The sequence below is a fragment of the Rhizobium sp. L43 genome, from assembly GCF_002531725.1.
GTDB lineage: Bacteria > Pseudomonadota > Alphaproteobacteria > Rhizobiales > Rhizobiaceae > Rhizobium.
The window spans coordinates 1-55,287 of the sequence record NZ_NWSQ01000009.1 but is presented as its reverse complement, the minus strand read 5'-3'; the positions used below and the strand labels follow the sequence as shown (position 1 = coordinate 55,287).

58 protein-coding genes and 1 tRNA gene (1 of these 59 only partly in view) are annotated in these 55,287 nt (G+C 61.9%); 46 read left to right on the top strand and 13 right to left on the bottom strand.

The window, feature by feature from the left end; genetic code table 11:
* The 3 genes in view from lpxA to lpxB are tightly spaced (at most 3 nt apart) and all read left to right on the top strand, a layout consistent with a single transcriptional unit that may run on beyond the window.
* Window positions 1-797, top strand: partial view of an acyl-ACP--UDP-N-acetylglucosamine O-acyltransferase gene (gene lpxA / locus CO667_RS13385; RefSeq protein WP_097618840.1) — the 3' portion only. The gene continues 22 nt to the left of window position 1, outside the view; only the last 797 of its 819 coding nucleotides appear in the window; its start codon lies beyond the left edge, outside the window; the stop codon is at window positions 795-797.
* A gap of 3 nt (window positions 798-800) precedes the next feature.
* Window positions 801-1,682 carry an LpxI family protein gene (locus tag CO667_RS13380; RefSeq protein WP_097618839.1) on the top strand — a complete coding sequence of 294 codons (882 nt, stop codon included), beginning with the start codon at window positions 801-803 and terminating at the stop codon, window positions 1,680-1,682.
* Window positions 1,679-2,848 carry a lipid-A-disaccharide synthase gene (gene lpxB, locus CO667_RS13375; protein WP_097618838.1) on the top strand — a complete coding sequence of 390 codons (1,170 nt, stop codon included), beginning with the start codon at window positions 1,679-1,681 and terminating at the stop codon, window positions 2,846-2,848. The genes CO667_RS13380 and lpxB overlap by 4 nt, the downstream gene beginning before the upstream one ends.
* Window positions 2,849-2,876: 28 nt before the next feature.
* Here lpxB and gltA read toward each other — a convergent pair whose 3' ends face one another.
* On the bottom strand, window positions 2,877-4,166 hold the full coding sequence (gltA, locus tag CO667_RS13370; protein WP_097618837.1) for a citrate synthase: 1,290 nt from the start codon (window positions 4,164-4,166) through the stop codon (window positions 2,877-2,879).
* 291 nt (window positions 4,167-4,457) lie between these two features.
* Between gltA and CO667_RS13365 the strand changes: the two genes are divergently transcribed.
* The gene (locus tag CO667_RS13365) at window positions 4,458-6,890 is read left to right on the top strand and encodes a ComEC/Rec2 family competence protein (protein ID WP_097618836.1); all 2,433 of its coding nucleotides are present in this window, start codon (window positions 4,458-4,460) and stop codon (window positions 6,888-6,890) included.
* Here CO667_RS13365 and lexA read toward each other — a convergent pair.
* The gene (gene lexA / locus CO667_RS13360) at window positions 6,871-7,590 is read right to left on the bottom strand and encodes a transcriptional repressor LexA (RefSeq protein ID WP_029873161.1); all 720 of its coding nucleotides are present in this window, start codon (window positions 7,588-7,590) and stop codon (window positions 6,871-6,873) included. The genes CO667_RS13365 and lexA overlap by 20 nt on opposite strands.
* Window positions 7,591-7,795: 205 nt before the next feature.
* Here lexA and CO667_RS13355 point away from each other — a divergent pair, with 205 nt between their 5' ends.
* The 16 genes from CO667_RS13355 to CO667_RS13280 all read left to right on the top strand — a co-directional run bounded on the left by CO667_RS13355 (window position 7,796) and on the right by CO667_RS13280 (window position 21,381).
* On the top strand, window positions 7,796-8,692 hold the full coding sequence (locus CO667_RS13355) for a VOC family protein (RefSeq protein WP_097618835.1): 897 nt from the start codon (window positions 7,796-7,798) through the stop codon (window positions 8,690-8,692).
* Window positions 8,689-9,534, top strand: a complete 846-nt coding sequence (gene kdsA / locus CO667_RS13350) for a 3-deoxy-8-phosphooctulonate synthase (RefSeq protein WP_097618834.1) — start codon at window positions 8,689-8,691, stop codon at window positions 9,532-9,534. The genes CO667_RS13355 and kdsA overlap by 4 nt, the downstream gene beginning before the upstream one ends.
* A 141-nt stretch (window positions 9,535-9,675) precedes the next feature.
* Complete coding sequence (gene eno, locus CO667_RS13345; RefSeq protein WP_097618833.1) at window positions 9,676-10,950, top strand: phosphopyruvate hydratase; 1,275 nt, start codon at window positions 9,676-9,678, stop codon at window positions 10,948-10,950.
* Window positions 10,951-11,086: 136 nt separating this feature from the next.
* Window positions 11,087-11,407: a septum formation initiator family protein gene (locus tag CO667_RS13340; RefSeq protein ID WP_097618832.1), complete on the top strand. Its 321-nt coding sequence runs from the start codon at window positions 11,087-11,089 to the stop codon at window positions 11,405-11,407.
* 145 nt (window positions 11,408-11,552) lie between these two features.
* Window positions 11,553-12,599 (top strand): pyruvate dehydrogenase (acetyl-transferring) E1 component subunit alpha, encoded by a 1,047-nt coding sequence (pdhA, locus tag CO667_RS13335; protein ID WP_003579069.1) that lies wholly within the window; start codon window positions 11,553-11,555, stop codon window positions 12,597-12,599.
* A gap of 15 nt (window positions 12,600-12,614) precedes the next feature.
* Window positions 12,615-13,997 (top strand): pyruvate dehydrogenase complex E1 component subunit beta, encoded by a 1,383-nt coding sequence (locus CO667_RS13330; protein WP_097618831.1) that lies wholly within the window; start codon window positions 12,615-12,617, stop codon window positions 13,995-13,997.
* 15 nt (window positions 13,998-14,012) lie between these two features.
* Window positions 14,013-15,374 (top strand): pyruvate dehydrogenase complex dihydrolipoamide acetyltransferase, encoded by a 1,362-nt coding sequence (locus CO667_RS13325; protein ID WP_097618830.1) that lies wholly within the window; start codon window positions 14,013-14,015, stop codon window positions 15,372-15,374.
* 19 nt (window positions 15,375-15,393) lie between these two features.
* On the top strand, window positions 15,394-16,035 hold the full coding sequence (locus CO667_RS13320; protein ID WP_097618829.1) for an SGNH/GDSL hydrolase family protein: 642 nt from the start codon (window positions 15,394-15,396) through the stop codon (window positions 16,033-16,035).
* Between the two features lie 2 nt (window positions 16,036-16,037).
* Window positions 16,038-16,619, top strand: a complete 582-nt coding sequence (locus tag CO667_RS13315) for a GNAT family N-acetyltransferase (protein ID WP_097618828.1) — start codon at window positions 16,038-16,040, stop codon at window positions 16,617-16,619.
* Window positions 16,620-16,635: 16 nt separating this feature from the next.
* Complete coding sequence (gene lpdA, locus CO667_RS13310; RefSeq protein WP_097618827.1) at window positions 16,636-18,081, top strand: dihydrolipoyl dehydrogenase; 1,446 nt, start codon at window positions 16,636-16,638, stop codon at window positions 18,079-18,081.
* Window positions 18,082-18,135: 54 nt separating this feature from the next.
* Window positions 18,136-18,390, top strand: coding sequence for a GlsB/YeaQ/YmgE family stress response membrane protein (locus CO667_RS13305; RefSeq protein ID WP_085737168.1), 255 nt, complete (start codon window positions 18,136-18,138; stop codon window positions 18,388-18,390).
* A gap of 17 nt (window positions 18,391-18,407) precedes the next feature.
* A complete protein-coding gene (locus tag CO667_RS13300; RefSeq protein WP_097614400.1) occupies window positions 18,408-18,656 on the top strand; it encodes a GlsB/YeaQ/YmgE family stress response membrane protein in 249 nt (82 codons plus the stop codon).
* A gap of 37 nt (window positions 18,657-18,693) precedes the next feature.
* Window positions 18,694-19,665, top strand: coding sequence for a lipoyl synthase (lipA, locus tag CO667_RS13295; protein ID WP_097618826.1), 972 nt, complete (start codon window positions 18,694-18,696; stop codon window positions 19,663-19,665).
* Between the two features lie 67 nt (window positions 19,666-19,732).
* Window positions 19,733-20,281: an AAA family ATPase gene (locus CO667_RS13290; protein WP_097618825.1), complete on the top strand. Its 549-nt coding sequence runs from the start codon at window positions 19,733-19,735 to the stop codon at window positions 20,279-20,281.
* 41 nt (window positions 20,282-20,322) lie between these two features.
* Window positions 20,323-20,919, top strand: coding sequence for an AAA family ATPase (locus CO667_RS13285; RefSeq protein ID WP_097618824.1), 597 nt, complete (start codon window positions 20,323-20,325; stop codon window positions 20,917-20,919).
* Between the two features lie 9 nt (window positions 20,920-20,928).
* A complete protein-coding gene (locus CO667_RS13280; RefSeq protein WP_097618823.1) occupies window positions 20,929-21,381 on the top strand; it encodes a type II toxin-antitoxin system RatA family toxin in 453 nt (150 codons plus the stop codon).
* A gap of 20 nt (window positions 21,382-21,401) precedes the next feature.
* Here the strand turns inward: CO667_RS13280 and CO667_RS13275 are convergent, their stop codons facing one another.
* Together CO667_RS13275 and CO667_RS13270 are read right to left on the bottom strand one after the other, a co-directional pair.
* Entirely contained in the window at window positions 21,402-21,905 is a 504-nt protein-coding gene (locus tag CO667_RS13275; protein WP_179874136.1) for a CinA family protein, read from the bottom strand.
* A complete protein-coding gene (locus CO667_RS13270) occupies window positions 21,902-23,119 on the bottom strand; it encodes a bifunctional 2-C-methyl-D-erythritol 4-phosphate cytidylyltransferase/2-C-methyl-D-erythritol 2,4-cyclodiphosphate synthase (RefSeq protein WP_097618821.1) in 1,218 nt (405 codons plus the stop codon). Before CO667_RS13270 ends, CO667_RS13275 begins: the two co-directional genes overlap by 4 nt.
* Window positions 23,120-23,264: 145 nt before the next feature.
* On the opposite strand from CO667_RS13270, the gene dusB reads away from it, so the two are divergent.
* From dusB to hflX, 9 genes are all read left to right on the top strand, one after another.
* Complete coding sequence (dusB, locus tag CO667_RS13265) at window positions 23,265-24,281, top strand: tRNA dihydrouridine synthase DusB (RefSeq protein ID WP_097618820.1); 1,017 nt, start codon at window positions 23,265-23,267, stop codon at window positions 24,279-24,281.
* The gene (locus CO667_RS13260) at window positions 24,278-25,432 is read left to right on the top strand and encodes a nitrogen regulation protein NR(II) (protein ID WP_097618819.1); all 1,155 of its coding nucleotides are present in this window, start codon (window positions 24,278-24,280) and stop codon (window positions 25,430-25,432) included. Before dusB ends, CO667_RS13260 begins: the two co-directional genes overlap by 4 nt.
* Window positions 25,429-26,880, top strand: a complete 1,452-nt coding sequence (ntrC, locus tag CO667_RS13255; protein WP_097618818.1) for a nitrogen regulation protein NR(I) — start codon at window positions 25,429-25,431, stop codon at window positions 26,878-26,880. The genes CO667_RS13260 and ntrC overlap by 4 nt, the downstream gene beginning before the upstream one ends.
* Window positions 26,881-27,485: 605 nt before the next feature.
* Window positions 27,486-28,475, top strand: coding sequence for an aldo/keto reductase (locus CO667_RS13250; protein ID WP_097618817.1), 990 nt, complete (start codon window positions 27,486-27,488; stop codon window positions 28,473-28,475).
* A gap of 207 nt (window positions 28,476-28,682) precedes the next feature.
* Complete coding sequence (locus CO667_RS13245) at window positions 28,683-30,953, top strand: PAS domain-containing sensor histidine kinase (protein ID WP_097618816.1); 2,271 nt, start codon at window positions 28,683-28,685, stop codon at window positions 30,951-30,953.
* Window positions 30,943-32,307, top strand: coding sequence for a sigma-54 dependent transcriptional regulator (locus CO667_RS13240; protein WP_064838387.1), 1,365 nt, complete (start codon window positions 30,943-30,945; stop codon window positions 32,305-32,307). The genes CO667_RS13245 and CO667_RS13240 overlap by 11 nt, the downstream gene beginning before the upstream one ends.
* A 64-nt stretch (window positions 32,308-32,371) precedes the next feature.
* Window positions 32,372-33,235, top strand: coding sequence for a D-amino-acid transaminase (locus CO667_RS13235; protein ID WP_097618815.1), 864 nt, complete (start codon window positions 32,372-32,374; stop codon window positions 33,233-33,235).
* A gap of 112 nt (window positions 33,236-33,347) precedes the next feature.
* On the top strand, window positions 33,348-33,590 hold the full coding sequence (gene hfq / locus CO667_RS13230) for an RNA chaperone Hfq (RefSeq protein WP_003539403.1): 243 nt from the start codon (window positions 33,348-33,350) through the stop codon (window positions 33,588-33,590).
* A gap of 77 nt (window positions 33,591-33,667) precedes the next feature.
* Window positions 33,668-34,993, top strand: a complete 1,326-nt coding sequence (gene hflX / locus CO667_RS13225) for a GTPase HflX (RefSeq protein ID WP_097618814.1) — start codon at window positions 33,668-33,670, stop codon at window positions 34,991-34,993.
* A 389-nt stretch (window positions 34,994-35,382) separates the two neighbouring features.
* Here the strand turns inward: hflX and mazG are convergent, their stop codons facing one another.
* Together mazG and CO667_RS13215 are read right to left on the bottom strand one after the other, a co-directional pair.
* Complete coding sequence (mazG, locus tag CO667_RS13220) at window positions 35,383-36,225, bottom strand: nucleoside triphosphate pyrophosphohydrolase (protein WP_097618813.1); 843 nt, start codon at window positions 36,223-36,225, stop codon at window positions 35,383-35,385.
* Between the two features lie 64 nt (window positions 36,226-36,289).
* Complete coding sequence (locus CO667_RS13215) at window positions 36,290-36,877, bottom strand: nucleoside deaminase (protein ID WP_097618812.1); 588 nt, start codon at window positions 36,875-36,877, stop codon at window positions 36,290-36,292.
* Between the two features lie 268 nt (window positions 36,878-37,145).
* Here CO667_RS13215 and cysG point away from each other — a divergent pair, with 268 nt between their 5' ends.
* Genes cysG through CO667_RS13190 form a run of 5 tightly spaced genes read left to right on the top strand, consistent with a single transcriptional unit; the run spans window position 37,146 to window position 42,348 of the window.
* On the top strand, window positions 37,146-38,582 hold the full coding sequence (gene cysG / locus CO667_RS13210; RefSeq protein ID WP_097619001.1) for a siroheme synthase CysG: 1,437 nt from the start codon (window positions 37,146-37,148) through the stop codon (window positions 38,580-38,582).
* Window positions 38,583-38,584: 2 nt separating this feature from the next.
* Window positions 38,585-38,899, top strand: a complete 315-nt coding sequence (locus CO667_RS13205) for a DUF2849 domain-containing protein (RefSeq protein ID WP_097618811.1) — start codon at window positions 38,585-38,587, stop codon at window positions 38,897-38,899.
* A gap of 8 nt (window positions 38,900-38,907) precedes the next feature.
* On the top strand, window positions 38,908-40,578 hold the full coding sequence (locus CO667_RS13200; RefSeq protein WP_097618810.1) for a nitrite/sulfite reductase: 1,671 nt from the start codon (window positions 38,908-38,910) through the stop codon (window positions 40,576-40,578).
* Window positions 40,579-40,588: 10 nt separating this feature from the next.
* On the top strand, window positions 40,589-41,101 hold the full coding sequence (locus CO667_RS13195; RefSeq protein WP_097618809.1) for a DUF934 domain-containing protein: 513 nt from the start codon (window positions 40,589-40,591) through the stop codon (window positions 41,099-41,101).
* A gap of 38 nt (window positions 41,102-41,139) precedes the next feature.
* Window positions 41,140-42,348: a UbiH/UbiF family hydroxylase gene (locus tag CO667_RS13190; protein WP_097618808.1), complete on the top strand. Its 1,209-nt coding sequence runs from the start codon at window positions 41,140-41,142 to the stop codon at window positions 42,346-42,348.
* On the opposite strand, the gene CO667_RS13185 is transcribed toward CO667_RS13190, so the two are convergent.
* Window positions 42,316-43,278, bottom strand: coding sequence for an AEC family transporter (locus CO667_RS13185; protein ID WP_097618807.1), 963 nt, complete (start codon window positions 43,276-43,278; stop codon window positions 42,316-42,318). The two genes, CO667_RS13190 and CO667_RS13185, sit on opposite strands and share 33 nt — an antisense overlap.
* 42 nt (window positions 43,279-43,320) lie before the next feature.
* Entirely contained in the window at window positions 43,321-44,070 is a 750-nt protein-coding gene (locus tag CO667_RS13180) for a cytochrome c biogenesis CcdA family protein (RefSeq protein WP_097618806.1), read from the bottom strand.
* Window positions 44,071-44,280: 210 nt separating this feature from the next.
* Between CO667_RS13180 and CO667_RS13175 the strand changes: the two genes are divergently transcribed.
* From CO667_RS13175 to CO667_RS13160, 4 genes are all read left to right on the top strand, one after another.
* Window positions 44,281-44,356: transfer RNA gene (locus CO667_RS13175), tRNA-Lys, on the top strand.
* A 240-nt stretch (window positions 44,357-44,596) separates the two neighbouring features.
* A complete protein-coding gene (locus tag CO667_RS13170) occupies window positions 44,597-44,887 on the top strand; it encodes a ribbon-helix-helix domain-containing protein (protein ID WP_097618805.1) in 291 nt (96 codons plus the stop codon).
* Entirely contained in the window at window positions 44,874-45,200 is a 327-nt protein-coding gene (locus CO667_RS13165) for a type II toxin-antitoxin system RelE/ParE family toxin (protein WP_097618804.1), read from the top strand. The genes CO667_RS13170 and CO667_RS13165 overlap by 14 nt, the downstream gene beginning before the upstream one ends.
* 324 nt (window positions 45,201-45,524) lie before the next feature.
* Window positions 45,525-45,728, top strand: a complete 204-nt coding sequence (locus tag CO667_RS13160) for a CsbD family protein (RefSeq protein WP_097618803.1) — start codon at window positions 45,525-45,527, stop codon at window positions 45,726-45,728.
* A 65-nt stretch (window positions 45,729-45,793) separates the two neighbouring features.
* Here CO667_RS13160 and CO667_RS13155 read toward each other — a convergent pair whose 3' ends face one another.
* Window positions 45,794-46,021 (bottom strand): hypothetical protein, encoded by a 228-nt coding sequence (locus tag CO667_RS13155; protein WP_097619000.1) that lies wholly within the window; start codon window positions 46,019-46,021, stop codon window positions 45,794-45,796.
* Between the two features lie 167 nt (window positions 46,022-46,188).
* Between CO667_RS13155 and CO667_RS35370 the strand changes: the two genes are divergently transcribed.
* Window positions 46,189-46,359, top strand: a complete 171-nt coding sequence (locus CO667_RS35370; protein WP_179874135.1) for a hypothetical protein — start codon at window positions 46,189-46,191, stop codon at window positions 46,357-46,359.
* 338 nt (window positions 46,360-46,697) lie between these two features.
* Window positions 46,698-48,209: an FAD-dependent monooxygenase gene (locus CO667_RS13150; protein ID WP_097618802.1), complete on the top strand. Its 1,512-nt coding sequence runs from the start codon at window positions 46,698-46,700 to the stop codon at window positions 48,207-48,209.
* Here CO667_RS13150 and CO667_RS13145 read toward each other — a convergent pair.
* Together CO667_RS13145 and CO667_RS35865 are read right to left on the bottom strand one after the other, a co-directional pair.
* A complete protein-coding gene (locus CO667_RS13145) occupies window positions 48,206-48,943 on the bottom strand; it encodes a hypothetical protein (protein ID WP_097618801.1) in 738 nt (245 codons plus the stop codon). The genes CO667_RS13150 and CO667_RS13145 overlap by 4 nt on opposite strands.
* Window positions 48,944-49,425: 482 nt before the next feature.
* Window positions 49,426-49,608, bottom strand: coding sequence for a hypothetical protein (locus tag CO667_RS35865; protein WP_097618799.1), 183 nt, complete (start codon window positions 49,606-49,608; stop codon window positions 49,426-49,428).
* 319 nt (window positions 49,609-49,927) lie between these two features.
* Between CO667_RS35865 and CO667_RS13130 the strand changes: the two genes are divergently transcribed.
* Complete coding sequence (locus CO667_RS13130) at window positions 49,928-50,221, top strand: DUF982 domain-containing protein (protein ID WP_097618798.1); 294 nt, start codon at window positions 49,928-49,930, stop codon at window positions 50,219-50,221.
* Between the two features lie 145 nt (window positions 50,222-50,366).
* On the opposite strand, the gene CO667_RS13125 is transcribed toward CO667_RS13130, so the two are convergent.
* On the bottom strand, window positions 50,367-51,191 hold the full coding sequence (locus tag CO667_RS13125; protein ID WP_097618797.1) for a nickel-binding protein: 825 nt from the start codon (window positions 51,189-51,191) through the stop codon (window positions 50,367-50,369).
* Between the two features lie 412 nt (window positions 51,192-51,603).
* On the opposite strand from CO667_RS13125, the gene CO667_RS13120 reads away from it, so the two are divergent.
* The 3 genes from CO667_RS13120 to CO667_RS13110 all read left to right on the top strand — a co-directional run bounded on the left by CO667_RS13120 (window position 51,604) and on the right by CO667_RS13110 (window position 52,407).
* Window positions 51,604-51,861: a DUF982 domain-containing protein gene (locus tag CO667_RS13120; protein WP_097618796.1), complete on the top strand. Its 258-nt coding sequence runs from the start codon at window positions 51,604-51,606 to the stop codon at window positions 51,859-51,861.
* A 124-nt stretch (window positions 51,862-51,985) separates the two neighbouring features.
* The gene (locus tag CO667_RS13115) at window positions 51,986-52,156 is read left to right on the top strand and encodes a hypothetical protein (protein WP_010069037.1); all 171 of its coding nucleotides are present in this window, start codon (window positions 51,986-51,988) and stop codon (window positions 52,154-52,156) included.
* Entirely contained in the window at window positions 52,156-52,407 is a 252-nt protein-coding gene (locus tag CO667_RS13110; RefSeq protein ID WP_097618795.1) for a hypothetical protein, read from the top strand. The genes CO667_RS13115 and CO667_RS13110 overlap by 1 nt, the downstream gene beginning before the upstream one ends.
* Before the next feature lie 64 nt (window positions 52,408-52,471).
* Here the strand turns inward: CO667_RS13110 and CO667_RS13105 are convergent, their stop codons facing one another.
* The gene (locus tag CO667_RS13105; protein WP_097618794.1) at window positions 52,472-53,989 is read right to left on the bottom strand and encodes an FAD-dependent oxidoreductase; all 1,518 of its coding nucleotides are present in this window, start codon (window positions 53,987-53,989) and stop codon (window positions 52,472-52,474) included.
* A 44-nt stretch (window positions 53,990-54,033) separates the two neighbouring features.
* On the opposite strand from CO667_RS13105, the gene CO667_RS13100 reads away from it, so the two are divergent.
* Both CO667_RS13100 and CO667_RS13095 read left to right on the top strand, forming a co-directional pair.
* The gene (locus CO667_RS13100; RefSeq protein WP_097618793.1) at window positions 54,034-54,549 is read left to right on the top strand and encodes a MarR family winged helix-turn-helix transcriptional regulator; all 516 of its coding nucleotides are present in this window, start codon (window positions 54,034-54,036) and stop codon (window positions 54,547-54,549) included.
* A gap of 110 nt (window positions 54,550-54,659) precedes the next feature.
* Complete coding sequence (locus tag CO667_RS13095; RefSeq protein WP_097618792.1) at window positions 54,660-55,139, top strand: DUF2938 domain-containing protein; 480 nt, start codon at window positions 54,660-54,662, stop codon at window positions 55,137-55,139.
* The last annotated feature ends 148 nt before the right edge of the window (window positions 55,140-55,287 follow it).

The following is a 55,287-nucleotide window of genomic DNA, read 5'->3' as shown; positions in this document are numbered from 1 at the left end:
CCCATATTCATCCGATGGCTGTCGTCGAAGACGGCGCTGTTGTCGGTGAGGGCGTCAAGATCGGTCCCTTCTGCTATGTCGGCCCGCATGTCGTGCTCCATGCGAATGTCGAGCTCCTGGCGCATGCGGTCGTCACCGGCCGCACCGTGATCGGCAAAGGCACACGCATCTTCCCGATGGCCGTGGTCGGCGGTGATCCCCAGAGCGTGCATCACGGCGGCGAGGAGACGACGCTGACGGTCGGCGCCAATTGCACGATCCGTGAAGGCGTGACGATGAACACCGGCACGGCCGATTTCGGCGGCCAGACGATCGTCGGCGACAACAACCTCTTCCTGGCCAATTCCCATGTCGCGCATGACTGCAGGGTCGGCAATCACGTGATCATGTCGAACAACGTCATGCTCGCCGGCCACGTCGTCATCGAGGATCGCGTCATCCTGGGCGGCGGCTCGGCCGTTCACCAGTTCACCCGCGTCGGCCGTCAGGCCTTCGTCGGTGGCCTCTCAGCGGTGAGTTACGACGTCATTCCCTACGGCATGCTGAACGGCAATCCGGGGCTGCTGAGCGGCCTCAATGTCGTCGGCATGACGCGCGCCGGCGTCGACCGCGCCGTCATCCACAGGGTGCGTCGCGCCTATAAGTCGATCTTCGAAGGAACGGCCTCGGTCCGTGAAAACGCCGCCGCCATTCGCGACGAATATGCCGATTGCGAGCAGGTGGTCCACATCCTCGATTTCATCGCCGCCGACAGCGACCGCGCCTTGTCCTCGCCGACCCGGGGACAGAAGGGCTAGTCCGTGGTTTTATCAGGCGAAACCGCTGCGGGCCGGCTGGCGATCATTGCCGGCGGCGGTCTTCTGCCTTCCTATGTCGCCGAAGCCGCGCGCGCGGCGGGTGAAAATCCGGTCATCGTCGCGCTGAAGGATGAAAGCGACCGGCGCTGGGATGGCTATGACCATGCCGTCGTCGGCATCGGCGATTTCGCCACCCTCGATGGGTTCCTCAACCGTTACGGCGTCGGCCGTGTCGTGATGTCGGGCAGCGTGCGCCGCCGGCCGGAATGGCGCGAGGTGCGCCCGACGCTGCGCATCCTGATGAAGGTCCCGGCTGCCATCCGCACGCTGCTCTCCGGCGGCGACGACACGGTTCTGCAGATGGTGATCCGGCTGATCGAGGGAAACGGCCGCCGCGTCGTCGGCGCCCATGAAATCGCCCCCGACCTGCTGGCCTCCGTCGGCCCGCTCGGCGCGGTCGTGCCCGGCGAGGAAGACCGGCGCGATATCAGCCGGGCCGCCGAAGCCGCCGACATGCTCGGCCGGCTCGATGTCGGGCAGGGTTCTGTCAGCATCGGGGGACGGGTCGTGGCACTCGAGGGGCTTGAGGGCACGGATGAGATGCTGGACCGTGTGACGGGTCTCAGAGCCGCCGGGCGCATCTCGCCACGGCGGCGCGGCGCGCTCGTCAAGCTCTGCAAGCCGCAACAGGATATCCGCGCCGACCTGCCGGCGATCGGCGTTTCCACGATTCTGAACGCTGCGAAAGCCGGCCTTGCCGGCGTCGCCGTCGAGGCCGGCCGCTCGCTGGTGCTCGATCGCGCCGCCGTCATCAAGGCCGCCGATGAGGCCGGGCTTTTTGTCTGCGGCGTCGATCGCGGGTTGGCGGCATGGGGGCTCGAATGAATGGGACGCCGCTGAAGATCGCCGTCATTGCCGGTGAGGTGTCGGGTGACCTGCTCGGCGCCGATCTCATCGCTGCCCTGAAACGGATTCACGGCGGGCCGGTGGAACTCGTCGGCGTCGGCGGCGAGGGGCTGCAGGCCGAGGGCCTGACATCCCTGTTCGATTTTTCCGAGCTTTCGATCATGGGCATCACCCAGGTGCTGAGTCGGCTGCCGAAGCTCTATACGCTGATCCGCCAGACGACCGCCGCCATTATCGCTGCACGGCCTGACATTCTGCTGATTATCGACAGCCCGGATTTTACCCATCGCGTTGCAAAGCGGGTCCGCACCGCGCTGCCCGATCTGCCTGTCGTCAATTATGTCTGTCCGAGTGTGTGGGCCTGGAAGGAGTATCGCGCCACGCGCATGCTCGGCTATGTCGATCACGTGCTCGCCGTTCTCCCCTTCGAGCCGGCCGTGATGCGCGCGCTCGGCGGGCCGCCGACGACCTATGTCGGGCATCGCCTGACGGCCGACCCCGCGCTGCTGCAAACCCGGAGCTTGCGCGCCGGCCGGCAGCCCGGCAACGGCACGATCATTCTTCTTCCCGGATCACGTTCCTCGGAGATCAAGAATCTCCTGCCTTATTTTGAAGCGGCAACGGAGGAGCTTGTCGCCCGCAACGGGCCGACGCGTTTCATTCTGCCGACGGTGACGCACAAGCAGGCGCTTGTCCGCGAAATGACGGCGGGATGGGCTGTGAAGCCGGAGATCGTTGTCGGTGCGGAAGCGAAATGGAAGGCCTTCACTGAAGCCGATGCAGCCATGGCGGCGTCCGGAACCGTCATTCTTGAACTTGCGCTTGCCGACGTTCCCGTCGTCTCCGCCTACAAGGTCGACTGGATCATGCGCATGCTGACAGGGCGCATCAAGACCTGGACCGGCGCACTGCCGAACCTGATCGCGGATTACCCGGTTGTGCCGGAATATCTGAACGACGTCGTTCGCGGCGCAAGCCTTGCGCGCTGGATGGAACGGCTGTCGGCCGACACCTACCAGCTCAAGGCAATGAAGGAAGGCTACGAACTTATCTGGCAGCGAATGCAGACGGAAATACCGCCTGGAGAGCATTCGGCGCAGATCGTGCTCGCCGTTTTAACCAACAAAAAACCCGGCCATTCCTGACCGGGTTTTCTTTTGGAACTCGAAGCGATCAGCGCTTCGAAACCGGCACGTAATCGCGCTTCGGTTCGCCGACATAGAGCTGGCGCGGACGGCCGATGCGCTGTTCCGGATCTTCGATCATCTCGTTCCACTGGGCGATCCAGCCGACGGTGCGGGCGAGCGCGAACAGCACGGTGAACATGGTCGTGGGGAAGCCCAGCGCCTTCAGCGTGATGCCGGAGTAGAAGTCGATGTTCGGATAGAGCTTCTTCTCGATGAAATATTCGTCGGTAAGCGCGATGCGCTCCAGCTCCATCGCCACTTCGAGCAGCGGATCGTCCTTGATGCCGAGTTCGCCGAGCACCTCATGCGTCGTCTTCTGCATGATCTTGGCGCGCGGATCATAGTTCTTGTAGACGCGGTGGCCGAAGCCCATCAGGCGGAACGGATCGTTCTTGTCCTTCGCGCGGGCGATATATTCCGGAATGTGGTCGACCGAGCCGATTTCCGAAAGCATGTTGAGCGCGGCTTCGTTGGCGCCGCCATGGGCCGGACCCCAGAGGCAGGCGATGCCGGCAGCGATGCAGGCGAACGGGTTGGCGCCCGAAGAGCCGGCGAGACGGACGGTCGAGGTCGATGCATTCTGCTCGTGATCGGCATGCAGGATGAAGATGCGGTCCATGGCGCGGGCAAGCACCGGATTGACCACATATTCCTCGCAGGGCACGGCAAAGCACATGCGCAGGAAGTTCGAGGCATAGTCGAGGTCGTTCTTCGGATAAACGAAGGGCTGGCCAATATGGTACTTGTAGGCCATGGCGGCAAGCGTCGGCATCTTGGCGATCATGCGCAGGCTGGCGACCATGCGCTGGTGCGGATCGGTGATGTCGGTCGAGTCGTGATAAAAGGCCGACAATGCGCCGACGCAGCCGCACATGACGGCCATCGGATGCGCGTCGCGGCGGAAGCCGGTGAAGAAGCGGCTCATCTGCTCATGCACCATGGTGTGGTGCGTGACGCGATAATCGAAATCCTTCTTCTGCGCGGTTGTGGGAAGCTCGCCGTAGAGAAGCAGGTAGCAGACCTCGAGGAAGTCGCCATGCTCGGCCAACTGCTCGATCGGATAGCCGCGATGCAGCAGCACACCCTCGTCGCCGTCGATATAGGTGATTTTGGATTCACAGGATGCGGTCGAGGTAAAACCCGGATCGTAGGTGAAGGAAGCGGTGTTCTTGTAGAGAGCACCGATATCGATGACGCTCGGGCCGATCGTGCCGCTTTTGACAGCGAGGTCGACTGATTTGTCACCGATTTTTATTGTTGCGCTTTGATCCGTCATGCTGATCCTCCGAAACTGGCGGTGGCGCCACAAAAGCGCCATAGGGGTTAAGCGTCCTCAGCGATAGCTATATGATCGCGAAGCTAATGCCAAGTTACCCCGACGGCATTTTGTGCATTGCGGCATCACCTTTTAGGCACTGCAGCGATGAGCCGCACGCATAGCGGAAGCCAATGATTCGACTGGTCTTTTGGTCCTTGCGATTTTCCCTCATATTTCAATCGATTATTCTTGCTCGTTTTGATTGAAGGTTGCATTCTGGCCGCCGGTGCGGGTGACCTTGGGCGGCACATGCAGGAATTGACGACAGTCGAATTGCGGCCGGAAGCGGGCGCCGGCCTTGCCGATCCGTCGGATTTTGCCGCGCCTGTCGTGGTGACGCGGCCGGCAAGGACGCAGTCGGCGTCACCCTTGCGCCACCGGCTGCCGGCCGCCGCCACGCAATCGCTGCGTGCCGGAGCCCGCATGCTGGGCGAGGAGGCCGATCACGGCCGCCTGCTGCTGTTCTCGCCGGTCTTCCTCGGCGCCGGCGCGGCCGTCTGGTTTCTCGCCGCATCGGATTTTCCCCTCATTGCATCACTGCTCTGTCTGCTGGCGCCGGCGACTGCGGTTTTCCTCACCGGCCGCAGCCGGCCGGCATTGCGGGCGACTTTCGCTGCGCTTGCACTTTTCGCCTGCGGCATGCTCTCGGCCCAGTTCGAGAGCTGGCGGGCTTCGACCGTCATCCTCGACTCCTCGGTGACGACGACCGTGACCGGCCGCGTCGAACGGCGCGAAGGCGACGGCCGCGGGCGCTGGCGCTACATTCTTGCCGTCACCGGCACTGAGACGCCGGAGTTGAAGCGGCCGCCGGGACGCATAACCGCAATCGCCCGTGGCGCCGACGCGCCTTTCGAGATCGGCGACATCATATCAGGCAGGGCACGGCTGACGCCACCGGCAGGCCCCGCACTTCCTGAGCTCAACGACTTCTCGTTCGGTGCCTATTTCGATGGCATCGGCGCCAACGGTTTCTTCTATGGTGCGCCGGAGAAAGCCGACGCGCAGGCAGGCCCGTCGGCTGCGAGATCGGCGTCGGAGGCTCTGCTCGAATGGCTCTACCAGCTGCGCAGCGGCATCGGCGACCGCATACGGTCGATCCTGCCCGGCGACACGGGCGCTTTTGCCGCTGCTCTGGTAACGGATGAGCGCCGCGCCATCTCGAATGCGACGACGGAGGCGCTGCGCCAGTCCGGCCTTGCCCATATCGTCGCCATCTCGGGCCTCAATATGGCGCTGTCGGCCGGCATTTTCTTCGTCGGTTTCCGGATGCTGCTCAGCCTCTTTCCCGGCGTCGCCCAAGCCTATCCGACCAAGAAGATCGCCGCCGCCGGCGCGCTCATCGCCGTCACCGCCTATTTCCTGATCTCCGGTTTCGGGGTCTCGGCCGAACGCGCCTTTATCATGATGGCCATCATGCTGGTTGCCGTCTTCTTCGATCGGCCGTCGATCAGCCTGCGCAATGTCGTTCTCTCCGCGCTGGTTATCATTGCCATTTCACCCTCCGAAGTCTTGGGCCCGAGCTTTCAGATGTCCTTTGCCGCGACATTGGCACTGGTATCGGGCTATCAGCTGTGGAAGGACCGGCGTATCCGTGACAACGCCTTGCTGAAACTGCCGATTATCAGGCCGGTGGTCACTGTTGCCGGTTTCTTCGGCGGCGTCTTCCTGACCTCGCTGATCGGCGGTTTTTCCACCGCGCTGTTTTCGATCGAGCATTTTCATCGCCTGACCGCTTACGGTCTGCCGGCAAACCTCGCGACGATGCCGATCATCTCCTTCATCGTCATGCCGGCCGGGCTGCTGGCGATGTTGCTCATGCCTTTCGGTCTGGACGCTCCGCTCTGGAAGGTGGTCGGATTCGGCCTCGATCTGGTGATTGCGGTCGCCAAGACGGTGTCGGGCTGGGGCGGTGATATCGGCATCGGCCGCTTGCCCGCCTGGTATTTCGCTGTTGCCGTGGCAGGCTTTCTGCTGCTGACGTTGCTGCGCACCCGGCTGCGCCATGTCGGCACATCGATCCTATCGGTCGCAACGCTCATCCTGCTGCTTCTGCCGGTTCCCCGGCCGCCGGACCTGGTGATTTCCGAGGATGGCAGTCTGGTTGCGGTCGTCGCGGCCGCGGCAATCGCTTCCAACCGTGAAAACCCGCCGGATTTCATCTTCGACCAGTGGCAGAGAGCGCTGGTCCTGCCGGCACATGAGGCGCCGAAGATGCTGGATGGTCCCGCTATCCCGCCGGAAGGAGAAGACCGCCGCGTCAGGCTTTCCCGCGATCAGCAGAACGAAGCGAGGGCGGCGATGCGGGCTGCCGCCGCGGGCGGTGACGCAAACCGCTTTTCCTGCGTCAAGAAAGCCTGGTGCATATCAAGGCTTGGCAACGGTCAAGTGGTTGCTGTCATCGACAATGCCGCCTATCTCGGTCCGGCCTGCGATGCGGCCGATATCGTCGTGACATCGGTCCGCCTGCGTTTCAACAGCTGCCACTCAGGTGGCACGCTCTTTACCGGCGAGACGCTGCGTAGGACCGGTTCCGTCGAGTTGCGCTTCGCCGATGCCGGCCTGGAGGTCGTGACCGCATTCGAGACCCTGTCGCGGCCATGGATGCGCCATCGCGCCTATGACTGGCGCAGCAACAGCTTTGCCGAATCCGGCCTGGCTGGTGTCAGTGATAGCGGCGAATGAGGCCGACGAGCTTGCCCTGTACCTTGACGCGGTCCGGTCCGAAGATTCGGGTCTCGTAAGCCGGGTTGGCGGCTTCCAGCGCGATCGAGGCGCCCTTGCGGCGGAAGCGCTTCAGCGTCGCTTCCTCGTCATCGACGAGGGCAACGACGATATCGCCGGGACTTGCGGTGCTGCCGTTGCGGATGATCACGGTGTCGCCGTCGAAGATGCCGGCGTCGATCATCGAATCGCCCTTAACCTCCAGCGCGTAGTGTTCGCCGGAGCCGAGCATGTCGGCGGGAACGACGATGTCGTGGGTGTTGTTCTGGATCGCCGAGATCGGCACGCCGGCGGCGATCCGGCCCATAACAGGCACGGAGACCGAGTTGCCGTTATCGGCGACGGGCTTTGCAGGAGCGGGAGCGGCGACCGGCTGGGGCTTGCCGAGGCTGCCCTCGATGACGCTCGGCGAAAAGCCGCGCCGAGGCTGGATGCTGGGGCTATAGGCCTCCGGAAGCTTGATGACCTCGAGCGCCCGGGCCCGGTTCGGTAGGCGGCGAATGAAGCCGCGTTCTTCGAGCGCTGTAATCAGGCGATGAATGCCGGATTTCGAGGCGAGATCGAGGGCATCCTTCATTTCGTCGAAAGACGGCGGAACGCCGGATTCCTTCATGCGCTCATGAATGAAAAGGAGAAGCTCCTGTTGTTTGCGCGTGAGCATCGACGTCAGACCCCTGATTGAAACAAATCCAGAACAGACACTATATGTTCCATATGTGTTCCGCAAGTGGCTAAATTTCCGTAAAACTTGCCGCCAACTCGTTGAGATTTTTATTTTCAATCGCCGGATAAGCAGGCAGGTCTTGCCTTGGGCGGCACTCTCACACATCTCTGCCATGCCACGAGAGGGGATATGAGGGGATATCATGAACGCGCAGTCCGCCAAACCGCATCCGCTGGATCACGTCGTGCTGCCTGTCGTCAATATCGATCTGGCGCGCGAAAGGCTCGGCAAGCTCGGCTTTACCGTTGCCGCCGATGCGCGCCATCCCTTCGGAACGGAAAATGCCTGCGTCTTTTTTGCCGACAAGACTTATCTGGAGCCGCTCGGGGTTGCGAGCATCGCGGAGAGCGAGGCATCGGCGCGGCAAGGCAATGTCTTCACCGCCCGCAACCAGGCTTTCCGCTTCCGCTGCGGCGAGGAGGGGCTTTCGGCAATCGTCTTTGCCACCGAAGATTCTGCCCGTGATCATAAGAATTTCGCCAACAAGGGATCGAGCGCCGGCGAGATGCTGGAGTTCAGCCGGCCGATGAAGATGCCGGATGGTTCCGAGAGCGTCGGCAGCTTCAAATTGGCCTTCGCTGGCGATCTGCGTGCGCCTGATTTCTTCCTCTTTACCTGTCAGCGCATCAACCCGCTCCCGGCTGACCGTGCTGCGCTGGAGAAACATGCCAATGGAGTGACCGGCATAACCGAGATCGCGCTTTGCGCGCCTGATGCGGCCGCATTCGGCGCCTTCGTCAGCCTCGTCGCCGCGCAATCGGCAATCGAGAAAACCGGTTTCGGCGTCAATATCGCGGCGTCGAATGCGAGAATCAGCCTGATGACGCCGGAAGGGCTGGAGGCCTATTTCGAGATCGCCGTCTCATCCGCCGACCGCGGCCTGCGCGGCCGGGCTATCCTTTTTGCTGTCGCCGATCTTGCCGTGACAGAAGCGCATTTGGCTGCTAACGGAGTGACCTACACGCGAAAGAACAATCGCATTCTGGTGAAGCCCGCGCCCGGGCAGGGCACGCTCTTCGCCTTCGAGGAAACACGATGAGCACCGATACGAATTCCGAAGTCAAGATCGGCGAGGGCGCTGGCCAGGTCACCTTTTCCAATACCGGCCGCCTGTCGCTGATTGCCGGTCCCTGCCAGATGGAGAGCCGCGACCACGCCTTCATGGTCGCCGGTACGCTGAAGGAGCTTTGCGCAAAGCTCGGCATCGGCCTTGTCTATAAGAGCTCCTTCGACAAGGCGAACCGCACCTCGCTTTCGGCCGAGCGCGGCATCGGGATTGAAAAGGGCATGGAGGTCTTTGCCGACCTGAAGAAGGAATTCGGCTTTCCCGTCTTGACCGACGTCCATACCGCCGAGCAATGCGTCGAGGTGGCAGAGGTGATCGATGTGCTGCAGATTCCAGCCTTTCTCTGCCGCCAGACCGACCTCCTCATCGCCGCCGCCAAGACCGGCCGCGTCGTCAATGTCAAGAAGGGCCAGTTCCTCGCTCCCTGGGATATGAAGAACGTCCTGAAGAAGCTCAACGCCAGCGGCAATCCGAACGTGCTGCTGTGCGAGCGCGGCGCCTCCTTCGGTTACAACACTTTGGTTTCCGATATGCGTTCGCTGCCGATCATGGCGGCGATGGGCGCCCCCGTTGTTTTCGATGCGACGCATTCCGTCGCGCAGCCGGGCGGGCAGGGCGATTCCTCCGGCGGTCAGCGGGAATTTGTGGAAACGCTGGCGCGTGCAGCGGTGGCGACCGGTATTGCCGGCGTCTTCGTCGAAACCCATCAGGACCCGGACAATGCGCCGTCCGACGGCCCGAATATGGTCTATCTCAAGGACATGCCGCGGCTTCTGGAAAAGCTGCTCGCCTTCGATGCGGTCGCCAAGGCCTGACGTCAACAGCCTGACATGATCGTGCTATAGGCGAGATCGGACAAGCTGGTTCGAAGGCGGAAAACTGCGCCATTGTAATTTGCACGCCTTCGATTATGACAGGCTTCGAACGACTTATCACCCACCGAGCAGGAAGAACCCATGACTGCAATCACCGATATCATCGCCCGCGAGATTCTCGATAGCCGTGGTAACCCCACCGTCGAAGTCGATGTCTATCTCGAAGACGGCAGCATGGGCCGCGCGGCCGTTCCCTCGGGCGCCTCGACGGGCGCGCATGAGGCGGTCGAGCTGCGCGACGGCGGCAAGCGCTACCTCGGCAAGGGCGTCCAGAAGGCGGTCGACGCCGCCAACACCGAGATCTTCGACGCAATCGGCGGCATCGACGCCGAAAACCAGATCCAGATCGACAACATCATGATCGAGCTGGACGGTACGCCGAACAAGTCGCGCCTCGGCGCCAACGCCATCCTCGGTGTCTCGCTCGCCGTCGCCAAGGCTGCCGCCCAGGCCTCCGGCCTGCCGCTCTACCGCTATGTCGGCGGCGCTTCCGCGAGCCTGCTGCCGGTGCCGATGATGAACATCATCAACGGCGGCGCCCATGCCGACAACCCGATCGATTTCCAGGAATTCATGATCCTGCCGGTTGGCGCCGATACGATCGCCGAAGCCGTGCGCATGGGCTCGGAAGTCTTCCATACGCTCCGCAAGGAACTTGCAGCCCAGGGCCACAACACCAATGTCGGTGACGAAGGCGGTTTCGCACCGGGCCTGAAGAGCGCTTCGGAAGCTCTCGACTTCATCGTCAAGTCGGTCGAGAAAGCCGGCTACAGGCCGGGCGAGGACATCTACCTCGGCCTCGATTGCGCCTCGACGGAATTTTTCAAGGATGGCAAATACGTTCTCGAAGGTGAAGGCCGCACGCTCGAATCGAGCGCCATGGCCGAATATCTGGCCGAACTCGCCGCCAAGTACCCGATCATCTCGATCGAGGACGGCATGGCCGAAGACGACTGGGACGGCTGGAAGACGCTGACCGACCTGACCGGCAAGAAGACCCAGCTGGTCGGCGACGATCTCTTCGTCACCAATTCCGCCCGTCTTCGCGACGGCATCCGCATGGGCGTCGCCAACTCGATCCTCGTCAAGGTCAACCAGATCGGCTCGCTGACGGAGACGCTCGACGCCGTCAACACCGCGCATAAGGCGGCCTATACCGCGGTCATGTCGCACCGCTCCGGCGAAACCGAAGATTCGACCATCGCCGATCTCGCGGTCGCCACCAACTGCGGCCAGATCAAGACCGGCTCGCTGTCGCGCTCCGACCGCCTTGCCAAGTACAACCAGCTGATCCGCATCGAAGAAGGCCTCGGCCCGCAGGCCCAGTATGCCGGCCGCTCGATCATCCGCGGCTGATCGGATCTGATTGGCAATGTCTCGACCCGCGCCTTCCCGGCGCGGGTTTTTTGTTGCGCTTTTTTAGAGTCAACGAACGGTTAATCTCTGCGCGGTAGATTGAACGAATTGGTAATGCGTTCAAGAGCATGCGTGTATGTGGACAAGGCATCATAAGAAGAGAAAGCTCGGCCGCTTCGTCATTCCGGCTATGACGGTCGCCTTCCTTTCCTATTTCGGTTATCATTGCATTCATGGCGATTACGGCCTGCGCGCAACGGAGACGTTCGAGCATCAGCGTATCGCGCGTGAAAAAGAGCTTGCGATCTTGAAGGCGAAGCGCGAACATCTGGAAAATCAGGTCGCGCTGCTCAGTGACGGTTCGCTCGACAAGGATATGCTGGACGAAAAAGCGCGCTATCAGCTCAATATGTCGCGCGCCGACGAGATCGTCATATTCAACCATTATTCCAATTAACCGGAATTCGGTTAATTGGATTTTTTTCTGTTTTATCAATAATTTAGTGCCGAATACGAGCCATGCAATTATGGCATTGCTGTGGTCATATTTCTTCCCTATGGTACGCGCCACCGAGAAACGACAAACCCATAGGGAGGGTTGAATGGCGCCGCGAAAGACCGCGACCGTTTCCAGCCGCAAAACTGCAGCAAAACCGGCAGCCAAGGCATCGAATGGAGGCCCTGTGGCCGACTTCGATCGCGATGAGGAGCTCAAGGCCTATCGCGAAATGCTGCTGATCCGCCGCTTCGAGGAGAAGGCCGGTCAGCTTTACGGCATGGGCTTCATCGGCGGCTTTTGCCACCTCTACATCGGTCAGGAAGCTGTCGTCGTCGGCATGCAGATGGCGCAGAAGGAAGGCGACCAGGTCATCACCGCCTATCGCGACCACGGCCACATGCTGGCAACCGGCATGGAAGCGCGCGGGGTCATGGCCGAGTTGACCGGGCGCCGCAGCGGCTATTCCCACGGGAAGGGCGGCTCGATGCACATGTTCTCGAAAGAGAAGCATTTCTACGGCGGTCACGGCATCGTCGGCGCCCAGGTTTCGCTCGGAACGGGTCTTGCCTTTGCAAACCATTACCGCGGCAACGGCAATGTCTCCATCGCCTATTTCGGCGATGGCGCCGCCAACCAGGGCCAGGTCTACGAGAGCTTCAACATGGCGGCTCTCTGGAAGCTGCCGATCGTCTATATCGTCGAGAACAACCGTTACGCCATGGGTACCTCGACCGCCCGCGCCACGGCTCAGTCGAACTACTCGCTGCGCGGCTCCGGCTTCGGCATCCCCGGCATTCAGGTCGACGGCATGGATGTTCGCGCCGTCAAGGCCGCGGCCGACGAGGCGCTCGAACATTGCCGCTCCGGCAAGGGCCCGATCATCTTGGAAATGCTGACCTATCGCTATCGCGGTCACTCCATGTCCGATCCGGCGAAGTATCGCTCCAAGGAGGAAGTGCAGAAGATGCGCTCCGAGCAGGATCCGATCGAACAGGTCAAGGCGCGCCTCATCGAAAAGGGCTGGGCCTCTGAAGACGATCTGAAGGCGATCGACAAGGATGTCCGCGACATCGTCGCCGACAGCGCCGACTTCGCCCAGGCCGATCCGGAGCCGGATGCATCCGAGCTCTACACCGACATTCTGCTCTAATCGGGGAGGGAACCCATGCCTATCGATATCCTCATGCCCGCCCTCTCTCCGACCATGGAAGAAGGCACGCTGTCCAAATGGCTGAAGCAGGAAGGTGACAAGGTCACATCAGGCGACGTGATTGCGGAAATCGAAACCGACAAGGCGACGATGGAAGTCGAAGCCGTCGACGAAGGTGTTATCGGCAAGCTGCTCGTCGATGCCGGCACCGAAGGCGTCAAGGTCAACACCAAGATCGCCGTGCTGCTGCAGGACGGCGAGTCCGCCTCGGATATCTCCGCCGCCAAGCCGGCCGCCGCCGCTCCGCAAGTTGCCCAGGAAGAGAAGCCGACCAACACCGGTTCTGCTTCCGCGCCGCTTCCGGCCGAGCCGAAGGCCGTCGTTCCGAACGACCCGGAAATTCCGGCCGGCACCGAAATGGTGTCGACGACCGTGCGCGAAGCGCTGCGCGACGCCATGGCCGAAGAAATGCGTGCCAGCGAAGACGTCTTCGTCATGGGCGAGGAAGTCGCCGAATACCAGGGCGCCTACAAGGTCACGCAAGGGCTGCTGCAGGAATTCGGCCCCCGCCGCGTCATCGACACGCCGATCACCGAGCACGGCTTTGCCGGCGTCGGCGTCGGCGCCGCCATGGCAGGCCTTCGCCCGATCGTCGAATTCATGACCTTCAACTTCGCCATGCAGGCGATCGACCACATCATCAACTCGGCCGCCAAGACGCTCTATATGTCCGGCGGCCAGATGGGTGCTCCGATCGTCTTCCGCGGCCCGAACGGTGCGGCTGCCCGCGTCGGCGCCCAGCACAGCCAGGACTATGCCGCCTGGTACAGCGCCATCCCCGGCCTGAAGGTCGTCATGCCCTACACGGCCTCCGACGCAAAGGGCCTGCTGAAGGCGGCGATTCGCGATCCGAACCCGGTCATCTTCCTCGAAAACGAAATTCTCTACGGTCAGCACTTCGACGTGCCGAAGCTCGACAATTTCGTCCTGCCGATCGGCAAGGCCCGCATCCATCGCCCGGGCAAGGACGCCACGGTCGTCTCCTTCGGCATCGGCATGACCTATGCGACCAAGGCAGTTGCCGAACTCGAGAAGATCGGCATCGACGTCGAACTGATCGACCTTCGCACCATCCGCCCGATGGATCTGCCGACGATCATCGAATCGGTCAAGAAGACCGGCCGCCTGGTCACCGTCGAGGAAGGTTATCCGCAATCATCCGTCGGCACCGAAATCGCCACCCGCGTCATGCAGCAGGCCTTCGACTATCTCGATGCGCCGATCCTGACCATTGCTGGCAAGGACGTGCCGATGCCCTACGCCGCCAATCTCGAAAAGCTCGCCCTTCCGAACGTCGGCGAAGTCGTCGATGCGGTGAAGGCTGTTTGCTACAAATAAGGGGAGGGTATCTCGATGCCGATCAATATCACGATGCCCGCCCTGTCTCCGACCATGGAGGAAGGCAATCTTTCTAAGTGGCTGGTCAAGGAAGGCGACAAGGTCAAGTCTGGCGATGTGATCGCCGAGATCGAGACCGACAAGGCGACGATGGAAGTCGAAGCCGTCGATGAAGGCACCGTCGCCAAGCTCGTCGTTGCCGCCGGCACCGAAGGCGTCAAGGTCAATGCGCTGATTGCCGTTCTCGCCGCCGATGGCGAGGATGTCGCCGCTGCCGCAAGCGGTGCGGGTTCCGCCGCTCCGGCGCCCAAGGCTGAAGCGGCACCTGCGCCGAAGGCTGATGCCGCGCCGGCGCAGTCCACACCGGCTCCGGCTGCAGCACCGGCACCTGCCGCTGCTCCCGCATCGGTTTCGGCTGATGGCAACCGCACCTTCTCTTCGCCGCTCGCGCGCCGTCTGGCCAATGAAGCCGGCATCGACCTTTCGGCTGTCGCAGGCTCCGGCCCGCATGGCCGCGTCGTCAAGAGCGATGTCGAAGCTGCCGTGGCCGGCGGTGGCGCCAAGGCTGCGGCCGCACCGGCTGCTGCCGCTCCGCAGGCTGCCGCAGCTTCGGCCCCGGCCGCTGCTGCACCGAAGGGCGCGTCGGAAGAAGCCGTTCTCAAGCTCTTCGAGCCGGGCTCCTACGAGCTCGTGCCGCATGACGGCATGCGCAAGACCATCGCCCGGCGCCTGGTCGAATCCAAGCAGACGATCCCGCATTTCTACGTCAGCGTCGATTGCGAACTCGACGCGCTGATGGCGCTGCGCGCCCAGCTGAACGATGCGGCTCCGCGCAAGGACAATGCTCCGGCCTACAAGCTCTCGGTCAACGACATGGTCATCAAGGCCATGGCGCTGGCGCTGCGCGACGTTCCCGACGCCAACGTGTCGTGGACCGACAGCAACATGGTCAAGCACAAGCATGCCGATGTCGGCGTTGCCGTCTCGATCCCCGGCGGCCTGATCACGCCGATCATCCGCAAGGCCGAGCAGAAGACGCTGTCTGTCATCTCCAACGAGATGCGCGATCTCGGCAAGCGGGCCAAGGACCGCAAGCTGAAGCCCGAGGAATATCAGGGCGGCACCAGCTCGGTCTCGAACATGGGCATGATGGGCGTGAAGAACTTCGCCGCCGTCGTCAATCCGCCGCATGCGACGATCCTCGCGGTCGGCGCTGGGGAACAGCGGGTCGTCGTCAAGAAGGGCGAAATGGCGATTGCCACCGTGATGTCGGTCACGCTGTCGACCGACCATCGCTGCGTCGACGGCGCGCTCGGCGCCGAACTGCTCCAGGCCTTCAAGGGCTACATTGAGAATCCGATGGGCATGCTCGTCTGATAGCGAAGCGGAGGCGGAAATGACCAAGACCGTTCTTTGCTATGGCGACTCGCTGACCTGGGGTTATGACGCCGAGACGATCGGCCGTCATGACTACAAAAACCGCTGGCCGAGCGTGCTTCAGGCAGCGCTCGGCAGTGAGGCGCGTGTCATTGCCGAAGGCCTGAATGGCCGGACGACCGCTTTCGATGATCATCTTGCCGATTGCGACCGAAACGGTGCGCGCGTCCTGCCGACGATCCTGCAGACGCATGCGCCGCTCGATCTCGTCATCCTGCTGCTTGGCACCAACGACATGAAGCCGGTCGTCGCTGGTTCCGCCTTTGCCGCTTGCCAGGGCATCAGCCGGCTCGTGCGGCTCATCCGCAATCATGCCTGGCCATTCGAATTCGACGGGCCGGAGATCCTGATCGTGGCGCCGCCGGCGATCTGCGCGACGGGCAATGTGCCCTTCGCCGCGTCGTTTCCCGGCGGCATCGACGAATCGGCAAAGCTTGCAACGCTTTACCGCGATCTTGCCGACGAACTCGGTTGTGGCTTCTTCGATGGCAATTCCGTCGCCAAGACGACGCCGATCGACGGCATCCACCTCGATGCGGACAATACGCGGGCGCTCGGACGCGGGCTGGAATCGATCGTGCGGATGATGCTGGGGATCTGAGCATGACCGCCTTGATCGCGCTGCGGCAGGCCTCACGGCGCGATGCCTCGGAGCTGGCGATCCTGGCGGATATCGCATCGCACGGTTTTGCCTCCTGGCTCTGGTTCGCCGATGTGGCGAATGGCGTCAGCGACACGCCGCTGGAGCGGGGTCGGCTGAAGATGAGCGAGGAGGAGGCAGTCGGCGGCTGGCGGGATGCCGTCATCGCCGAGGCCTATGGCGAAGTGGCAGGTGTGGCGATCGGCCATCCGCTGGAGGAGGGCATAGCCGATATCGAGGCGAGCATCCCGGCGACCGAACCGATGCTCGCCCTGCAGAAAACGGTTGTGGGAAGCTGGTTCATCGGCAGTCTCGGCGTTTACCGCCATCTGCGCGGCATCGGCATCGGGCGCAGGCTGCTGGACGATCAGATCGACAGGGCGGATTGCCGTCCCGTCAGTCTCATTACCGCAAGTGATAACGAGGCGGCTCTGTCGCTTTATGGAAGAAACGGATTCCTGGAGGCTGCGCGCGCCGATGCCGTGCCGCTCTTCGACAACAGCAAAAGACACGCGTGGGTGCTCATGACCCGCAGCGCAGCGTAACAAAGGCAGGAAACACATGGCTGAATCCTACGACGTCATCATCATCGGCTCCGGCCCGGGCGGCTATGTCGCCGCCATCCGTGCAGCCCAGCTCGGCCTCAAGACCGCGATCGTCGAGCGCGAACATATGGGCGGCATCTGCCTGAATTGGGGCTGTATACCCACAAAGGCACTGCTGCGCTCGGCCGAGGTGCTCGACCATGCCAATCACTTCAAGGATTACGGCCTGGTTCTCGAAGGCACGGTCAAGCCGGATGCCAAGGCCGTCGTTGGCCGCTCGCGCGCTGTCTCCGCCCGCCTGAATGCCGGCGTCGGCTTCCTGATGAAGAAGAACAAGATCGACATCATCTGGGGCGAAGGAAAGCTTACGAAGCCCGGCGAGATCGTCGTCGGCAAGTCGTCGAAGCCGGTGGTCGAACCGCAGCATCCGCTGCCGAAGAACGTCAAGGGCGAGGGCACCTATACCGCCAAGCACATCATCATCGCCACCGGCGCCCGTCCGCGTGCGCTGCCCGGCATCGAGCCTGATGGCAAGCTGATCTGGACCTATTTCGAGGCGCTGAAGCCGGATGCGCTGCCGAAGTCGCTGATCGTCATGGGCTCGGGCGCGATCGGCATCGAATTCGCAAGCTTCTACCGCTCGATGGGCGTCGACGTGACGGTCGTCGAAGTCATGCCGACCATCATGCCGGTCGAGGATGCCGAAATCACCGCCATCGCCCGCAAGCAGCTGGAAAAGCGCGGCCTCAAGATCTTCACCAGCGCCAAGGTTACCAAGGTCGAGAAGGGTGCGGGCAGCGTCACCGCCCATGTCGAAACTTCAGATGGCAAGGTGCAGCAGATCACCGCCGACCGGTTGATTTCGGCCGTCGGCGTTCAGGGCAATATCGAAAACCTCGGCCTCGAGGCGCTCGGCATCAAGACCGACCGCGGCTGCGTCGTCGCCGACGGTTACGGCAAGACCAATATCGCCGGCATCTATGCGATCGGCGACGTCGCCGGCCCGCCGATGCTGGCCCACAAGGCCGAGCATGAAGGTGTGGTCTGCGTCGAAAAGATCGCCGGCCTGCCGAACGTTCATCCCACCGACAAGGGCAAGGTCCCGGGCTGCACCTATTGCAATCCGCAGGTCGCCTCCGTCGGCCTCACCGAAGCCAAGGCCAAGGAGCTGGGCCGCGACATCCGCGTCGGCCGCTTCTCTTTCGCGGCGAACGGCAAGGCGATCGCGCTCGGCGAAGACCAGGGCATGGTCAAGGTGATCTTCGACAAGAAGACCGGCGAGTTGCTCGGCGCCCATATGGTCGGCGCCGAAGTCACCGAGCTCATCCAGGGCTTTGTCGTCGCGATGAACCTCGAAACAACCGAGGAAGAGCTGATGCACACGATCTTCCCGCATCCGACTGTGTCCGAAACGATGAAGGAAGCGGTGCTTGATGCCTATGGCCGTGTGCTGAACGCTTGATAATTTCCCAATCCGCCCTGTATCACGGAGTGGAAAAAACGAAAGGAAATCATCATGTCTATGGAGACGCAGGCGTTGCTGGTGTTTTTGCTGATCGGCCTGGTTGCAGGCTTCCTCGCAAGTCTGGTCGTCGGTGGCGGCGGGTTGATAAGATGCCTGCTCAGCGGCATCATCGGCGCCTTCGTCGGCGGTTATCTGTTCAGCGCGCTCGGCATTTCGCTGGGTATTGAAAACGCGCTTGTTGTGCAGATCATCCACGCCACGGTCGGCGCCATCGTCGTGGTGCTGATCGCCAGGGCGGTCGCTTAAAGGCAAAGAGGGCAGGCATGGAAGGCGTCGGCTGGATTTCGGCAATCATCATCGGTGGACTTGCGGGCTGGCTGGCCGGCAAGCTGATGGAAGCGCGATACGGGATTTTCCTGAACATCGTGCTCGGCATCGTCGGCTCGGTCGTCGCCAGCGCCATCCTCGCGCAGTTTCATGTCGCGGTGGTCGGCGGGCGGCTCGGCTACTTCGTGACGGGTTTCCTCGGCGCCTGCCTGTTGATATTCCTTGCGCGGCTGGTGCGGCGCTAGATTTGCCGCATAGGAGCGGTAGAAAGCTGAAACTGCAATGGTGACCATCCTCGATACGATCAATCCCGACGCCAAGCGCGTGCGCCATCCCGAGAAGGCGCATCGGCCAGATACGGAGGTCATGCGCAAGCCGGACTGGATCCGTGTGAAGGCGCCGACCTCCAAGGGTTATGCCGAGACGCGGGCGATCGTGAAGGAGCACAAGCTCGTCACCGTCTGCGAGGAGGCCGGCTGCCCGAATATCGGCGAGTGCTGGGACAAGAAGCACGCCACCTTCATGATCATGGGCGAGATCTGTACCCGCGCCTGCGCCTTCTGCAACGTCGCCACCGGCAAGCCGAATGCGCTCGACATGGCCGAGCCGGAGAACGTCGCCAAGGCGGTCAAGGAGATGGGTCTGTCTCACGTCGTCATCACCTCGGTCGACCGTGACGATCTGGAAGATGGCGGCGCCGAACACTTCGAAAAGGTGATCTGGGCGATCCGTGCGGCCTCGCCGATGACAACGATCGAGATCCTCACACCGGATTTCCTGAAGAAGCCGGGTGCGCTGGAACGCGTCGTCGCCGCCAAGCCCGACGTCTTCAACCACAATATGGAAACGGTGCCCGGCAACTATCTGACCGTTCGCCCCGGCGCCCGCTACTTCCATTCCGTCCGTCTGCTGCAACGGGTGAAGGAACTCGATCCCACCATGTTCACCAAGTCGGGCATCATGGTCGGTCTTGGCGAAGAGCGAAACGAAGTCCTGCAACTGATGGACGATCTGCGCACAGCCGATGTCGACTTCCTGACGATCGGCCAATACCTGCAGCCGACCCGCAAGCATCATCAGGTCATGAGCTTCGTCACGCCCGACGAGTTCAAATCCTACGAGACGGTCGCCTACAGCAAGGGCTTCCTGATGGTCGCCTCCAGCCCGCTGACCCGCTCCTCCCACCACGCCGGCGACGATTTCGCTCGGCTGCGTGCGGCGCGGGAGAAGAAGCTGTTGTTGGCAGCCGAGTAGGTCCGGCACTTGCTTTTTGATTGAACCGCGGCGATTTTTGCCGCGGTTTTTCTTTGGGCGGCCGACGATGAACATTACCTCCGGATTGAAATCGACGCCGATCGAAGCCGACCGTATTCTGGTGATCGGCTGCCCCGGCAGCGGCAAAAGCACGCTCGCTAAGCGGCTCTCGCGGACGCTCGACCTTGACTACATCTCCATGGACCGCGATTTCTACTGGCTACCGGGCTGGAGAAAAAGGCCGCGCGACGAGATCGACCGCCGGATCGCCAAGGCGGTGGCGGAAGAGCGCTGGATCATGGATGGGACCGGCCTCAGCTCCTTCCATCTTCGCCTGCCGCGCGCAGACGCCGTCATTTGGCTTCGGCTGCCCAGATATGCATGCCTGTACGGCGCCATCTCGAGAGCGTTCCGGTATTTCGGGCGCAACCGCCCCGAACTGCCTGCCGGCTGCCCTGAACGCCTCTCGCGGGACGCGCTTGCCTATATCTGGAACTTCGAGCGCGATGCCGTACCCTTGATCGAAGCGGCGCTTCAGGAACACGGGCTTGCAAATTCCACCGTCATCATAAAATCGCGCAAAGCAGCTAACCGGTTCGCCGCTCTTGGCGCTTAAGATCGTGCTGGCGAAACGCATGTCTGGCTCGAGGGAGTTGCATGATGGATCAGAGAGTAGACCTGCCGCCGTGTCAGCAGATCGCCGATCTCGAACAGGCGGCAAAGCATATCCGTACAGCCCGCCGCATCCTCGTCATGGGTTGCTCGGGCGGCGGTAAATCGACGCTGTCGCTGAAAATCGCCAAACGCTCCGGGCTTTCCTACATTTCGCTCGACCGAGACGTATATTGGCTTCCCGGCTGGGTGGTGCGCGACAGGGCGGAGCAGAGAAATATCATCGCCAGCCGGATCCTCGAAGAACGTTGGATCATGGACGGCACGAACCCGTCCTCCTTAGACATTCGGCTGCCGCGTACCGATTTCGTCGTCTGGGTCCGCATGCCGCGGCTTCTCTGCATCTGGGGCGCAATCAGCCGGTGGGCGAAATGGATCGGCCGCACTCGCCCAGAAATGGCGCCGGGCTGTATCGAGAAGGTCGATTTGGAATTCCTCCGCTTCATCTGGACCTTCGAGGAGAAATTTGCGCCGCGCCTCGTTGCCGGCATCACCGCATATGGCCCCAACGTGCCGGTTCTTCAGCTAAAATCCCATCGCCAGATGCGCGAGCTTCTTGATCTTCTCCGCCCGCCCGCTTAAGTGCCGCCTATGCCGCAATTCGAAACGCACCGTCCCGTCCCGCACACGCCCGAACAGATGTTCGACCTCGTCGCCGATGTCGAGCGTTATCCGGAATTTCTGCCGCTCTGCGAAGCGCTTGCCATCCGAAGCCGCAAAGAGCGCGACGGCAAGATCCTGCTCGTTGCCGATATGACGGTCGGCTACAAGGCTATCCGCGAGACTTTCACCACACAGGTGCTGCTGAACCGGGCCGAGCACGTCATCGAGGTCAAATATATCGATGGCCCATTCAAATATCTCGACAATCGCTGGCATTTCGCCGAGACGCCATCAGGCGGCTGCACCGTCGATTTCTTCATCGATTACGAGTTCAAGAGCCGCATTCTCGGCGCGTTGATGGGCTCGATGTTCGATCGCGCCTTCCGCATGTTCACCGAAGCCTTCGAGACCAGGGCAAACAGGATCTACACTGCGGCCTGAGGGGGCGATTGCAGGCGCCCTCAGCCTGCCAGGAGCGAATGCACCATCTCCAGCGCCGTCCTCACCGTTGCCAGCCGAACCTCGCTGCGGCCGATATCGCCGTAAAGCATCTTGCGGTGGATGAGCGCGCCGCTGCGCGATTTGGCGGCGAGATGCACGAGGCCGACCGGCTTTCCAGCCAATCCGCCGCCGGGACCGGCAATGCCGGTGACGGCAACGGCGATCACGGCGCGCGAGCGGAAGAGGGCGCCATGCACCATCTGCCGGGCGGTTTCTTCCGACACTGCTCCGAACCGCAGCAATGTTTCCGCCTGCACCCCGAGCAGCTCGATCTTGGCTGTATTCGTGTAGGTGACGAAGCCGCGGTCGACGACGGCGGATGAGCCGGATACCTCGGTCAGCGCCCCGGCGATCAGCCCGCCGGTGCAGGATTCGGCTGTGGAAAGCATCAGCCTGGCGGCCGTGAACTCACGGATGATCGTCTCCGCCGTCGAAAGGATATCCGAGGGGAAAAGGCTCATCATTTCCTCCCGCGATAGACGACGGTCGCCGTCGCAATCGCCGCAATGCCTTCGCGCCGACCGACGAAGCCGATCGTCTCGTTGGTCGTCGCCTTGACCGAGCAGCGCTCGATATCGATGCCGAGATAATCCGACAGTTTCGCCCGCATGGCGTCGCGATGCGGACCGACCCTCGGCGCCTCGGCGATCAGCGAGACGTCTGCATTCATGATCGTGCCGCCGTGTTCGCGCACGATCCGGGCGGCATGCTCGATGAAGATTTTTGAGGCGGCGCCCTTCCATTGCGGGTCGGACGGCGGGAAATGATCTCCGATATCGCCGGCGCCGCAGGTGGCCAGCAGCGCGTCCGTCAACGCATGCAGCGCCACGTCGGCATCGGAATGGCCTTTCAGCTTCTGGTCATGCGGGATGAACACGCCGCAAAGTGTGACGCCGTCGCCCGCTTCGAGCTGGTGCACGTCGTAGCCATTGCCGGTGCGCACGTCCGGCAGCAGACAGGCCGACAGCTTGTCGTCGGCCATTGATATATCGCGCTTGACCGTCAGCTTGACGTTATCCGGCGTGCCCTCGACGATCGTCACCGGAATGCCCAGCCATTCGGCGATCGAGGCGTCGTCGGTGAAATCGCTTCGCCCGCTCGCCGCTGCCTTCTCATGTGCATCGAGAATCATTTCGAAAGCGAAGGATTGCGGCGTCTGCGCCGCATAGAGATGCTCGCGTGAAACCGTCGTCAGTACCGTGCCGGCGCTGTCGGCGCGTTTCAGCGTATCGCTCACCGGCGTTGCCGGCAGCACCGCCGCCGCGCCGTCGCCAAGGCTCTCGGCAATGCGGTCGAGCAGCACATGGTCGAAGAACGGTCGCACGGCATCGTGGATCAGCGCATGGCTGACATGCTTGTCCTTGAGGTATCTGAGGCCGGCCAGCACGGATTGCTGCCGGGTCGCACCGCCATGTACTGTTTCGATCGGCGTTGCCGAAATGATGTGGCGGAACGCCTTGGCAAACAGCGCCTCGTCGTCGGGATGAATGACGACGACGATGTGCTTTGCCGGCCCCCATGTCATGAAGTTTTCAAGCGTATGGACGATAACCGGCTTGCCGCCGATCATGCGATATTGCTTGGGGCCTTCCTTGGAGGCGCCTGCGCGCTCGCCACGGCCGGCGGCAACGATAACAATTCCAGCCGATATCGGTTGCTTGGACGGCATTTGCAGCATAAATCCCCTAAATTATGCGGAATTGACCGGAGTGCTCTAACGTCTTGTTTTGGCCTTTTCCAGCATCTGCCCGAAAAATATCGATTCCGATCCGAGCCCTCTTGGCAAGTCGGGGAACAATGGCTAAAAATCAAGCAGCTTTAAACTGTGCCCGAAAGATAATCATTTGATTTCCAAGGACCTCGCAGCGCCTTTCCGAGTCGGAGACGTATCCGTGCGGAACCGTGTTGTGCTGGCGCCGATGTCCGGCGTCACGGACATGCCTTTCCGCGAGCTTGCCTGGCGCTTCGGCGCCGGCCTCGTCGTCACCGAAATGGTGGCGAGCCGCGAACTGGTCAACGACACGGCCGAATCCTGGTCGCGGCTCCGCGCGGCCGGCTTCCGGCCGCATATGGTGCAGCTTGCCGGCCGAGAAGCGCACTGGATGGCGGAAGCGGCGAAGATCGCCGCCGACCACGGCGCCGATATCATCGACATCAATATGGGCTGCCCGGCCAAGAAAGTGATCGGCGGTTATTCCGGATCGGCGCTGATGCGCGATCCCGATCACGCGCTCGGCCTCATCGAGGCGACGGTCAAGGCCGTCGATATTCCCGTGACGCTGAAGATGCGCCTCGGCTGGGATGAGAATTCGATCAACGCGCCCGAGATCGCCCGCCGCGCCGAGGCGGCCGGCATTCAGCTGGTGACCATTCATGGGCGCACCCGCATGCAATTCTACGAAGGCCGCGCCGATTGGGACGCGATTCGCGCCGTCCGCGAGGTGATCTCCATTCCGCTGATTGCCAATGGCGATGTCGAGACAGCAGAAGATGCGCAGGAAATCCTGCGCCGTTCCGGCGCCGACGCCGTGATGATCGGCAGGGGCTGCCAGGGCAGGCCATGGCATGCCGGCGTCATATCAGGTGCCGCCGAGCCGCGATCACAGGAGATCGCCGATATTGCCGCCGAACATTACGCGATGATGCTGGATTTCTACGGCGAGGCGGTGGCGATCCGCCACGCCCGCAAGCATCTCGGCTGGTATCTCCAGCGTTTCGCCCCTGATCTCGCCGACGGCGAAAAGGCTGCGATCATGACCTCGCGCAATCCCAGCGAGGTGGCGGCACGGCTTTACGATGCATTGGCGGCAGCTGTTGTCGACAGCCGGGAGGCGGCATGATGAAGGATATGACATCTCCGTCCGATCAGGCCGGCGGAACCGTCGCCATGGCCGTGCTCAACGCCATCCAGAACCCCGTCATCATGGTCGACGAATCCGGCTTCGTCGTTTTCGCCAATTGGGAAGCGGAGGCCTTCTTCGGCGCCAGCGCCTCGCATCTGGCACGTTACCGCATCTCCACCTTCATTCCCTTCGGCAGCCCGCTGCTCGCCCTGATCGACCAGGTGCGTGAGCGCAAGGCCCCGGTCAACGAATATCGCGTCGACCTGAGTTCGCCCCGCCTCGGCCAGGACAAACTCGTCGATCTCTACGTCGCCCCCGTGCTCAGCGAGCCCGGCGCTGTCGTCATCGTCTTCCAGGAACGCTCGATGGCCGACAAGATCGACCGGCAGCTGACGCATCGCGCCGCCGCCCGCTCGGTGACCGGACTCGCCTCGATGCTGGCGCACGAGATCAAGAACCCGCTCTCCGGCATCCGCGGTGCTGCCCAGCTGCTCGAGCAGTCGGCGGTCGACGACGACCGGGCGCTGACCCGGCTGATCTGCGACGAGACCGACCGCATCGTCTCGCTGGTCGATCGCATGGAAGTCTTTTCCGACGAACGCCCCGTCGACCGCATGCCGGTCAACATCCATTCCGTGCTCGATCATGTGAAGGCTGTCGCCAGGGCGGGTTTTGCCCGCAACATCCGTGTCACCGAGAGTTACGACCCGTCGCTGCCGGCGGTCTATGCCAATCGCGACCAGCTCGTCCAGGTCTTCCTCAATCTGGTGAAGAACGCCGCCGAAGCGGTCGGCGACCGGCCGGATGGCGAGATCATGCTGACGACGGCCTATCGCCCCGGCATTCGTCTTTCGGTCGCCGGCACCCGTGAAAAAATCTCGCTGCCGCTGGAATTCTGCGTCCACGACAATGGCCCCGGCGTTCCCGCCGATCTGCTGCCGCATCTCTTCGACCCCTTCATCACCACAAAGCCGAACGGCAGCGGCCTCGGCCTGGCGCTGGTCGCCAAGATCATCGGCGATCACGGCGGCATCATCGAATGCGACAGCCAGAACAGCCGCACGACATTCCGCGTTCTCATGCCGGCGTCGAAGGACGCCTCGCTCGAAGACGCCTCTTCCGCAAGCTCGACAGGACCTTCTCGATGACAGCCACGATCCTCGTTGCAGATGATGATGCGGCCATCCGGACCGTGCTCAACCAGGCTTTGAGCCGCGCCGGTTATGACGTCCGCATCACTTCCAACGCCGCTACCCTCTGGCGCTGGATTTCGGCAGGTGAGGGCGATCTGGTCGTCACCGATGTGGTGATGCCCGACGAGAACGCCTTCGACCTGCTGCCGCGCATCAAGAAGGCGCGCCCCGAACTGCCGGTCCTGGTCATGAGTGCGCAGAACACCTTCATGACCGCCATCAAGGCCTCCGAGAAGGGCGCCTATGATTACCTGCCGAAACCCTTCGACCTCACCGAATTGATCGGCATCATCGGCCGCGCGCTTGCCGAGCCGAAGCGCAAGCCGGCCAAGCTCGAAGACGACGTGCAGGACGGCATGCCGCTGGTCGGCCGTTCGGCGGCGATGCAGGAAATCTATCGTGTGCTCGCCCGCCTGATGCAGACGGACCTGACGCTGATGATCACCGGCGAATCCGGCACCGGCAAGGAGCTCGTCGCCCGCGCCCTGCATGACTACGGCAAGCGCCGCAACGGCCCGTTCGTTGCGATCAACATGGCGGCGATCCCGCGCGACCTGATCGAATCGGAACTCTTCGGTCACGAGAAGGGCGCCTTCACCGGCGCGCAGACCCGCTCGACCGGCCGCTTCGAGCAGGCCGAAGGCGGCACGCTGTTCCTCGACGAGATCGGCGACATGCCGATGGATGCCCAGACCAGGCTGCTGCGTGTCCTGCAGCAGGGCGAATACACCACCGTCGGCGGCCGCACGCCGATCCGCACCGATGTGCGCATCGTCGCCGCCACCAACAAGGACCTGAAGCAGGCGATCAACCAGGGCCTGTTCCGCGAGGATCTCTATTACCGCCTCAATGTCGTGCCGCTGCGCCTGCCGCCGCTGCGCGACCGTGCCGAGGATATTCCCGATCTCGTGCGCCATTTCATCCAGCAGGCCGAAAAGGAAGGCTTGGGATCCAAGCGCTTCGATCAGGAAGCGCTGGAATTGATGAAGGCCTATGCCTGGCCGGGCAACGTCCGCGAGCTGGAAAATCTCATCCGCCGTCTGATGGCGCTCTATCCGCAGGATGTCATCACCCGCGAGATCATCGACGCGGAGCTGCGCTCCGACGTACCCGACAGCCCGATCGACAAGGGGCCGATCCGCAGCGGCTCGATGACGATCGCGCAAGCCGTCGAGGAGAACATGCGCACCTACTTCTCGGGCTTCGGCGAAAGCCTGCCGCCGCCCGGCCTCTATGACCGGGTGCTGACGGAAATGGAATATCCGCTGATCCTGGCTGCCCTGACGGCAACGCGCGGCAACCAGATCAAGGCAGCCGATCTTCTCGGTCTCAACCGCAACACCTTGCGCAAGAAGATCAGGGAACTGGGCGTCTCGGTCTACAGAAGCTCCCGCACCGCCTGAGCTCGCTCGGGGGGTGCGATAAAAAGAAGGCGGCGGGCCCTCATGTTTGCCCACCGCCCACCCCTCCCGGCGTCCGCCGCCACGGTCGGGAGGAGAGGTGAGCCTATCTGAGCCAAGTCACGGTTTGTATCCAAGCAGACAAACAAAACTGCGGTGTCATTCTGCAGTCACATAAGCATTTGTGAGGAGTGGTTTGACGCCAGGCGAATGTCATTGAAGTTGCTGCGGTCGTCGTCGCCGTGCCTGTGGATAAGCTGTGGATATCCGGTGGACGACACGATTGATCAGCGGGCGATAACGTCGTCGCTTCCAATCGCATGTTGCCTATCCGTTCCGAATCTCATCATTCTGCCGTTGCTGCCGTCGACCTCCGCCGCAAACGTCGTCGATCGCATGCCACGGGCGCTCCGACTGTTGTCGTGGAGCGCCCTTTTTCTTTGCGGTCGGGGGCTGACGGGAACTGCGACATCGTGTTCTATGCCGGTCAATTTGGCGGGCTGAGCCTCGCATATCGTTGCGCATGCCATAGATTACGCGAGTCGGTCGTCGATCGATCGCGCGACGCCGGTGATCGGCCGGCCCAGTTCAAAATCGGGAGCTGCATGATGGAATATCGTCGTTTGGGAAAGTCGGGTCTGCAAGTGAGCGAGTTCTCCTTCGGCTCATGGGTCACGTTCGGCAAGCAGGTCAACGGCGGCGACGCCGTCGACCTCATGAAGCTCGCCTATGACAACGGGGTGAACTTTTTCGACAATGCCGAAGGTTACGAAAGCGGCAAATCCGAAATCGTCATGGGCGAGGCGCTCAAGTCGCTTGGTTGGAGCCGCGACAGCTTCGTCGTCTCCAGCAAGGTCTTCTGGGGCGGTCAGAAACCGACGCAACGCGGCCTGTCGCGCAAGCATGTGACCGATGCCTGCCACGCGGCGCTCAAAAGGCTTCAGGTCGACTACCTCGACCTCTATTTCTGCCACCGTCCCGACATCGACACGCCTGTCGAGGAAACCGTCCGGGCGATGCATGATCTCGTCGCCCAGGGCAAGGTGCTCTATTGGGGGACGTCGGAATGGTCGGCGCAGCAACTGACGGAAGCCTATGCCGTTGCCCGGGACCTGCGCATCACGCCGCCGACCATGGAGCAGCCGCAGTACAACATCTTCGAACGCCAGAAGGTCGAGTCCGACTATCTCAGACTCTACGATCTCATCGGCCTCGGCACCACGATCTGGTCGCCGCTCGCCTCCGGCGTCCTGACCGGTAAATACAATAACGGTGTGCCGGCCGACAGCCGCATGAACCTGCCGGGCTACGAGTGGCTGAAGGAAAAATGGTCCAGCGATGCCGGCCGCGCCCAGCTCGCACAAGTTGGCGAACTGGCAAAGCTCGCCGACGAGATCGGCATGTCGATCACCCATCTCGCGCTTTTGTGGTGCCTCGCCAATCGGAACGTCTCGACCGTCATTCTCGGCGCGTCGCGCGCCAGCCAGTTGCAGGACAATCTCGCGGCTCTCTCGCACAGGCACAAAATGACATCCGACGTGCTGGGCCGGATCGACCTGATTGTTGGAAACAAGCCGGAAGAACCGCGTCGCTTCTAAAAACTGTGACGGGCCGAGGGCGTGCATGGCTTGACAATGTGACGGGGTGCGTTGCATTTTCGCCACAATGCGTTGCTTAAAGGTCACGCAAGGGTTTTGGTATTTCGCTCCCGATCGAGTCGTTAGCGCGCTGGCTTTTTTGAGCCGGCGGTTGCTTGGTTTCGATCGGATGGCGAAGGCGGCGGGTGCCGTCTGAAGAGAGGCCGAATGACGCAGGATGGGGTATCGCCGGCGGCGGCAGGCGAGGCGGTGACGACGGTGACCGATCGTCGCGCCCTTTTCGCCGTGCCCGGCCTGGTGCTTGCCGGCGGCGCGCTTCTCTGCGCCACAGTGACGCTTTTCGTGCTGCTCGGTCTCACCCCGATCACGCCGAGTTCGCATGTCGTCATCACCTCGGTGATCGTCAATTCCTTCTTTGTCCTGACGCTGCTGGCGCTGATCGGCCGCGAGGTGGCAAGGCTGCTCAAGGCCCGTACCCGCGGCCGTGCGGCCGCGCGCCTGCATATCCGCATCGTCGTGCTGTTCTCGATCGTCGCGATCACCCCGGCGATCCTCGTTGCCATCTTCGCCAGCATCACTTTGAATGCCGGTCTCGACCGCTGGTTTGCGCTGCGCACCCAGTCGATTGTCAGCTCGTCGCGCAATATCGGCCAGGCCTACATGATGGAGAATGCCAGCTATCTCCAGGGGCAGACGGTCTCCATGGCCAACGACCTGGAGCGCAACCGGGCGCTCTACAGCCTCGACCGGACGGGTTTCGCCGACCTGATGACACGCCAGGCGAGGGGCCGCGGCCTGCTCGGCTCCTTCCTCGTCGAGCGCGACGGCTCGGTGATCGTCCAAGCTGATATCGCCACCGAAAAACCGTTGCCGGCGATCCCGCAGGACGCGCTGGAAAAGGCCGCTGCCGGCCAGCCGACGCTGATCCCGCCCGGTGTTACCAACCTCGTCGGCGCGATCATCAAGCTCGACGCCATCCAGGGCACCTTCCTCTATACGGTGCGCGCCGTCGATCCCAAGGTCATGGGCGCCATGCGGATGATGGAGGAGAACGCCACCGAATACCGCTCGATGGAGGCCAACCGCTTCTCGCTGCAGGTCGCCTTCGCCGTGCTCTACATCGGCTTCGCGCTGATCGTGCTGCTCGCGGCGATCTGGACGGCGATCGCCGTTGCCGACCGCATCGTTCGGCCGATCCGCCTGCTGATCACCGCGGCCGACAGCGTCGCATCGGGCAATATGGATATCGTCGTGCCGGTGCATGCCGTCGACGGCGACGTGGCCAATCTGTCGCGCACTTTCAACAAGATGATCTCGGAAATCCGCACCCAGCGCGACGAGATCCTCGAAGCCAAGGATGAGGTCGACGACCGCCGCCGCTTCATCGAGGCGGTGCTGTCGGGCGTCACTGCCGCCGTCATCGGCGTCGAGCAGGATCGCCGCATCGCCATCGTCAACAGTTCGGCCGAAACGCTGATGTCGCTGTCGGCCGACGAGATGCTCGGCAAGCAGCTGGCCGACATCGCGCCTGAGGTCGATCACGTGCTGACCGAGGCGGCGTCGCGTCATCGCGGCGATTTCCGCAAGCAGATCGCACTGGTGCGTGGCGGTACCGTGAGGACGCTGAGCGTGCAGGTCACCCGCGAGGAAGTGCGCGATATGAGCGAATCCTACGTGATCACGCTCGACGACATCACCGACCTCGTCATCGCCCAGCGCTCGACCGCCTGGGGCGACGTGGCCAGACGCATCGCCCACGAGATCAAGAACCCGCTGACCCCGATCCAGCTTTCCGCCGAGCGCATCCAGCGGCGTTACGGCAAGCAGATCGATCCGAACGACCGGACCGTCTTCGACCAATGCACCGATACGATCATCCGCCAGGTCGGCGATATCGGCCGCATGGTCGACGAATTCTCCGCCTTCGCCCGCATGCCGAAGCCGACCAAGGAGCCGAGCGACCTGCGCGATATCCTGCGCGACGCGATCTTCCTGCGCGAAATGGGCAATCATCATGTCAGCTTTGCGCAGGATTTCGGCGAGCAGCCGCTGGAGGGCCTGTTCGATAGCCGCATGCTCGGCCAGGCTTTCGGAAATCTGATCAAGAATGCCGTGGAAGCGATCGAAGCCGTTCCGAGCGACGAACGGGACGAACGCAAGATTCTCGTTCGCGCCGCCTTCGATGCCGGCCGCGACCGGTTCACCGTCGATGTCATCGACAATGGCCGCGGCCTGCCGGTGGAGAACCGCCACAGCATTCTGGAACCCTATATGACGATGCGCGAGAAGGGCACCGGCCTTGGCCTCGCCATCGTCAAGAAAATCATCGAGGAACATGGCGGGCAGCTCGAACTGCACGATGCGCCCGCCGATTTTGACCGGGGAAGAGGGGCCATGATCCGCGTGCATCTGCCACGCCGGGATCCGACGCCCGCTGCTCCCGCAGCCAATGACAAGGAAAGCGTTTATGGCCTCTGATATTCTCGTCGTCGACGACGAGCACGATATTCGCGAGATCGTTTCCGGCATTCTCTCGGATGAGGGACACGAAACGCGCACGGCCCACGACAGCGACAGTGCGCTGGCGGCGATATCCGACCGCGTGCCGCGGCTGATCTTCCTCGATATCTGGATGCAGGGCAGCAAGCTCGATGGTCTGTCGCTGCTCGATGAGATCAGGACCCGCCATCCGGATCTGCCCGTGGTGATGATATCAGGCCATGGTAACATCGAGACCGCCGTCTCGGCGATCAAGCGCGGCGCCTTCGATTTCATCGAGAAGCCTTTCAAGGCCGACCGGCTGATCCTGATCGCCGAGCGGGCGCTGGAAAATTCCAAGCTGAAGCGCGAGGTCTCCGAGCTGAAGCGCCGCACCGGCGACGCGCTGGAGCTCATCGGCACCTCGGTCGCCGTTTCGCAGCTGCGTCAGACGATCGAGAAGGTCTCGCCGACCAACAGCCGCATCATGATCCTCGGCGCATCCGGCTCCGGCAAGGAGCTGGTGGCACGGATGATCCACAAGAAGTCGGCCCGCGCCAACGGCCCCTTCGTGGCGATCAATGCTGCCAATATCACGCCCGATCGGATGGAGGTGGCGCTGTTCGGCACCGAGGGTACGCCCGGTCAGGCGCGCAAGATCGGCGCGCTCGAGGAAGCCCATCGCGGCATCCTCTATCTTGACGAAGTCGGCGAGATGCCGCGCGAGACGCAGAACAAGATCCTGCGCGTGCTGGTCGATCAGCAGTTCGAGCGCGTCGGCGGCTCCAAGCGTGTCAAGGTCGATGTCCGTATCATCTCCTCGACCGCCTATAATCTCGAGAGCCGCATCACCGAGGGCTGGTTCCGCGAGGATCTCTATCATCGCCTCGCCGTCGTGCCGGTGCGGGTGCCGGCACTTGCCGAGCGGCGCGAAGACATTCCCTTCCTCGTCGACCAGCTGATGCGCCAGATATCCGAGCAGGCCGGCATCCGTCCGCGCCGCATCGGCGACGACGCCATGGCCGTGCTGCAGGCGCATGATTGGCCGGGCAATATCCGACAGCTGCGCAACAATATCGAGCGGCTGATGATCCTTGCCCGCACCGACGGGCCGGATGCGCCGATCACCGCCGACATGCTGCCGACCGATCTCGGCGACATGCTGCCGAAGGTTTCCGCCAAGAACGATTATCACATCATGACGCTGCCGCTGCGCGAAGCCCGCGAGATGTTCGAGAAGGACTATCTGATCGCCCAGATCAACCGCTTCGGCGGCAATATCTCGCGCACCGCGGAATTCGTCGGCATGGAGCGCTCGGCGCTGCACCGCAAGCTGAAGTCGCTCGGCGTCTGATCCTTTCCGGCGCGGCGGATGTCGCGCCGCGTCTCCTATTGCTTCCCGGAAGACCAGGTTTCCCATGCCGAGAATTGCCTATGTGAATGGCCGCTACGTCAAGCATTCCGATGCCAGCGTGCATATCGAGGATCGCGGCTATCAATTTGCCGACGGCGTTTATGAGGTCTGCGAGGTGCGCCATGGCTATATCGTCGATCTCACCCGTCATCTGAACCGTCTCGACCGTTCGCTCGGTGAGCTCGGCATCGCCTGGCCGATGGGCCGGGCGGCGCTGACCCAGGTCATTCGCGAGACGCTACGCCGCAACCATGTCCGCAACGGGCTTTTCTATATGCAGGTCACGCGCGGCGTCGCGCGGCGCGATCACGTCTTCCCGGCCGAGGGCACGCCGCCTTCGCTTGTCATCACCGCCAAGAGCACCGATCCCAAAATCATCGCCGCCAAGAATGCCAATGGCATCAAGGCAATCACCGTGACCGACAACCGCTGGGACCGCGTCGATATCAAATCCGTCGGCCTGCTGCCGAATGCCATGGCCCGCCAACAGGCCAAGGAGGCCGGCGCCCAGGAGGCGATCTATGTCGACGGTGACGGCATGGTGAAGGAAGGGGCGGCGACCAATGTCTGGATCGTCGATTCCGAGGGAATGCTGGTGACGCGGCCGGCCGAACACGGCATCCTGCGCGGCATAACCCGCACCACCTTGATCGATGTCGCAGCCAAGCTCGGATTGCCGATCGCCGAGCGGAACTTCTCCGTTTCCGAGATGCTCGCAGCCCGCGAAGTCTTCCTCACTGCAGCCACAAGCATTTGTTTTCCGGTCGTTTCCGTCGATGGCCAGACCATTGCCAACGGTCATCCCGGCAGCCTCTCGCAGAAAGTCCGCGAGGCCTTTTTCGACGTTGCGGAAAAGATTGCGATTTGATACCAAGATTTGCTGGACAGGTGGAATGAGGGTGCCACCGGTCTTCGCATGGTGAGGTTGATTGATATTCTACCGGCCAGATTGGGTCGGCAATAAAGAAAGAAGCGGCGCGATGGCGGAACGTTCTCAGAATCTGCAGGACTTATTTCTCAATACTGTTCGCAAGCAAAAGATTTCCCTGACAATCTTTTTGATCAACGGCGTGAAACTCACGGGCGTTGTTACGTCTTTTGACAATTTCTGTGTTCTTCTTCGCCGTGACGGCCATTCGCAGCTCGTGTATAAACATGCGATCTCGACGATCATGCCGGGCCAGCCCATGCAGATGTTCGAGAGCGAAGAAGCAGCGTCCTAACAGGATCAGCCGTCATTTCGACACGCGATACCAAGAACGATTCGATCATCCCTGAGGCCGCCAAGCACAGGGACGACATGCGCGCGACGGTCATCGTGCCGGTTCTGAAGTCGCGCAGTCGCGGCGGCCAGACCGAATCGGCCTCGACCCGCACGCCGGAAAGCCGGCTCGAGGAGGCGACGGGCCTTGCTCAGGCGATCGAACTCGATGTCGTCAACGGCCAGGTCGTGCCGGTCAATGATCCCAGACCGGCGACCCTGCTCGGCACCGGCAAGATCGAGGAGATCAAGGCGCTGCTCGATGAGCGCGATTCCGGTCTCGTCATCGTCGATCATCCGCTGACGCCGGTGCAGCAGCGCAATCTCGAAAAGGAATGGAACGCCAAGGTCATCGACCGGACGGGCCTGATCCTCGAAATCTTCGGTCGTCGCGCCTCCACCAAGGAAGGCACGCTGCAGGTCGATCTCGCTCACCTGAATTACCAGAAGGGCCGTCTGGTCCGCAGCTGGACCCACCTTGAACGCCAGCGCGGCGGCGGCGGCTTCATGGGCGGCCCCGGCGAAACCCAGATCGAAGCCGACCGGCGGATGCTGCAGGACCGCATCATCAAGCTCGAACGCGAGCTGGAGCAGGTCGTGCGCACCCGCCAGCTCCACCGCGCCAAGCGCCGCAAGGTGCCGCACCCGATCGTGGCGCTCGTCGGTTATACCAATGCCGGCAAGTCGACGCTGTTCAACCGCATCACCGGCGCCGGCGTGCTGGCCGAAGACATGCTCTTCGCCACGCTCGACCCGACGCTGCGGCGCATGAAACTGCCGCACGGTCGCACCGTCATCCTGTCCGACACCGTCGGCTTCATCTCCGACCTGCCGACCCATCTCGTCGCCGCCTTCCGGGCAACGCTGGAAGAGGTGCTGGAAGCCGATCTCATCCTGCATGTCCGCGACATGTCCGATGCCGACAACCAGGCGCAGAGCTCCGACGTGATGCGCATCCTGAACGATCTCGGCATCGACGAGGCCGAATCCGCCAAGCGTCTGATCGAGGTCTGGAACAAGATCGACCGGCTGGAGCCCGAGGTGCACGACACCATGGTGCAAAAATCATCAGGCGCCAGCAACGTGGTGGCGGTGTCCGCCGTCAGCGGCGAGGGCGTCGATACGCTGATGGACGAGATCAGCCGCCGCCTGTCAGGCGTGATGACCGAAGCAACGATCCGCCTTCCCGTCGACAAGCTGGCGTTGCTGCCCTGGCTCTACGATCATGCGATCGTCGACGCCCGCGAGGACAATGAAGACGGCTCGATCACGCTTGATCTGCGCCTGTCGGAGACCGAGGCGACCGAACTCGAACGGCGCATCGGCAACGGGCCGAAGTCTGCTAGGGAAGATTGGGAGCGGTGAGCGGGGGCTTTTTGCTCTTGCTTATGGCTGCTTGTCACAGGTCCGCGCCGTCAATAATTTGATACGCCGAGAGGAAAGAGTCTTTCGCGCCCAAGGACTTGGACACGCTGGATTCCTGTGACAAGCACAGGAATGAGGGTGGATGGGGTTGGCGCCTTCGCCAAAATTTCCCGCTGAGACACCCAGCACTTAAGCGATGTACTGACGTTTCATAGAGCGTAGCGAATTAGAGTGCACAGCCAGTTCGGCGGCAGTTGGCGGAAGGCCACATCTCCCACCCTCATTCCTGTGCCTGTCACAGGAATCCAGCCACCGCGCGTCCGCGCGGTGAATGATTCCTATCAAAAGCAGGCAGTTGCGCGCCTTTCCTTCAAGGGACGACCGAAACATCATTCAGCCCCAACCACAGCCCGCTCGATCGCCTTGGCCGCCTGCCAGATCTCTTCCATCCGCTCCAGCGTCGCGTCTTCCAGCGTCTCACCTTCCGCTTCAAGAACATTCTCTATATGACTGAATCGACGTCGGAATTTAGTATTCGTTCCGCGCACTGCCTGCTCCGGATCCGCCTTCACATGCCGGCCGATATTGACGACCGCGAAGATCAAATCGCCGAGTTCGTCGCTGACCTTCGCCCGATCGCCTTCGCGAAGTGCGGCCCGCAATTCGCCGATCTCCTCCTCGATCTTGTCGAGGATCGGTTCGGGGGCCGACCAGTCGAAGCCGACCTTGGCGGCGCGTTCCTGCAGCTTCAGCGCTTCGGTCAGAGCCGGGAAGCTGCGCTGCACGGAACCGAGGAACCCGCCCTTGAAATCCTCGGTGATGCCGCGCCTTGCCCGCCGCTCGGCGCGCTCACGTTTCTCCGCCTGCTTGATCTCGTCCCACTGTATCTTCACCGCGTCGGGCGTATCCGCCTCCGAGCGGGCAAAGACGTGCGGGTGGCGGCGGATCATCTTGGTGGTGATGGCGTTGACCACGTCGCCGAAGGAAAATTCGCCGGCCTCCTCGGCCATGCGCGCGTGAAAGACCACTTGCAGCAAGAGGTCGCCCAGCTCGTCGCAGAGATCGTCCATATCACCGCGCTCGATCGCGTCTGAGACCTCATAGGCCTCCTCGATCGTGTAGGGCTTGATCGTCTCGAAATTCTGCTCGATGTCCCAGGGGCAGCCGGTTTCGGGATGGCGCAGCGCCGCCATGATCTCGATCAGCCGTGAAATGTCTTTGGAAGGTTGCATGTTGCCTCGGTTCAGCAGGCTTCAGTTCAGAGGCCCAGTTCAGTGACCCTCAGTTCAGTGGCCCTCAGTTCAGTGGAATGTCGTTGGCGCTCTTCGACGACTGGTAGCTGATCGACAGCGCGTCGTAGCGCGCCTTGATGCGGGCGGTCTGCGTCTTTAGCGCGGTCTTCAGCGGAGCCTCTTCGGTCTCGACGAGATCGGCGATGGCAAAGCTGTTCCAGAAGGCGTTTTGCCTGCGGTAGCCGCCGGGTTCAAGCCCGAAGACCTCCTTGAGAATCTTCAAATCGTGTGGAATGGCGAAGGCGTCGCGCGAATCCTCGTGGCTGAAAAAATAGTAGAAATTGTCGAAGCCCGCCCAGGTGATCGCCGACATGCACATGGTGCAGGGCTCGTGCGTCGACAGGAAGATCAGATCCTTGGTCGGCGGCTTCTCGCCAAGCTCATAGAAGCGCTTCAGCGTATGCACCTCGCCGTGCCAGAGCGGATTCTCCAGCTCGTTATTGGTTTCGGCGACGACAAGCGAAAGATCGGATTTCCTTAAGATCGCCGCACCGAACACCTTATTGCCAAGCGAAACGCCACGCTCGGTCAGCGGCAGGATATCGTCTTCCATGACCGAAAGCAGGCGGGAGGCAATGGTCTTATCAGGCATGAGGGCCCTCCAGTTTTCCTCAGTCTATCGCCTTGGCGGCGCGAGTGAAATGCGTGAAGCACCGGTGGACGTCTTTTGTCACAGGCTTTATACTGCACTGCAGCAAGCGGGCTGAGAATATGCGGCTTTTTGGCAGCACGGGTGACTTTTCTCAAATCACTGACGGCACGAGCAAAAGAATACCTGCTTGCTTGGGCTTTCGAATTTCTGTTCCTTCAATCCCTTGTCGATCAAGGGCATATTCCGGCAACTTCGAAGTGGATTGATGATGCCTCCCAAGACTGAACAGCTTTCGGTATTTCCCGCCTTCTTTCGCGTGGAAGGACAGAAGACGGCTGTCTTCGGCAATGGCGACGAAGCTTTCGCCAAGGTGCGGCTGCTGCTGAACACAAAGGCGCGGATTGTCGCCTATGCCGACCGGCCGGAAGCCGATTACCACGCTTTCCTGATCGCCAACCGTATCGAGACCGTGCGCGCTGCCTTCTCCGCCGAACAGGTCGAGGGTTCAGCGCTCGTCTTCGCCGCAACCGGCAATGAAGCTGATGACCGCAGCATCGTCGACGCTGCGCGTGCCGCCAGAATTCCGGCCAATGCGGTCGATCAGCCCGACTACTGCGATTTCTTCACACCGGCGCTGGTCAATCGCGCCCCTGTCGCCGTTGCGATCGGCACCGAAGGGGCCGGGCCGGTTCTGGCGCAGATGATCCGTGCGCAGATCGACCAGCTGCTTTCGCCTTCGCTCGGTCGCCTTGCCGTGCTGGCGACGAGCTATCGCAAGGCCGTTGAGCAAATTATTCCGCGTGGCGTCTCCCGCCGCGTCTTCTGGCGCCGCTTCTTCTCCGGCGCTGTTGCCGATGCCGTCGCCAATGGCAACCTGCCGCAGGCCTGCCACGCCGCCGACCGGCTGTTGGGCGCGATGGATAAGGTCGCCGGCCACGTCTGGCTGGTCGGCGCCGGTCCGGGTGCCGAGGATCTGCTGACGTTGCGCGCCCAGCGCGTGATGATGGAAGCCGACGTCATCGTCTATGACGCGCTCGTGCCGCAGGCGATCGTCGATATGGGCCGCCGCGACGCCGAGCGGCTTTCGGTCGGCAAGCGTAAGGGCTGTCATTCGAAGTCGCAGGAAGAGATCAACGACCTGCTGGTCGATCTCGGCCGCCAGGGCAAGCGCGTCGTCCGCCTGAAGTCAGGCGATCCCTTGGTCTATGGCCGGGCGGGCGAAGAAATGGCCGCTTTGCGCGCCGCCGGCATCACCTATGAGGTCGTGCCCGGCATCACCTCGGCTTTCGCCGCGGCTGCCGATTTCGAGCTGCCGCTGACGTTGCGTGGCGTTGCCTCCTCGCTGGTCTTCACGACAGGCCATGATCTCACCGGCGACGTGCTGCCCGACTGGGCAAGCCTTGCCGTCTCAGGCGCGACGATCGCCGTCTATATGGGCCGCACGGTTGCCGCCTCCGTCGCCGAACGGCTGATGCAGGCGGGCATCCCCGCCGAAACCACGGTCGCCGTCATCGAAAATGCCAGCCGCGCCGAGCGCCGCCTGCTGCATGGCACGCTCGCCGATCTGCCCGATCTGCAGCACCGCGACGAATTATCAGGGCCGGTCATGGTCATTATCGGCGATGCGGTCGCCGGCGCCAATTTCGAACTGTCCGAGCCGCTGGTACGTGCGAACGCCCGGCTCGAGGAACTTGCAAGGAGCTGAACATGGTAGACAAGGTTCTGACGGCCAACCGGCTGACGGATGGCATTGCCGTCTGGTTGGATGCGAACGGGAAGTGGTCCACCTCGCTGCAGGAGGCGCTTGTCGCCCGTCACAACGAAGCGGTTGAAGCGCTGGAGGCGATCGGCAAGAAATCATACGCCGACAACGAGGTGGTTGACGTCGCCGTCGTCGACGTTCAGGAAACCGACGGTGTTCTCTGGCCGCTTCGCCTTCGCGAGCGCATCCGTGCGCAGGGCCCGACCATGGAATATGCCCCGGGCTACGCTCCTGCCGATCCCGAATTCATTGCAGTCTGAGGAAGACGATGTACCGTTACGACGAATTTGACCATGCCTTTGTTACCGAGCGCGTCGAGCAGTTTCGCGATCAGGTCCAGCGCCGCCTTGCCGGCGAGCTGGCCGAGGATGCGTTCAAGCCGCTGCGCCTGATGAACGGCGTCTACCTGCAGCTCCATGCCTATATGCTGCGCATCGCCATTCCCTATGGCACGCTGAGCGCGCGCCAGCTGCGCATGCTCGCCCATATCGCCCGCACCTATGACCGCGGCTATGGCCACTTCACCACGCGCCAGAACCTGCAGTTCAACTGGCCGAAGCTGTCGGACATTCCTGATGCGCTGGCCGACCTCGCAAGCGTCGAGATGCATGCGCTGCAGACCTCGGGCAACTGCATCAGAAACGTCACCGCCGATCATTTCGCCGGTGCCGCCGCCGATGAGGTCGCTGATCCCAGACCCTACGCCGAAATCCTGCGCCAGTGGTCGTCGGTGCATCCGGAATTCTCCTTCCTGCCGCGCAAGTTCAAGATCGCCGTCACCGGTGCCGAGCGCGACCGCGCCGCAATCCAGGTGCATGATATCGGCCTGCACGTGAAGACGAACGAGAAGGGCAAGATCGGCTTTGCCGTCTATGTTGGCGGCGGCCAGGGCCGTACGCCGATGATCGCCAAGCTGATCCGCGACTTCCTGCCCGAGGAAGACCTGCTCTCCTACACCACGGCAATCGTGCGCGTGTACAATCTGCACGGCCGCCGCGACAACAAGTACAAAGCCCGCATCAAGATCCTGGTGCACGAAACCGGCACCGAGGAGCTGACGCGCCAGGTGGAAGCTGAATTCGCCGCGCTGAAGGATACCGAGCTCAAGCTGCCGGAAAAGGACGTCCAGTCGATCGCTGCCTATTTCGCGCCGCCTGAGCTGCCCGAGCGCGCCGAAGGCTGGGAAAACCTTGCCCGCTGGAAGAAGGCCGATTCCGGTTTCGCCCGCTGGGTCCAGCAGAACGTGCAGCCACACAAGAACCCCGATTACGGCATGGTGACGATCTCGCTGAAGCCGATCGGCGGTATTCCGGGCGACGCCTCGGATGCGCAGATGGATGCGATCGCCGATCTTGCCGAGGAGTATGCCTTCGACGAGATCCGCGTCAGTCATGAGCAGAACCTCATTCTGCCGCATGTGCCGCTTGCCGATCTCGAAGCCGTCTATCGCGGCCTCGTCGCCATCAATCTGGCGGAAGCGAATGCCGGCCTGATCACCGATATCATTGCCTGTCCGGGGTTGGACTACTGCGCACTCGCCAATGCGCGCTCCATCCCGCTGGCGCAGGAAATTTCCCGCCGCTTCGGCAATGCCGAACGTCAGGCAGAGATCGGTGAGCTGAAGATCAAGATCTCCGGCTGCATCAATGCCTGCGGCCATCACCATGTCGGCCATATCGGCCTGCTCGGTGTCGAGAAGAAAGGCGCCGAACTCTACCAGATCACGCTCGGCGGCTCCGGCGACGAACATACGTCTATCGGCGAAATCATCGGTCGCGGCTTCGAGCCGGACCGGGTGACAGACGCGATCGAGACGATCGTCGACACCTATCTCGGCCTGCGCCTCGATCATTCCGAGAACTTCCTCGCCGCCTATCGCCGCGTCGGACCGCAGCCGTTCAAGACTGCGCTCTACGGCTCGGCCGCCGAAGCGGCATAAGGAGGGGATGATGACCAAGATCTGGAGAGAAACCGGTTTTGTCGAAAACGATCCCTGGGTGATCGAAACCGACGAGGTGAAGGCGACCGAGGAGCAGAAGCCGCTGCTCGGTCTCGACGAACTGATCGCCAAGGCCGACGAAAGCAACGATGTCGGCCTCGGCGTGCTGATCAAGCCGGCCGACGATGTGCGCCGGCTGGAGCCCTATCTCGATCGCCTGGCAATCGTTGCCGTCGCCTTTCCGGCCTTCAACGACGGCCGCGCCTTCAGTCATGCCTCGCTGCTGCGCCAGCGCCTGGGCTATAGCAACGAGCTGCGCGCCGTCGGCGACGTGCTGATCGATCAGGTGCCGCTGATGCTGCGTGTCGGCATCGACAGCTTTTCCGTCAGCAACGCCACGGCACTGAAGCGGCTTTCCGAAAACCGTCTTCCCGCCATTCCCCATCATTATCAGCCGGCGGTGCGTGACGCCGACGCTGGCAAGGGCTATAGTTGGCGCCGTCAGGCGAAGCCGGCCGCATAAGCGGCCGGTCCGCCCTTTTACGACGGCGGAACAGTAGCATGAAGACATTCGAAGTGGCGGTGATCGGTGGCGGTCTCGCCGGTATGATCGCCGCAATCGCGCTTGCGCGCGGCGGCCGCAACGTGGCGCTGGTGGCGCCTTCTTCGAAGGAGGACCGGCGCACCACGGCGCTGATGGATCAATCGATCCGCTTCCTCGATCGCCTGACTCTCTGGGAAAGGCTGCGCCCGGCAGCCGCACCTCTGACCAGCATGCGCGTCGTCGACGGCACCGACCGGCTGCTGCGCGCGCCGACGACCACGTTTCGCGCTGCCGAGGTTGGCCTGAATGCCTTCGGCTATAATTTTCCCAACAAGGTTTTGACCGAGATCCTCGAAGCGGCCGCGGCCGGCGAGGGCAATATCACCCGCTTCACCGACATGGCCGAATCGATCGGCGTTACCGCCGAAGCCGTTTCGATCACGCTTGCCGGCGGCGAGACGCTGACGGCCGATTTTGCCGTCGGCGCCGATGGCCGCGGCTCGAAATTGCGCGAGACGGCTGGCATCGACACCCGCAAGTGGTCCTATCCGCAATCGGCCATGGTGCTGAACTTCGCCCATTCGCTGCCCCACCAGAATATCTCGACCGAGTTCCACACCAAACACGGCCCCTTTACCCAGGTGCCGCTGCCGGGTGGCCGTTCCAGCCTGGTCTGGGTGCAGGATCCCGCTGAGGCGGCTGCCCGCATGGAATTGCCGCTCCCTGAACTTGGGCTGCTCGTCGAGGCGCAGATGCAGTCAATGCTTGGAAAGGTTGATGTGGAGGAGGGCGTCCAGCTATGGCCGCTGTCGGGCATGATGGCGCATCGTTTCGGCAAGGGACGCATCGCACTGATCGGCGAGGCCGCCCATGTCTTCCCGCCGATCGGGGCGCAGGGGCTGAACCTCAGCCTGCGCGATATCATGGCGCTTGCCGATATCCTCTGCGACAGGGCGGAATTGCCGGTGCCGGCCGATGCCGGCGAAAGCTTCGACCGCAAACGCCGCGCCGATATCATGACGCGCACGGCCAGTGTCGATATTCTCAACCGCTCGCTGCTCTCGGATTTCCTGCCCGTCCAGATGCTGCGGGCCGCCGGCCTGCATATCCTCTCGGCCATACACCCGCTGCGCAACATCGTCATGCGCGAGGGCATCGAGCCTGGCCGCGGCTTTCGCGATATTCCGGATGCGCTACGGGAAAAGCTGAAGCGGAAGAAGGCCTGATCGGATCACGATCAGCCAGAGCGAAACGCTCACCACCGAAAACACCGTGGTGATCAGGATCGTCGCCGAGGCGCGCTCCTGCCAGACGCCATATTGCTGTCCGATGACGAAGACATTGGTCGCCGTCGGCAGTGAGGCGAGCAGCACGGCCGCCTGAATCCACACCGGCTCGAAACCACCCACCGCCGTCAGCGCAACGAAGACCGCGATCGGATGCAGGATCAGCTTCGCCGGCACGATATAGCCGATCTCCGCCGGAACCCGTTTCAGCAGCCTGAGCGCCAGCGTCACGCCCATGGCAAAGAGCGCGCAGGGGGCGGCCGCCTGGGCGAGGTAATCGACCAGCCGCTGAAATGCCAGCGGCTGATCAATGTGCAGGGCGGCCACGGCAAAGCCTGCGGCCGTCGACAGGATGAAGGGATGCAGCGCGACCTTCCGGGCGATATCGGCGGCAAGCCGCCCGGCCGAACGCTTATCGTCGCCGGCCGCCGCCATCAGCGCCGGCGCGACGATGAAATGCAGCGCGTTCTCGAAGCAGATGATCAGTGCCACCGGCACGGCAGCACTTTCGCCGAGTGCCAAGAGCGCCAGACCAGGCCCCATATAACCGATATTGCCATAAGCGCCGGCAAAGGCCTGGATGGTGCAATCGGCGAGCGAATTGCCGCGCACCAGACGGCCGATGGCGAACAGCAGGATGAAGACCGCATAGGTCGCGGCGATATCGGTGACGATGAAATCGACGCGCGTCAGCTCTTCGATCGGCGTGCGCGAGACAAGCTTGAAGAACAAAGCGGGCAGGGCGGCATAGATGATGAAGGTATTCAGCCAGCCGAGCGCCTCGGCCGGCTGCTTCGTCGCCTTGGCGGCGATGAACCCGATCAGGATCAGACCGAAGAACGGCAGGAGCAGGCTGACGATATCGGCCAAGAGGTCTTCCAATGCGTGGGAATGATCGGCGGGGTAGAAGCTCTAACCGATTTGCATCAGGATCGGAAAGGTCTGCTGGAACCAGATCGCCACATCGCTGACCCAACCGAACAGGAAGGCGAGGCCGGTGAGGATGAGGAAAACGCCCATCACCTTCTCCACCGTGCCGAGATGGCGGCGGAAGCGCGAGAGGAAGCGCATGAAGGCGCCGGAAAAGCCGGCGGCGATCCAGAAGGGGATGGCAAGGCCGAGCGAATAGACGGCAAGCAGCCCGGCGCCGGAGCCGACCGTCTCGCGCGAGGCGGCAACGCCGAGAATCGCGCCGAGCACCGGGCCAATGCAGGGCGTCCAGCCGAAGGCGAAGGCAAGGCCCATGATGTAAGCGCCCGTCAGCGTCGCCGGTTTGCCGCCGCCCTGGAAGCGCGCCTCGCGGGCCAGCAGGCCGATTCGGAAGAGGCCGAGGAAATTCAGCCCCATGACGATGATAACAAGCCCGCCGAGCTTGGAGAGCAGATCGAGATGCTGGCGAAGCGCCATGCCGATGCTGGAGGCGCCGGCGCCGAGCGCCACGAAGACGGTGGCAAAGCCGAGCGTGAAGAGCAGCGCCGAGAACAGCACGCCGCGCCTGATATCGGGCGCCACCGCCACCGTGGAGCCGCCGCGGAACTGCTCGACCGAAATGCCGGCCATATAGCAAAGATAGGGCGGGACCAGGGGAAGCACGCAGGGCGAAAGAAAGGAAAGCGCCCCTGCTATGAGAGCGCTCCACAGGGAAATATCGGCAATCGACACGCATTCTCTCCGGCTGCAATCTGCGTGATGTTCCTAGCTTTGCAGGCCCGGCATTGCCAATCACCTTTTTGCGCACGCAGGCAATATGCCTGGAGCTCGGCAAGAAATGTGCCGATCGCCGAAAAAAGCCGAATTTTTCGGTTGACCGCAATGGGTCGCCTGCCTATGTTCCGCCCACTTCCAGCCGGGGTGGGCACACCCGCGGAGAGGGAGAGCGTAGCTCAGCCGGTAGAGCAACTGACTTTTAATCAGTAGGTCTCGGGTTCGAACCCCGACGCTCTCACCATAAAATCAAAAGACTTAGCGGAAATTTGTGACTTTTGCGACCGGCAAAACGTCACACGCTCAATTCGTCGTGCGCTTCCGGGTCGCCTCGATTCACTGCAGGATCTCTTTGACGACGCGGAGATTGCCGCTCTGGACGTTCGGGGTCGGCTCCACTGATGGCGTTGCCATCGCTCCTGTTTTCTCTGGCTCGAGGTAAGATTTTATCTTACTTTATAAGAAACAGGGAAGGCGTGCGACGATGCGAAATGCGGAAAAGGTAACCATTACCCTCACGGCGGATATGCTGCGGAGCGTCCGCGAGACCGTCGAAGCTGGTGAGTTTGCGACGACGAGCGAAGCGATGCGTGACGCGGTGCGGGTATGGCAGCGTCAGCGGCTTGAGGATGCCGAGCGCCTCAACGCCATGCGGGCTCGCATCCGGCGTTCTCTGGACGATCCTCGCCCGAGCTTGACGGCGGAAGAGGCCGAAGCTGATATGGACAGCTTCATGAACGATCAGGAAAAAGCGTCCCGTAATGCGGCGCGCTAAGGTCATCTACCGGCCCGAGGCGCTTGGCGACCTTCGCCAAATCTATATTGACATCGCCGATAGGAGTCAGAGCAACGTCACCGCCAATCGCTTTGTGAAGCGCATCATGGCGAGGTGCCGCAAGATCGGAAATGCGCCGAACGGCGGGCGTCCGCGAGATGATCTGGCCCCGGGCTTACGAACCGTGCCGTTTGAGCATTCCGCTGTGATTGCGTATCACGTCGCCGACGCAGTTGAGATCGTCAACATTTTTTATGGCGGCAGAGACTATGAGGCCCTGTTTCGGGTGGGTGATGACGAGGATGAATCGTGACCGGCTTTTGGGATTCGTCTCCCCAATGACCTCTTCATTGCTGGCGCGTCAATTCGATCGGACGCGCATCTAGAGAATTTCGATAGGCATATTCAACGCCGCCTGGATACCGTCCGCCCCAGGCGACCGAGACGATTTGTTCGGCCATGCCCGCCGTGGGGCGTCTCGAAACGCGGAGTTGCCCGCAGATAATATTCTTCACCGCGAGCACGGCGTTGCGCGAGGGGCGGGATAACGCGACGCTTCATGAAATTGGCTAAGACACAGGAACCAACTTCCACCGCGGCCCGTTTTCTCCTCATGACGAAATGGGAGAAATCGATCATGGATTGGAATCGTATCGAAGGAAACTGGAAGCAGGCGAAGGGCAAGATCAAGGAGCAGTGGGGCAAACTCACGGACGATGATCTCGACCAGATCGCCGGCAAGCGCGACCAGCTGGAAGGCAAGATCCAGGAACGGTATGGCATCGAAAGGGATCGTATTAGACGCGATATCGATGACTGGACCGGTCGCCAGACTTGGTAGTATCTGAACAAAAACCCGGTGAAAGCCGGGTTTTTGCTGTCGAGGAAGCTAAGGGCTGTCTTATCTCATGAATATCCACCAACAGCCAAGAGAAGCGCGCCGACCGCGATAACAGCCAGGGCTGGCCAGTTTTTGGAGAGGCCGAGGAACCTGAGGCCTTGGCGCTGTGGCTCCAGCGTGGTGCCGCCTTGCGGCAGTTGATGTGGATTGCTTGGCTTTCGACCAAGCACCGAAGAGAAGAGAAAGAGAAGACCGCCGATGATAAGAGCGGCACCGGTCAGGATTGCCAACATAGTGGCCTCCGCGAACGACATGGATGTTGGGTAAACAAGATCCGGACCTGATCGTTCCGTAAGTGGCTACTCACTCGGACAAACTCCGAGGAAACATCGATGCAACCTGAGCCGGAACCAAATGCACTCGCATTGAATTTGACCGTTGAGCAATCTTGGAGATCCCGATGGACAAGACACCGAAGGCGGCTATCAGCGGTATGATATTGTACGTACTGGCTCTTCTCGTCTTAGGCATTCTCGCGGGCGCCGTGTACACAATCTATGGCCATCCCGGTGATCCGTCGGAGCGACCGGCTGCCGAGACGATTCCGGAAAGAGCCACGGCCCCGCAATGAGATGCGTCGTACCAGGGAATTGACTGGTCGCCTTTGACAACAAAGGATGACCGGGAAGGCGTCTGCCGGATCCGGCGTGCACCCGGTCAGGTCGTGCTGAAAAGCCTGTGCTCGATTGCAAAAGATCTGCAAGCTGCAACTGATATGGCTTTGGAAAGCAAGGCAGAAATCCTGTCGCAAGTCCTTCCAACCAGTAGAGAGCTATATTTATAGGGCGAACAACCTGCGACACCGAAATCGGTGTCTGGGTCTGGACCTATTGAATTGTCGTTCCAGATGCCGTCGGGCAGGTCTGGGAATGCTGGGAATTGCGCGGGGCAGTCGAGAGGAGTTTGCGGATGAGAGAACATGCGGTCGTGATATCCGGAGGCGGGCCGACCGGGCTGATGCTGGCGGGCGAATTGGCCTTGGCCGGCATCGATGTCGCCATCGTCGAACGTCGCGAGAACCAGGAAATCGTCGGTTCGCGGGCCGGCGGCCTGAGTTCGCGCACGCTGGAGGTTCTCGACCAGCGCGGCATCGTCGACCGGTTCCTCAAGGAAGGGCAGATCGCCCAGGTCACGGGATTTGCGGTCACCCGGCTTGATATCAGCGACTTCCCGACCCGGCACAATTACGGGCTGGCGCTGCGGCAGAAACATATCGAGCGCATCCTGGCCGGCTGGGTCGACGAACTGCCGGTGCCGATCTATCGCGGCCGGGAAATGACGGGTTTTGCTGACGACGGGACAGGCGTCACCGTCGAACTCTCCGACGGCGCTTCGCTTCGGGCAGGCTATCTCGTCGGCTGCGATGGCGGTCGCAGCCTGGTTCGCAAGATTGCCGGCATTGCGTTTCCGGGATGGGATGCGACGACCAGCAATATTCTCGCCGAGGCCGAGATGGAGGAGGAGCCGCCGCTCGGCGTCCATCGCACTGTGCTCGGCATGCACGCCTTCGGCCGCGAGGAATATGAAATCCGCGACGGCAAGGTGGTCTTTGCCAGTGAAGGCCCGATCAACGTCATGGTGACGGAAAAGACTGCGGGCGGCACAGGCGAGCCGACGCTTGGCGATCTCAAGCAAGCGCTGATCGATGCATGCGGAACGGATTACGGAATCCACAGTCTGAAGTGGATTTCGAGGTTCACCGACATGTCGCGCCAGGCGGCAGCCTACCGCAAGGGCAGGGTGCTCCTCGCCGGCGATGCCGCGCATGTCCATTCTCCGGTGGGCGGGCAGGGCCTCAATACCGGTGTGCAGGATGCGGTGAATCTCGGTTGGAAGCTGGCCCAGGTGGTGAAAGGAATATCGCCGGAAAGCTTGCTCGACACCTATCACGCCGAGCGCTATCCGGTTGCCGCCCGCGTGCTGCGCACGACGATGGCGCAGGTCGCCTTGCAGCGCACCGACGATCGCACCGAAGCCTTGCGAGACATCCTATTGGAACTGCTCGGCATGGAAGAGCCGCGCAAAAGGATCGCCGCTGAAATGTCCGGACTGGCCATCCATTACGACCTCGGCGAGGGGCATCCGCTGCTTGGCCGCCGCATGCCCGACCTTGGTCTGGCGACGCCGGATGGCCCCTTACGTGTCTATACGCTGCTCAAGAATGCGCGGCCGGTGCTCCTCAATCTCGGCGCGCCCGGCAGTCTCGACATCACAGCGTGGTCAGACCGCGTCCAGTTGGTCGACGCCGGCTATGACGGTGCATGGGAACTGCCGGCGCTGGGTGCGGTCTCGGCGCCGACCGCCGTGCTGATCCGGCCCGATGGTTATGTGGCATGGGTGGGCGAAGGGACGCAGGATGGTCTGCGCGAGGCTGTGAATAGCTGGTTCGGGCCGCCCGACTCACGCCGCGAACGTGGCTAAGCGGCAAGCGGAATCGAGCCGCAATCGGCCATCGTCTCGGCCTCCGGCATCGGTTTGCCGCGGCGTTCCCAAGTCCGGCGGCTGATGCCGAATGCCTCCCATGGGCGCGATAGGCTGAAGGAATTGGCGAGATAATCGGCTCTGGGAATCGCGCCTGCGGCGCGGCGCTGCTCTTCTTTCCGGCTTCGGTCCCGCTGCCGCCGTTTTTCCTTTTGCAGCTTTGCTCTTTTCCGTTTCGGCACATCGAAGGCACCGATCGTGCGGATATCGAGGGCGCACCGCTCGTCGTAGCTCAAATGCAGAGCGTGACCGAGCGCGTCGGCGGACAAGGGAGAAAAACGCACCTTGGTCCGCTCATAGATGATTTCCTCTATGCAGGCTTTGCTAGCCCAAGGCAGCCATCGAGCCGACCAGCCGAGAACCACCTCGGGAAACTCTTGCCGGAACTCGACAAATGCGAGGCCGGCGATCACCTCGACGTAAATCAATGCGTCATCGGCCTCGGGCACGATCGCTCCGTGCCGATGCCTGATCAATCTTTCGATCTCGCGCATCCGACCGTGGAAATGGTTCCAACGGCCACCCCGCGCGCGGCGCTGAACGGCCTTGTAACCCAGCAGACAATCGCCGAGCTTGACTGATATAACATCCCGCGCCAGGCCAGCCGGCTGCTCCGCTTTTACCGCTCGTTTCTCCGATTGAGCCGCTTGATCTGCGCCCACAAGGCGGTCCATGGATTTTCCCCTGCGATCTGCCTTGGAAGGCCGAAACAACTGATCGTACAGGAAGACCGAGGGGGTGATCATCCACTCTTGGTGCAGTTCACACGCAATTCTATGGATGTCGAAGACGCGGCGGTCGATTAGGGTTCGACCCCAACGCTACGTTTGTAAATGCCAAAGACATTGCAGCAGCACTCGGCGGATCGCCGAGAGGAGAAGGCGCGGCTGAGCCGTCATATTCACGTCTGCGTCTGCAATCAGCGGAAGCCGAAGAAACTTAAGATGGCGAGCACAATAACGACAGCGCCGACAAGCCAGATCAAATTGTTCATGGGAACCGTTCTCCTGTTCGAATTGAGTCATCCGTGACCCGATGACTTAACTGTGGTGCAGGGCTTGGGGTTCCCGAACAATCGATCGCCGCAGCGCGCCTCTCGCTAATTCGGCTCGCTGCAATACGCGGTTCTGCAGCCGCTTTAGATCACTCTTGTCTTTCAATAGCTGCAGGAGCGAGCATTGCCGGGTCTGAATCCACCCGCGCACGCCGGATTTATCGAGCTATTCCGTTGATACTGAAAATCCTCGTTGTTGTGGCTCACGGGCGATGTGCAGGAAGAGGCAATCGCTGCCACAGCAAGCAGCGCCCCGGCAGCTGCAAATGTGAGAAATCGGTTCATCTAAGCCTCTCCTTACGAGTCTGGTCGTGGTCAAAATCCGCATGCCATCGCCAGCCTGATACGACAACTGCCGACACGCGAGATCACGCGCACTTGATCCGAAACATTCCTATGATTGATCAACCAATCTTAATGCGTGATGCGTCGAGCTGCATTGATGATCAGATGCGCTTTACTGTAATCGAAGTGGGCTATTCTGTCGTTATGGAAAGTAGTTTTAACGGCGTCGGAAATCGAGTTTAGCCAATTTTGTCTTGAACTTATCGCGGATTTTTAGTAAATTTATACCATAAAAAAGTAATATAAATGGGAGGATACTATGACTGAAACTCGGTTTGATCCGGTTTTGCTTAATCGCAACCATTTCGTCGCTGAAATCACGTGCCTCGATGAAATCTTCGATTTTCTGGATGAGTGGCCGGAGGACAAACGAGGTTTGGCATATGACACGCTGTTGAAGGCGTGCCGGGATGCGGCCAATGGGCGTTTCCCGCTGGGTGCTGCGCGCGAGAATTTCCGGCGCTTTCTGAAGATGTCGGGCGTGCTGGCAAAGGTCGAGGGCGCCCCCAAATTCGAGCAGCTGATGGGCGATCGAAATATCGGCAATGCTTGATAGGATAGGGTAGCCAAGAGCGCGCCGTCACATCATGTGCGGCGCGTTCTGGTTTTTATGTCGGCGGCCCGCCGCACGCCTGTTTCTTCGCCCAAAGCGCGCGACAAACCTTCTGCAGGGGCAGATGGCGATCCCTCGCTGCATCTCACGCCAAGCCGCCATTCCAGTCGCATCGGAAGACCAGCATAGGCTTCGAAAAGCCCTTGAGGCGTCGGCGCGAGGCGTGACCGAAGAGATCGGTGGCGCCATATTCCCGAAAGATATTCTCTGAGACGAGGATCTGGTCGCTGGCGGCGGCCGCGCAGAGGCGCGCCGCAAGCTGCACGGTCGAGCCGAAGAGGTCGTTGCTGTCCTCGACCGGCTCGCCGCAATCCAGCCCGATGCGGATGTGGATCGGCTCGGTGTTTCCACCGTTGTAATGCTTGAATTCCTGCTGGATCCTCATGGCGCATTCGACGGCGGCCGCTGTTGAGGAAAAGGCGGCCATGATGCCGTCGCCGGTGTGCTTCACTTCCCGGCCTGACGTTTGGCCGAGGCATCGGCGCACGATCGCGTCATGGGCCCGCACCATTTCGGTTCCGATGCGGTCGCCGAGCCGCGCTGTCATCTCCGTCGATCCGACGATGTCGGTAAAGAGGATTGCCCGGTGACCGGGATCCACGTCGGCGGTGGATTGGCCAGGCGCCGGCTCGGGGTCATGAATTCGGCCGAGAAAGGCCTCGACCGCAGACAACGCGACCTCGACGATCTCGCCGGCGACGAAGCCGTGCGCCTCGCGATGCACGCATTGGGCGGTTTCCATGTCAGGCGCATCCACGAGACAGAAGGCGGTCCCGCGCCGCTGATCGAACCAATAGGTGAGAAACTTGACGCCGTAGCGATCCTGAATGTCGAGATCCATGCGATGCGCTCGGGCAACGTCGGCTGCCGACGTTCCCTCAAGAAAGTGCCGATCCATGAAGATAGGCATCGCGCGTCCTCCCAGGTCCGTCGCGTACAAGAACCGGCATTGTACGATCCGGATGCGGCTCCGTCCACCTTTGGGACAATCAAGGAGTGATTATTGAGGCCGTTTCATTGAGGAAATCCGATGCGTTGCTGTAAATCATATAGAATACGAAAGGAATGGTTGCGCTTTAATCAGTGTGATTTGCATGGAAGCCCGATATTTACCATAATCGACCGCTTAAAGACTGGTCATGGGGTTCATGGCTATTCCGCTTCCAAGCTCCTGGGAGTCCGGAGGGATGAAGAGCTACGTCTGTTATGGTCATTCTCAGCCAAGATCAAAGCCGCAGGCTGGCAAGTGAGGTGGCCCGCCAAAGGCATGAAAATTGCATCGCATCCCATAAGCCCACCAAAACTGGAAAAGCTGTAGCAAAGTGAGACAGACGGCAAACTTTCGACCAGTCGGCTTGGCCTCAATGGGGCTCGGCCATTATGCCGTCATTAACTCTGTATGGGATGCCGCCCGCACGCTGCTGCACGACTGGCCGGTCGACGACGGCGAAGAATATTTCGAAGCGGTAAAGTCATGCCTGGATGCGATTATCGGCGATCTCCAGCCGGATGAGGTGCGGGCATCTTTCATCAGGGCCGCACAGGAAGCCGGCATCGCCGTCATCGAAGCTGCGGATTGAACGCCCGGCTGCGTTCGGCGAAAACTCCGGCTTGACCCGTCCATCCCCAACAGCCGAGCGTTCCGTCTTGACATTTCCAGCTGACGTTCTAAATTAGAACAAAACAGGAACATTGGAGATGGTCATGACGCATACGGAACAGGTGATCGCCAACGCCCTAGCCCTTGTCGAAGCGTCCCGCGCAGCGCGCGAGCGGGATCAGCTGCGGCGTGCCGCCTGGCAGAGAAAGGTCGAACTCAGCCGGCCGCTGCCGCCCTTGCCGCGTCCGGTTCAATTGCCATTGGCGCTGAACTGATGCAGCCGGCAAAGACCTTGGAACCCGATCCGGCTTGGCCCGATGAAGCGTGGCCCGATCAAGCGTGGCCCGATCAAGCCTGGGAAGTCGAAGCCGTGCTGGCCTGGCATGACGACAATGCCAAGGCGACGATCCGCTCGCTGCTTGATGACTGCAAACATCTCCGCCAGCAACTCGCGTTGGCGGAAAGCATGATGAGCCGCGGGATGGCCCGCGGTTGGACACCACGATACGAGCGCGACGCCCTTTGAGACGGCGCCATCGAAATCAAGCATCTCTGGATGCTGATCGGGATTTCGGGAGCCGGCAAGGACGTCAGCCGTCTGCCGCTTTTGCCTCCGGATTAAGGCCGACACTGGCGAAATAGGCCTCCAAGGCTGAAGCTTCGCCGGAGGCGACGATGGCGCCGACATAACCGTCCGGGCGCACCAGCACCCAGTCGCCTGGCGTCAGGGCGTAGGCGTCGCGGAAGTGTCCGCCTTCTTCGATCAGATCGCCGCGCCGGCCGATCCTGTGGATGTGCAATCCTCTCCGCGCTAGCACGGCGGCTTGCTCGACCTCGTAGCCGAGCAGCGTCCAGTGCACGCCCGCAAACAGCTCGAACAGACGCCGCGGCTGGCCGGCGGCACCTTTGAGAGGTGCATCCGGGGCGCGGTCGCCGGCCAGCAGGCCGCTCCGCCGCTCCGGCTGTTCCAGCGCGAAGGAGGATTCGGGGTAGCCGATATCGAGCTGATGAACCTCGCGGCCGCGCCGCAACTCACCGCGCTTCAGAGCATCGAGCAGCGTCGTGGCAAGGCCGAGCATGGCGGCGGCGATCGGGCGGCGCTCTTCCTCATAGCTGTCGAGCAGCGCGTTCGGGGCGCCGCTGGCGACTGCCGCCAGTTTCCATCCGAGGTTATAAGCATCCTGGACGCTGGTATTCAGACCCTGTCCGCCGGTCGGCGGATGCGTATGGGCGGCATCGCCGGCGAGGAATACGCGGCCATGCCGGTAGCGATCGGCAAGCCTGGCATTCATGTTGAAGGCCGATGCCCAGGAAACCGATTGGATGGTGATGTCAGGACGGCCGGTGCGCTGCTTCACCAGGGCGGTCAACCCTGCCGCGGAAAGATCGATATCGCCTTCGAGCGGAATAGGCCCCTGGATCTGGAACATCTCCGTTCCGGCGAGCGGGCACAAGGAAATCTGTTTCTCCATGTCGCCCTCGGCGAAGCGATGCCAGGCGTCGCGATCGAGGCCGGTCAGCATGACATCGGCGACGATGGCGCGGACCCCCAGCGTCTTGCCGGGAAAACCGATATCGAGCGCATGGCGCACGAAGCTGCGACCGCCATCGGCGCCGACGAGCCAGCGCACGCCGATCGTTTCTTGGCCCGAAGGACCTTTGAGCCGGGCGGTGACCACAGTCTCATCCTGTTCGAAGCCGATGAGTTCACATCCGAATTCGGGCCGATGCCCGAGTTCGAGCAGGCGCTCGCGCATCACGCCCTCGGTCAGGAACTGCGGCGCCATCAGGGCGAGATGATAGGGTTCGGCAGCCGTCGGCTCCTCATGCGGCACGACGTCGGATTCGGCAAAGCTTCCGTCGACGCGATATTCCCGCTGTGGTGGATAGACGCCGCCGAGCGCGACGATCCGGTCGAGAATGCCGAGATCTTCAAAAACCTCCTGCGTTCGCGGCTGGATCCCCTTGCCGCGCGAGCCGCGGAACGGGTCGTTCAATTTCTCGATCAGGCGGAAGCTGACGCCGCGCCGGGCGAGCTCGATCGCCAACGTCAGGCCGGCTGCGCCGGCGCCTGCTATCAACACGTCAACTGTCGAATTCTGTGTCATATCAATCTCCATATGTGTATTATGCACACAATAGGAGAATCGATATGACGACGTCAACAGAAAGTGTGCAAAATACACATATGTCGGAAAAACTGCGCGAACTGCATGGGGCTTTGATCGAGATCGTCAGCGTCATGAACCGGCCCCAGCGCGACGAGCAGATGGTCCGGGAGGCGGGCATTTCGCTCGATCGCGCGCTGTTTCCATTGCTGGTCGCGGTGGAACGCCTCGGTCCGATCGGGGTGGTGGAACTCGCCGACCGCGCCGGGCGTGACTACACCACCGTCAGCCGACAGGTCGCCAAGCTCGAAAGTCTCGATCTGGTCGAGCGCCGCGGAAGTGCCGCCGATCGCCGCGTGCGCGAGGCGATCATCAGCCCGAAGGGCAAGGCGATGACCGATCGGGTCGACGTCGCCCGCGAAAGGATCGGCCGCGCCATCTTCGAGCGGTGGGACGAGCACGACTTCCATGAACTCGTCCGGCTCATGCGCAAGTTTGCGGAGGACATCGGCGGCAGTGCCGGGGAAATGCAGGACGAGGGCGGACCGCAGGCGGGTTAACTACGGAATCCCTCCCGGATCTGGCGGTGAATTCACCAGAGCCATTGCGCCGACGCGTCTACAATGGTTTTGTGGCGTCCTGCAATCCCAACGCTTTCCGGTGATTCCCCATGTTCGATATTCTGTGGCGCGGCCTGGTGATCGGCGCCGGCGCCACCATCCTCATGGACCTCTGGGCGATCCTGCTCACGAAGGTCTTCGGTCAGGCGGCGCCGAACTGGGCGCCGGTCGGCCGCTGGTTCTGGCATCTCGGCCGCGGCAAGGTCTTTCACGAGAACATCGCCGATGCCGAACTCTATAGCAATGAGCTGGCGCTCGGCTGGATCAGCCACTACGCCGTCGGCATTCTCTATGGCGTGATCTTTGCGCTCATCATGGGATCCGCCTGGCTGGCAGCCCCGACATTTCTTCCCGCCTGGATCTTCGGCATCGTCACCGTCGGGGCAGGGTGGTTCCTGCTGCAGCCGGGCCTTGGCATCGGCTGGGCCGCCTCCAAACATCCGACCCCGAACAAGGTCCGCTGCTTCAATCTGCTGGCGCATACGGTGTTTGCTTTGGGGCTTTATGGCACGGCGTTGATTATTGGGTGAGTCGGGGTCGGTTTCGTCCGCCTCGGGGCGAGGGGATATGCCGCAGCGTCTCGATTCCCTCTTCTCCCCAGCGGGGCTATCAGATTCACACATCATCGAAAGCTGAGAGGAGGAGGGATACGCCGCGCTTAGCGGCCTGGAACTGTTG

Coding starts and splice junctions, on each gene's coding strand:
- lpxB (WP_097618838.1), top strand. CDS start 1,679: ATGAATGGGACGCCGCTGAAGATCGCCGTCATTGCCGGTGAGGTGTCG.
- gltA (WP_097618837.1), bottom strand. CDS start 4,166: ATGACGGATCAAAGCGCAACAATAAAAATCGGTGACAAATCAGTCGAC.
- CO667_RS13365 (WP_097618836.1), top strand. CDS start 4,458: ATGCAGGAATTGACGACAGTCGAATTGCGGCCGGAAGCGGGCGCCGGC.
- lexA (WP_029873161.1), bottom strand. CDS start 7,590: ATGCTCACGCGCAAACAACAGGAGCTTCTCCTTTTCATTCATGAGCGC.
- CO667_RS13355 (WP_097618835.1), top strand. CDS start 7,796: ATGAACGCGCAGTCCGCCAAACCGCATCCGCTGGATCACGTCGTGCTG.
- kdsA (WP_097618834.1), top strand. CDS start 8,689: ATGAGCACCGATACGAATTCCGAAGTCAAGATCGGCGAGGGCGCTGGC.
- eno (WP_097618833.1), top strand. CDS start 9,676: ATGACTGCAATCACCGATATCATCGCCCGCGAGATTCTCGATAGCCGT.
- CO667_RS13340 (WP_097618832.1), top strand. CDS start 11,087: ATGTGGACAAGGCATCATAAGAAGAGAAAGCTCGGCCGCTTCGTCATT.
- pdhA (WP_003579069.1), top strand. CDS start 11,553: ATGGCGCCGCGAAAGACCGCGACCGTTTCCAGCCGCAAAACTGCAGCA.
- CO667_RS13330 (WP_097618831.1), top strand. CDS start 12,615: ATGCCTATCGATATCCTCATGCCCGCCCTCTCTCCGACCATGGAAGAA.
- CO667_RS13325 (WP_097618830.1), top strand. CDS start 14,013: ATGCCGATCAATATCACGATGCCCGCCCTGTCTCCGACCATGGAGGAA.
- CO667_RS13320 (WP_097618829.1), top strand. CDS start 15,394: ATGACCAAGACCGTTCTTTGCTATGGCGACTCGCTGACCTGGGGTTAT.
- CO667_RS13315 (WP_097618828.1), top strand. CDS start 16,038: ATGACCGCCTTGATCGCGCTGCGGCAGGCCTCACGGCGCGATGCCTCG.
- lpdA (WP_097618827.1), top strand. CDS start 16,636: ATGGCTGAATCCTACGACGTCATCATCATCGGCTCCGGCCCGGGCGGC.
- CO667_RS13305 (WP_085737168.1), top strand. CDS start 18,136: ATGTCTATGGAGACGCAGGCGTTGCTGGTGTTTTTGCTGATCGGCCTG.
- CO667_RS13300 (WP_097614400.1), top strand. CDS start 18,408: ATGGAAGGCGTCGGCTGGATTTCGGCAATCATCATCGGTGGACTTGCG.
- lipA (WP_097618826.1), top strand. CDS start 18,694: ATGGTGACCATCCTCGATACGATCAATCCCGACGCCAAGCGCGTGCGC.
- CO667_RS13290 (WP_097618825.1), top strand. CDS start 19,733: ATGAACATTACCTCCGGATTGAAATCGACGCCGATCGAAGCCGACCGT.
- CO667_RS13285 (WP_097618824.1), top strand. CDS start 20,323: ATGATGGATCAGAGAGTAGACCTGCCGCCGTGTCAGCAGATCGCCGAT.
- CO667_RS13280 (WP_097618823.1), top strand. CDS start 20,929: ATGCCGCAATTCGAAACGCACCGTCCCGTCCCGCACACGCCCGAACAG.
- CO667_RS13275 (WP_179874136.1), bottom strand. CDS start 21,905: ATGATGAGCCTTTTCCCCTCGGATATCCTTTCGACGGCGGAGACGATC.
- CO667_RS13270 (WP_097618821.1), bottom strand. CDS start 23,119: ATGCTGCAAATGCCGTCCAAGCAACCGATATCGGCTGGAATTGTTATC.
- CO667_RS13260 (WP_097618819.1), top strand. CDS start 24,278: ATGATGAAGGATATGACATCTCCGTCCGATCAGGCCGGCGGAACCGTC.
- ntrC (WP_097618818.1), top strand. CDS start 25,429: ATGACAGCCACGATCCTCGTTGCAGATGATGATGCGGCCATCCGGACC.
- CO667_RS13250 (WP_097618817.1), top strand. CDS start 27,486: ATGGAATATCGTCGTTTGGGAAAGTCGGGTCTGCAAGTGAGCGAGTTC.
- CO667_RS13245 (WP_097618816.1), top strand. CDS start 28,683: ATGACGCAGGATGGGGTATCGCCGGCGGCGGCAGGCGAGGCGGTGACG.
- CO667_RS13240 (WP_064838387.1), top strand. CDS start 30,943: ATGGCCTCTGATATTCTCGTCGTCGACGACGAGCACGATATTCGCGAG.
- CO667_RS13235 (WP_097618815.1), top strand. CDS start 32,372: ATGCCGAGAATTGCCTATGTGAATGGCCGCTACGTCAAGCATTCCGAT.
- hfq (WP_003539403.1), top strand. CDS start 33,348: ATGGCGGAACGTTCTCAGAATCTGCAGGACTTATTTCTCAATACTGTT.
- hflX (WP_097618814.1), top strand. CDS start 33,668: ATGCGCGCGACGGTCATCGTGCCGGTTCTGAAGTCGCGCAGTCGCGGC.
- mazG (WP_097618813.1), bottom strand. CDS start 36,225: ATGCAACCTTCCAAAGACATTTCACGGCTGATCGAGATCATGGCGGCG.
- CO667_RS13215 (WP_097618812.1), bottom strand. CDS start 36,877: ATGCCTGATAAGACCATTGCCTCCCGCCTGCTTTCGGTCATGGAAGAC.
- cysG (WP_097619001.1), top strand. CDS start 37,146: ATGCCTCCCAAGACTGAACAGCTTTCGGTATTTCCCGCCTTCTTTCGC.
- CO667_RS13205 (WP_097618811.1), top strand. CDS start 38,585: ATGGTAGACAAGGTTCTGACGGCCAACCGGCTGACGGATGGCATTGCC.
- CO667_RS13200 (WP_097618810.1), top strand. CDS start 38,908: ATGTACCGTTACGACGAATTTGACCATGCCTTTGTTACCGAGCGCGTC.
- CO667_RS13195 (WP_097618809.1), top strand. CDS start 40,589: ATGACCAAGATCTGGAGAGAAACCGGTTTTGTCGAAAACGATCCCTGG.
- CO667_RS13190 (WP_097618808.1), top strand. CDS start 41,140: ATGAAGACATTCGAAGTGGCGGTGATCGGTGGCGGTCTCGCCGGTATG.
- CO667_RS13170 (WP_097618805.1), top strand. CDS start 44,597: ATGCGAAATGCGGAAAAGGTAACCATTACCCTCACGGCGGATATGCTG.
- CO667_RS13165 (WP_097618804.1), top strand. CDS start 44,874: ATGCGGCGCGCTAAGGTCATCTACCGGCCCGAGGCGCTTGGCGACCTT.
- CO667_RS13160 (WP_097618803.1), top strand. CDS start 45,525: ATGGATTGGAATCGTATCGAAGGAAACTGGAAGCAGGCGAAGGGCAAG.
- CO667_RS13155 (WP_097619000.1), bottom strand. CDS start 46,021: ATGTTGGCAATCCTGACCGGTGCCGCTCTTATCATCGGCGGTCTTCTC.
- CO667_RS35370 (WP_179874135.1), top strand. CDS start 46,189: ATGGACAAGACACCGAAGGCGGCTATCAGCGGTATGATATTGTACGTA.
- CO667_RS13150 (WP_097618802.1), top strand. CDS start 46,698: ATGAGAGAACATGCGGTCGTGATATCCGGAGGCGGGCCGACCGGGCTG.
- CO667_RS13145 (WP_097618801.1), bottom strand. CDS start 48,943: ATGGACCGCCTTGTGGGCGCAGATCAAGCGGCTCAATCGGAGAAACGA.
- CO667_RS35865 (WP_097618799.1), bottom strand. CDS start 49,608: ATGAACCGATTTCTCACATTTGCAGCTGCCGGGGCGCTGCTTGCTGTG.
- CO667_RS13130 (WP_097618798.1), top strand. CDS start 49,928: ATGACTGAAACTCGGTTTGATCCGGTTTTGCTTAATCGCAACCATTTC.
- CO667_RS13125 (WP_097618797.1), bottom strand. CDS start 51,191: ATGCCTATCTTCATGGATCGGCACTTTCTTGAGGGAACGTCGGCAGCC.
- CO667_RS13115 (WP_010069037.1), top strand. CDS start 51,986: ATGACGCATACGGAACAGGTGATCGCCAACGCCCTAGCCCTTGTCGAA.
- CO667_RS13110 (WP_097618795.1), top strand. CDS start 52,156: ATGCAGCCGGCAAAGACCTTGGAACCCGATCCGGCTTGGCCCGATGAA.
- CO667_RS13105 (WP_097618794.1), bottom strand. CDS start 53,989: ATGACACAGAATTCGACAGTTGACGTGTTGATAGCAGGCGCCGGCGCA.
- CO667_RS13100 (WP_097618793.1), top strand. CDS start 54,034: ATGACGACGTCAACAGAAAGTGTGCAAAATACACATATGTCGGAAAAA.
- CO667_RS13095 (WP_097618792.1), top strand. CDS start 54,660: ATGTTCGATATTCTGTGGCGCGGCCTGGTGATCGGCGCCGGCGCCACC.